Genomic DNA, 57671 nt, shown 5'->3' with positions numbered 1-57671 from the left:
ACAGCTCAGGCGAAGCGACGGGCGAGGTGCACCCCACCCGAGCGGCCAGGCAGTGCTCGGTGGTGCCGGTGGCGAACACTCAGCGTCACCACACCGGTGATCAGCGCCGCCAATGTGGTGGCCAGCAGCGCGGGCAGCGCCGTTCCCGTCGTGGCCAGGGCCCCAAACGGCGTGGCCGGGGGAGCGTCCGCCACCGTGAGGGTCTCCGCCGGATCGCCGCACTCGCCGGTGCTGAGCACGGTGCCGTCCGGGCCCCGGGTCGTCTCCACGAAGCCGTAGGTGCCGGGCTCGGTGGTGCGGAACCGGTCGGTGTCGGCGCTGCCGCGGCTGTCCTGGATGGGCAGCTCCGCTGAGGTCCAGATCAGGGTGTCCGGTGTGCAGGTCAGGGCCTGTCCCTCCGGAACGCGGAACAGCTCCGCGGAGGTGCTGGAACCGGTGGGGATGTCCCCGCGCCAGGCGATGGTGTCCCAGAGCTCGTCGCCGACGGTCGGGCTGTCGGAGCTGGCGTGGGCGGTGGTCTCCACCTCGGGGAGGGCTGGGACGCGGATGGTCTCGGTGCTGGCCCCGCACTCGCCGCGATGGACGAGCCTGCCCTCAGACGTGCGGACCGTCTCGGCGTAGCCGTAGAAGACACCGGGCTCGGCCGTGATCGCGACCGGTGTTGAAAGGTACTGGCCCGCCGCGGTGACGGTGATCGGGTCACTGCTGGCGATCAGGGTCTCGGGGGAACACAGCGCGGTCTCTCCGGTCCAGCGGTACAGCTCGTTGGTGAGCAGGAGTCCGCCCTCCGGCACCGTGCCGGTGACCTCGGTGGCGTCCTGGAGGTGCAGATCAGCACCAGGGGCGACCTCGGCGTCGGGTTGGATCGCGGTGCTGACCGCCAGCGGGACGGATTCCGGCGCTGGGGTCAGGACGGTGACCTGCTCGGTGGGGTCGGTGACCGAGGTGGTGAACGGTCGGGTGCGGTCGTCGCCGCTGAACTGGGTGCGGGCAGCCACGATGCCGGGTAGGGGGTCGAGCACGCCGTCAGCGTCGGCGTCCACGTCACTCTGCGGCCAAGCAAGGTCCGGTGTGGACAGGGACTGGTAGCCGTTCACCGGGTCGCGGCGCACTGAGCCGATCAGGGTGCCGTGAGATTCCAGGTCCTGGTCGGTGGGTGTCGTGCCCTCGGGGAAGAACCAGAGTTCGGTGACCTCGTCCGGGTGGTCCCCACCGAAGCCCGAACCGCCGGTGAACTCACCGTGGTCATCGGGGTAGCCCTCGGCCCAGAGCTCATCGACCAGGCGCAGTCCGCCGGCGGTGGTGCGGACGCTGAGGCTGGTCACCACCTCCGGGGTGTGCCGCCGCGAGCTGGTCTCCGCCGCGAGCCCGAAAGTGTCCTGCCACTCCTCCAACAGCAGCGGCCTCAGATCGTCGGGCATGGCGTCACTGTCGGTGCGCCACTGCCAGGTGAGCATCGCCGGGTCCACGTCGGTGTCGGCGCAGGCCCGGTATGTGCCGGGTCCGGTGGCCTGCACCGGAATCTCGGCGAGGACGGTGGCGGTGTCCGGGGTTGTCTCAGTCGGGGTGACCGGCTGTGTGCCGACCTGCCAGAGCGTCGCCACCAGCGGCACGGTGACGGGTGCTCCGCCGACGGGGAGCCAGGTGGTGTCCGGTGTGGCGGCGAGTGTGAGCTGGTCACAGGCCTGGTCGCCCTCATCGAGGATTTTCGCCTCGACCTGGGACACGCCGGTCACTCGGAAGCCGTCCGCGACGGGGAACTCCTCGGTCTCACCGGTGCGCTCGGTGGGGTCGCCGGGCAGCCCGGGGGACAGCGACAGGTTGTCCTGCTTCTTGCCGTCCATGCCGTAGTACGCCAGCTTCATCGTGCGCAGGCCATCGAATCGGGCCCGGGCTACCACGTCCCCGATCCCGGTCGCGACGTAGTGCAGGGTCAGCGGGCCCTCCGGGGTCGTCCCGGTCCAAGTGTTGGTCTCGCCGGGGTCGGCCTTGTCGTTGTCGTTGAGGTCGAAGACCGCGCGGTCCGTCGGGATCAACGTGCCCGCGTCATCGCGTTCCATCAGCTCGACCGTGCCATTCAGGCCGGGCACCCACCCGCCATTCGCCCCGGTGACGCCCAGGTTCGTGATCGTGCCGAAACGCAGATCGCTGGCATCCACCGTCGGCGTTGGGTCGGCATACGGCCCGGCCTGGGCGGTCGCGGTGGCCACCATCTGGGCGGACAGGTCACGCACCTCAGCCGGGGTGGCGTCGGCGAGCAGTTGCTTGGCGCGCTCGACGTCCCCGTTCGCGACCACCCCGGGCACCTCCGCGCGCTGATGCACGGTGTAGGCGATCGCGGCCTGAGCCAGCCGGTCATTCGGGTCGGCATAGGTCTCGATCAGCCAGGCCAGGACCGGGTCGTCATGGGCATCCACGGTCAGCGGTGGTGCGCCCACCCCGGGTGCCACCCACATCTGGATGCACCAGGACATAGCCCCGTCAGCTCCGGTGGGCACCTCGAACGCGCCCAACCAGGACTCGCCGTAGCCGGGGATCGGCACGTGGATGCCCTGCCCCACAGTGCCCTGCGTGGCCGCAGCGACCGGCATGGCGGCCGGCGACGTGAGCGCGAAGCCAGTACAGGCCAGCGTCGCGCCGATCAGGATGGTGGTCAGGGCTCTGCCCGGTGTGTGGGCATGCCACGATGTTCTCGCTCGCATGAATGCTCGTCCTCTGTCGGGGGATCGGTGTCGGCGTGCTGAGGGGTCCGGCGTTGCCGCGCCGGGCCCCTCGTCTTCGGGTAGCTCGGATCGGTGGTCAGCACCACCAGGCGTTGCCGTGCTCGTCCACACAGGCGGTGAGGTCGGTCTCCTCCTCGACCACCCAGCCACCGTCGCCGGTGGTGTCGGCCGGTGGGTCGGCGGCGGGTGGTGGCGTGCTGGTCGGTCCTGACGGGTTCCTGTCCGCGCCGGGGGTGGGGTGTCGCGGGCGGTCACCGCTCTCGGACGATTCTGGGGTGGATGCCTCGGCGGCGATCCGGTCCTGTTCGGCCTGCCAGGCGGCGACATCGGCCGTGACTGCCTCGACAGCGGACGAGAGCGCCCCGGCGGCGGCGGACAGCGCGTCGATGTGCCCGGTCAGCGCTTCGATCGCTGGTCCGTGCTCGATCCCGGTGGCCGTGGGCGCGTCCTCGATCGCCTGTTCTGCCGTGGTGATGGCGTCGGCGAGGACGATCCGGTTGGCATCATCGAGCACGCGTCCCTCGGAATCGGCGAGCAGGGTCCGCGCGGACTCGAGCTGCGTCCGGAGATTCTGGAGCGCAGTGCTCTGGTCAGCGGTGACGCGGGCGAGCTGGCGCTCCTGGTAGTTGGTGCGCAATGAGCTGGCAGCCTCCTCGACCTCGGACTGGATCGCGGTCGCGGTGGTGGCGCGTTCATGCAGAGCGCGAGTACGTGCCTGGCGCGAACTGGTCGTCTGCACTGCGGTGCCGAGCAGGTCTCCGGCGTCGACCAGTGCGGCGTCCAGGTCGCTGGTGTCGAGCTCCATGTCCTGGTCGGAAATCTCGGCCAGCAATTCGTCGGCGTCATCGACTGCCGCGCGGAGATCGGTGGAAGCGGAGTCCCACGCATCCTGTGCCGTGGCCAGATCGGATGACATCCGGTGATCGATGACGACGACGGTGGCGGTGAGCGCCAACGCCACACCCGCAGCCGTGGCCAGCAGCGGACCGCGCCGACGAAACCACGGGCGAGACGTCGACGGGGGAGAGGTCGGAGAAGGAGGATCGACGGTGCTCATGTGCTGCCCCTGCGGTCGGTGGTGGCGGGCCGGGGCGGCTGATCCCACGGTCACCGTAGTGCCGGGCAAGGCGGTGGCGGGGGCGAATGCGGTGGTCATCATGAGTCGTCTCTCCGAGTGGGGCTGTCGGAGACGAGTCAGCCAGAGGGACGCCCTCGGGGCGGAGTCGAACCCGGCACGGCTGGGGACGACGTGGAGTGCAGTGGGGATGTGGACAGTGCGAGGCACCGCGCGCCAGAGACGGGAGAACCCCCGCCAGGATCACCTGACGGGGGTTCGGATGCTCCCTCGACTGGACTCGAACCAGTAACCGTCCGATTAACAGTCGGATGCTCTGCCAATTGAGCTACGAGGGATCGTGCGGGGAAAACTCTAGCAGCACTCCGCACGTGCTCCTGCACACCCGCCGGTCAGCCGCGCAGCCCGGCGGCAGCCCGCACGTCGCGCTCGGCTGCGTCCACCACTGCCAGTGTGCCCGGATCGGTCAGATCGACCTGCGGGGAGCCGATCACCTGGGTCAGCAGCTTCCCGTCCGCCCCGCGTCGCAGCGCCACCTGGACGGTGCCCGCGCCGGGGATCTGGACCTTCTGCACGTGCACCACCGAGGACTGCACACGCTCGCGGAACGTCTGGGCGAACTTCACCGGGGTCGGTGGCGCGAGGGGGTAGTTGTCGCTGTCACCGGTGACCCAGTGCACGGTGATCGCCGGGGCCTCGGGGTCGAAGGTGCCGCGGTCGATGTCGGCCCACGGGCGGGTCAGTCGCTCGCCGGTCGAGGGCAGGACGTGCAGTGCGTGACGGGTGGCGACCAGCCATCCGTCGTCGGCCAGCTGCGCGGTGGCGAGGATCTTGTCGTCCGACGGCAAATCGAGGCTGCGGCGCAGCGGGTCGGGCAGGGCGGGGCGACGGGTGAAGAGCGGCACGGGGTCCACCGTAAAGGGCTTTGCTGACGAGCTCGTGGGACCGGGCAGCGTGTCCCCTGTGCGTGACCTGGGAGGATGGCCGCTGCGGGGGTGCGACGGGCACGTCCGGTTGTAGAGAAGGGAAGGCCTGTGCGTCGATCGGTTGTGCTGGGGGTCGTCGTGGTGGCTGCGCTGGGATTGAGTGGCTGCGGTGGGGATGAGGGGAATGTCGAGGCCTCGGCGTCTGCCAGTTCGACTCCCACGACGTCACAGTCGCCGTCCCCGACGGTCGAACCGGAAACGGAGGTGACCGAGCCGGAGCCGGTCAGTGGAACGGTGGAGGAGCTGGACGCGGCGGTGCGAGCCTATTCGGCGGCGTTCTTCGGCGCGGATGCCACGACGATCTACGGCATGCTCTCTGCCCGGTGTGCGGCGTCCACGGATGTGTCGACGATGACCGGCAATCTGATGGCGGTGCAGTCGATCTACGGCGCAGGCCCGGAGCTGCTGACTGTCGACGCAAGCGTGGACGGGCCGGTGGGGCGCGCGACCTACACGTACTCGGAAGCCTCGCTCAATGTGACGGACCAGCCGTGGGTGTTCGAGGGCGGGTCCTGGCGCTACGACGAGTGCTGAGTGCGGTGGTAGGCCAGGTGGGGCTTGAACCCACGACCGACGGATTATGAGTCCGCTGCTCTAACCGGCTGAGCTACTGGCCCGCGTCGCCGGTCAGGGTAGCCGACCAGGGCACCCGCACAGGCGCGGATGCCCTGGTCGGCGTGGTTCAGGAGGCAGTGCGCGGGTATCCGGCGAAGACCTGCACGCCGTAGAACCGCCCGTTGTACTGGACGACCCCGATGCCGATGTCGGTGAAGGAGGAGTTCACCATGTTGGCGCGGTGCCCGGGGCTGTTCTCCCACTGGGTGTACAGGGCGACCGGGTCGTAGCTGTTCCAGGCGATGTTCTCCCCGGCGGAGCGCCATCCGGCGGGGATCTGGGTGGCGTAGTTCGGGTTGTGCGCGAACTGGCCGGTGGTGGCCATGTGGGTGGCCCAGGCGGCGGCGACGGCGTCCATCGCGCTGTTGCGGACCAGTGCGGGTTTGCTCTCGGTGGCGCGCAGGGCGTTGGTGCGTTGGAGGATGGTGGCCTCGGCGGTGTCCTGGTCGATCACGGCGGCGGGGGCCACGGTGGCCGTTGGTGTGACCGGGGCGGCTGTGGTGCCGGCGGTGGCCGGGACGGCGGTGGCGAGGGCCAGGGTGGCGAGGGCGATGGTCGTGCCTGCTGCGATGCGCTTCATCGCTCGACTCCTTCGCGGGTGTCAGCGGCCGGGACGGTCCCGGCGCCGTCGTGCTCCGCACCGTGTTCCAGCGGACACCACATCGTTCCGGCGCGCATCTGGGAAAGCGCTCACCAGCCCGGACGCCATCAGCTGCCGAGTACCTCCCGCAGCCAGGAGGCCTGGCGCTGCCAGTGGTGCCCGCCGCCACCCTCGTGCTGGTTGTAGGGGTAGACCTCGATGGTCGACGGACCGGCCCAGGCGTGGTGGGTGGCGAAGACGGTCGAGGGCGGGCAGACCATGTCCTGGAGCGCCACGGAGAACAGCGATGGGGCGGTGGCGCGGGCAGCGTGGTGCAGGCCGTCGACGTAGGCGAGGGTGTTGAAGACCTGGTCCACCTGGTCGCGGTGCACGGCGAGGTAGCGGGTGATCTCGCTGTAGGGGTCGGTGTCGGAGACCTCGACGCCGCGGGCGATGTGGCACAGGAAGGGCACGTCGGGCATGGCGGCGGCGAGCCCGTCGACGAGTCCGGCCACGGCGATGGTCAGGCCCCCGCCCTGGGAGCCTCCGGCGGCGACGACCCGGTCCGGGTCGATGCCGTCCAGGGTGCGCACCGCGTCGACGGCACGGACGCAGTCGGTGATGAGTCGGCGGAAGTAGTGCTGCTCCGGGTCGAGGATGCCGCGGGTGAGGAATCCCGGCCCGGCGGGTCCGGAACCGTGCGGGTCGGGGGTGTCGCCGCCACTGCCCCAACCGGAGCCCTGACCACGCGAGTCGACGAACAGGTGCGCGTATCCGGCGGTGGGCCAGGCCAGACGCTCGTGCGGCAGCCCGCGGCCACCGTTGTAGCCGTTGAACTCCACGATCACTGGCAGCCGGTTCTCGACGCCGGCGGGGCGGACCAGCCAGGCGCGGATCGGGTCGCCGGCGAATCCGGGGAAGGTGACGTCGTCCACGTCGACCAGCCGCAACGGGGAGTCGACCCGGCGTCGGAGGACCGGCGTCTGGTGGCGGCGGGCCTCGGCGAGGGTGCGGGCCCAGAACTCGTCGAAGTCCGCGGGTGCGGACACCTCGGGGCGGTACTCGCGCAGGGCGGACAGGGGCAGGTCGATCTGCGTCATGCGGTGATTCCAGCATCATCGGCGACCCGCACCAAGCCTCCGGGGATGGCGGGGCCATCGGCGATCAGCGGTGGGGCGGTGGTGGTGGGGACGGTGCGCAGCTCATTGGCGGTGCGCAGGACGGGGGAGCGGGTGAGATCGGCGGGGTCGAGGGCGGCGGTGGTGCGGACCAGGAAGCTCGCCGTGCCGCCCGCGGGCAGGTCGACCAGGGCCTCGTCCACCACGGCGTCGGGGGCCAGCCGGTCGGGCAGCAGGGTGACGGCCAGGGCGGTGGAGTGGGCGGTGACGTCGACCCGGTAGCCGCCGTCGACTGAGTGCGCTGAGGCGGTCAGCGGGGCGGGGTCGAGGGCGGAGTCGATGTCCTCGACGAAGGCGTGCAGGTGGCGCACGTCGCCCAGCTCGATGGCCAGCACCTGCGCGGCGGGTTCGGCCGGGGTGCCCAGGTCGGACAGCGGGGTGCGGGTGACCGCACGGGGCGGCACCTGCACGGGCACTGTGGCGTGGGCGAGGACCTGACCGTCGTGCCGCTGGCGGCGCAGGACCAGCTCACCTGCCCACGGGTGGTCGGTGTCGTTGACCAGCACGGCCTGCCCGTCGAGGACCGTGATCAGTCGCTCCGCCCCGGCGTTGCGTAGCGCGTACCAGAGTGGCTTCGGGCGTTCCTCGGAGTCGACGGCGGCCCAGGAGGTGACGGGCCAGCAGTCGTTGAGCTGCCAGACGATCCACCCGGCGGTGCGGGGCCACCAGCCGCGGTAGTGCTCGACGGCGTGCTGGACGGCCCGGGCCTGGTTGAGCTGGGTGGCCCAGTGCCAATCCGGGAAGTCCACCGGCACACCGAGGTGCGGGGCCAGGCCGCGGTCGAGTTTGCCGTTGCCGTCGTCGGCCTTCTGGTGGATCAAGAACACCGGGTCGGTCTTGGGGTCCTCGCCGGTGTGCACCCAGTCGGTGAGGGTGCGCCAGGTGGGCGGTCCCTGGAAGCCGAACTCGGAGCAGAACCGGGGGATCTCGGAGCGGTACTCGGTGTAATCGATCCGGTTCCAGACCTCCCACTGGTGGTGGCTGCCGTGGTCCGGGTCGTTCGGGTGCAGCTCTGGACGGCCCGGGGTGTACGGCGAGTTGTCGGTGTAGGGCCGGGTCGGGTCGAGCTCGGCGACGACGGAGCGGAACAGGTCGACGGCGTAGCGCTCACCCCAGGTTGCATCGCCGAGCTGCTGCTTCCAGCCCCAGTCCTCGTGGCCCCAGAGGTTCTCATTGCCGCCGTTCCAGATCACCAGCGACGGGTGCGGGGTCAGGCGCGCGACGTTCTCCCGGGCCTCGGCCTCGAACTCGTCGAACAGCGGCTGCTCCTCGGGGTAGGCGGCGCAGGCCAGCAGGAAGTCCTGCCAGACCAGCAGACCGCGCTCGTCGCAGGCGGTGTAGAAGTCCTCGGACTCGTAGATGCCGCCGCCCCAGATCCGCAGCAGGTTCAGCCGGGCACCCAGGGCCTGGTCAAGTCGACGGTCCAGGCGCTCGCGGGTGATCCGGGTGAGGAAGTGGTCGTCCGGGATCCAGTTCGCACCGCGCACGGCGATGGGTCGGTGGTTGACCAGTAGCTCGAAGGAGGTGCCGTGCTCGTCGTCGGCGATCCGGAGCTCGACGGTGCGGAAACCGATCCGGCGGGTCCACCGGTCCAGGTCATCGCCGAGGGTGACAGTCAGGTCGTGCAGCGGGTGGTCGCCGTAGCCGACCGGCCACCAGAGCGGGGCGTCCGGGACGGTCAGGTGCAGGACGGTGCGGTCGTCGGTGATCGTGTCCTCGACGCGGTGGCCCAGGATCTCGGCGGTGATCGGCAGGGGGGCGGCGTCGACCAGACCGGAGCGCTCGACGGTGACGTGCAGCTCGATCCGGCCGGTGCCGTCGTCGTCGACGGTGATCAGCGGGCGGACCTCGGCCAGCCGGGCGGTGTGCCAGCGCTCGACCCGGACGCCGCGCCAGATGCCGACGGTGCGCAGGTCCGGGCCCCAGTCCCAGCCGAAGGAACAGGCCATCTTGCGGATGAAGTTGAACGGCACTGGGTGGTAGGCGGACGGGCGGTCGCCGAGCAGGTCGCGCAGCTCCTCGGCGTAGGCGGTGGCCGAGCGCAGGTCGACCGTGAGCGGGTGGGCGGTGCCGTCGGCCAGTTCTCGGACGTCAGCCCGGTAGCTGCGGTGCATGTTGGCGGTGCGCAGCAGCTCGGTGCCCGCGTAGTCGACGGTGGCGACGGTGTCCAAACCGTCGAAGGCCAGGTCGATCCGCTCTCCGGGGGCGGGCGGGTCGAGCACCAGGTCACGGGTGTAGCGCCAGTCGGTGTGGTGGAACCAGCGCAGGTCGGTCTCGTGCGCGTCCAGGAACGGGTCCGGGATCAGGTCCGCGGCCAGCAGGTCGACGTGCACGCTGCCCGGCACGGTGGCGGGAAGCGGTGCGGCGGCGATGATCGCGGCGGGCACGGGACCGCCGGTGGGGGCGATGGTCCAGCCGTCGGTGAGCGGGGTGTGGTGCATGGGTCGGGCTCCTAGGCGTGGTGGTGGCGGCCGAGGTCGGTGCTCCGGTGCCGAGTACGGATGCGGGGCTCACGAACTCGACGCGTCAGCACCGAACTCGGGCCAGGGCCGGGGCGGGTGAGGCCAGGGCCGCGGGGCTAGTGGCCGAGTTCGGCGAGGCGGCGGTCGGGGTCGGGGGCGGCGCTGGCCAGCAGGCGGGTGTACTCGTGCTGGGGGCGCAGGATCACGTCGTCGGCGGGCCCACGTTCGACCACCTCGCCGCGGTAGAGCACCAGGATCTCGTCGGAGAAGTGCCGGGCGGTGGCCAGGTCGTGGGTGATGTAGAGGACGCCGAGGTTCTCTTCGCGCTGCAACCGGGACAGCAGGTTGAGCACGCCGAGCCGGATCGACACGTCCAGCATGGAGACCGGCTCGTCGGCGACCAGGATTCCCGGCTCCGGGGCGAGCGCCCGGGCGATGGCCACCCGCTGGCGTTGACCACCGGAGAGCTCATGCGGTCGTCGCCGGGCGAAGTCCGGGTCGAGCCGCACCCGCCGCAGCAGATCGCGCACCCGCTCCTCGACCTGGGCACCGCTGAACTCGGGGTGGTGCAGCGCCACCGGGCGGGCCAGGTGGTGACCGATGGAGTGGTACGGGTTCAGCGAGGCGAAGGGGTCCTGGAAGACCATCTGCACCTGGTTGCGGTAGGTCCGCAGGCCTCGGCCACGGCGGGCGACCGGCTGGCCGTCCACCAGGATCTGCCCGGAGGTGGGCCGTTCCAGCTGCATCAGCAGTTTGGCGATGGTCGACTTGCCGGAGCCGGACTGGCCGACCAGGGCGATGGTTCGGCCGGGTTCCAGGGTGAGGCTGACCCGGTCGACGGCGCGCAGCGGGCGACGGCCAACCCGGTACTCCTTGACCACATCGCGCAGTTCCAGGGTGGTCATGCCACCACCTCCTCATCGGTGGAGCCGGTGCGCAGGAAGTCGCCGCGCTCGCCGGTCAGGCTGGGGAAGGAGTCGAGCAGGGTGCGGGTGTACTCGTGCTGCGGGGCGGTGTAGAGGGTGACCGCGTCGGCGAGTTCGACCACCTCACCGGCCCGCATCACTGCGATCCGGTCGCTGATCTCCAGCAGCAGCGGCAGGTCGTGGGTGATGAACACCACCGCGAAGCCCAGTTCGGCCCGCAGCCGGGTGATCTCGCGCAGGATCTCGCGCTGCACCACCACGTCCAGGGCGGTGGTCGGCTCGTCCATGATCAGCACCTGCGGTTCCAGTGCCAGGGCCATCGCGATCATCACCCGCTGCCGCATCCCGCCGGAGAGCTCGTGCGGGTAGGAGCGCAGCCGGTCGGCGTCGACGCCCACGCTCTCCAGCAACTCCGCGCAGCGACGTCGCCGGTCGGCCTTGGACATCTGCGGGCGATGGGTGCTGAGCACATCCTCCAACTGGGTCTGAATCCGCAGCACCGGATTGAGCGAGTTCATCGCCCCCTGGAAGACCATCGCCACCTTGTCCCAGCGGAAGGCGCGCAGGTCCTCGCCGTCCAGGGTGGACAGGTCGATGGTGTAGCCCTCCCGGGAGTGGAAGGCCACGGTGCCGCCGGTAATCGACGCCGGGGGCTTGAGCAGCCGGGTGATCGCGTAGGCCAGGGTCGACTTGCCGCAGCCCGACTCCCCGGCCAGGCCGAGGATCTCGCCCCGGAACAGATCCAGGGTGACGTTCTTGACCGCGTGCACCGGCGGGTCGACCAGGTAGTCGACGCTGACGTCCTCGATGGAGAGGACCGGATGGGCGCTCATACCGTCGCCTCCTCGGCCGCTGCGAGCTGGGACCGGGACATCCGCCACTTCTTGCGGGTGGCCCGGGTCTGGGCGCGCAGCTTGGGGTTGATGATCTCGTCGATGGAGAAGTTGATCAGCGACAGCGCAGCACCGAACACCGCCAGCAGCAGACCCGGCGGCACGAACCACCACCAGGCACCCAGTCGCAGTGCCAGACCGTTCTGGGCGTAGAACAGCATGGTTCCCCAGGTGAAGGAGCCGGTGGCACCGAGTCCGAGGAAGGACAACCCCGCCTCGCCGAGGATCGCCGCGATGATCGCCAGCACCACCTGGGAGGCCAGCAGCGGGATCAGGTTCGGCAGGATCTCCACCGCCAGGATTCGCCAGCGCTTCTCCCCGGCGACCCGGGCGGCCAGCACGTAGTCCCGGTTGCGCAGGCTGAGCGTGTATCCGCGCAGCACCCGGGCCGATCCGGCCCAGCTGGTGATCGCCAGCACCACGGCGATCAGCCAGATGGACTTATCCGGCACGTAGGAGCTGATCACGATCACCAGCGGCAGGCCGGGGATCACCAGCATGACGTTGCTGAACAGACTGAAACCCTCGTCCCACCAGCCCCCGGCAAAGGTGCCGACGATGCCGAAGAACGCGCTCAACACCAGGGTCAGCACCCCGACCACCAGGCCGATGGTCAACGATCCGCGGGTGGCGTGCGCGAGCTGGGCGAAGACGTCTTGCCCGGTCTGGGTGGTGCCGAGCAGATGCTCGCCGGAGGGTCCGGAGAGCCCGACATCGCGGACGGTGGACGGGTTGCCGACCAGCAGCGGACCGAGGATGCCGAAGAGCACGATGGCTCCGGCGAGCACCAGTCCGGTGATCAGCTTGGGGGTGACGCGCAGGTGGAACCGTCGCGGTGGGGAGGCGGCGACGGTGGCCGTGGGCGCTTCCTGGGTGATGGTGGCCATGGAGTCCTCCTCAGGCGCGCGCACGGGTGCGCGGGTCGATCAGGCCGTAGAGCAGGTCGACGATCAGGTTCGCGCCGAGCACGGAGAGCGTGATCACCAGGAACACGCCCTGCATCAGCGCGTAGTCGTTGCTGTTCACCGCCATCAGCAGCGCCGAGCCGACCCCGGGGTAGCTGAACACCGCCTCGGTGACGATGGAGCCGGCGACGACGAAGCCCAGCGAGATGGCGAATCCGGAGACCGAGGGCAGCACCGCGTTGCGGGCGGCGTAGGCCATCCTGATCCGGCGCGGACGCAGGCCCTTGGCCTCGGCGGTGACGATGTAGTCCTCGGACAGCGTGGACACCATCATGTTGCGCATCCCGAGCATCCAGCCGCCGATCGAGCTGATCACGATGGTCAGCGCGGGCAGCGTGCCGTGTTCGATCACCGAGCCGAAGAAGCCCCAGCTCAGCTCCGGACCGGCGTAGGTCCACACGTCGTAGCCGCCGTTCAGCGGGAAGACCTGCCAGATGCTGCCGAAGAGGAACAACAGCAGCAGGGCCAGCCAGAAGTACGGCACCGACTGGAGCATGGTGGTGAACGGGATCAGGTTGTCCAGCCAGGAGCCGCGCTTCCAGCCCGCGAAGGTGCCGAGCCCGACGCCGATCACAAAGGACAGCACTGTCGACAGCCCGATGAGGCCGACTGTCCAAGGCAGGGTCTGGCCGATGATCTCGCCCACCCCGGCGGGAAAGTACGCCACCGAGGTGCCGAGGTCACCGCTGAACAGCGCCCCGAGGTAGTCGACGTACTGCTGCCACCAGGAGGCGGAGGAGTCGGTGCCGAGCAGCGCCTCCACCGCCTCCCGGGTGGCCGGGCTGACGGGTCCCTTCGTCGCGAGCTTGGACAACATGATGTCCACCGGATTGCCGGGCATCAGCCGCGGGATGACGAAGTTGATCGTCAGCGCCGCCCACAGTGCCACGGCGTAGAAGCCGAGTTTCTGCAGGAAGTAGCGCACTGTCTCACCCCACCGGTGTGATGGTCTTCAGCACCTGGCCGTTGTCCCACGACTTCCAGGACGCCGGCATGGCGTAGGTGTCCTCGGCGGTCGGCCAGCCGGTGGCCCGGGAGGTGTTGAACTCCGTCAGCATGGAGTTGACGTAGATCGGGATGTACGGGAACTGCTCGGTGATCACGTCCTGGATCTGGGCGTAGGCCTCGGCCTGCACCGCCTCGTCGGAGGTGGAGCGGGCGGTCTCCAGAGCGGCGTCCACCGTCGGGTCGGAGAACCGGGCGGCGTTGCCCGCGGAGGCGGACTCACCGACCGGCACCGTGTTGTCCGTGGCGTAGAACTTGTTGTAGGTGAAGTACGGGTTGCTGGACGCGCCCAGACCGATGGAGTCGAGGCTGAGCTGGAAGTTCCCGCCGGTCTGCGCGGCGTTCCACTCGTTCCAGGACACCTGGGTGGGCTTGAGCTCGATGCCGACCTCGGCCAGCTGCTGGGTCATCGCGTCGTTGAGCGAGATGTAGTCCGACCAGCCGGTGACGGTCTGGACGGTCAGGGACAGGCGCTCGCCGTCCTTGCTGCGAATCCCGTCGGAACCGGCGACCCAGCCGGCGTCCTCCAGGATCTGCTCGGCGGTGGCGGTGTCCGCGGACTGCGGGATCTCGGCCTGGTCCGGGTCAGCGATCCACTTCTGGTCCCGCTCCGGCAGCAGCATGGTGGGGGAGGCCACGCCGGCGAATCCGCCACCGGCCAGGTTGTTCAGCTGGTCGCGGTTGAGTGCGTGGTAGATCGCCTGGCGGACGGCCGGGTCGGTCTGCGGTCCGGAGCAGCCCAGTTCGGCGTTGGAGCAGGAGACCATCACGGTGGTCAGGGCCGGGGTGTTCACATAGGAGATGTCCTGGTTGCCCTTGATGATGTCCTCCAGCCCGGGCAGGAAGGCGCTCATCCAGTCGACGTCACCGGCGACCAGCGAGGCGCTGGCGGAGTCGGCGTTCTCCAGCGAGATGTAGCGGACCTGCTTGACCTTCGGCTCGCCGCCCCAGTAGTCCGGGTTGGACTTCAGCACGTAGGACTGCGCGGAGAAGGTGTCGACGGCGAAGGCTCCGGTGCCCACCGGGTCGGAGTTGACCTCGGTGGTGGGGTCGGCGACGTCCTTCCAGATGTGCTCCGGGACGATGGCCTGGTTGCCGAGCACCTGGGGCTCCTGCATGAAGGAGGTCTCCGGGAAGGTCAGCACGGCGGTGTGCTCGTCGGTGGCCTCGGCGGTGGCGGCGATGCCACCGGTGTTCAGCGCCGGGGTCTCGTGGATGAGGTTGAAGGTGAAGGCCACGTCCTCGGCGGTGAAGGGCTCGCCATCGGACCAGCTCACGTTGTCCCGGGTGGTGATGGTCAGCTGCGTGCCGTCCTCGTTCCAGGCGAAGTCGGTGGCCAGCAGCGGCTCCGGGTCCACGTCGGCGGCGAGGTTGTAGTAGTACAGCGGCTCGAAGATCACGCCCAGAGTGGGCTGTAGCGCGGTGGTGGAGAACGGGTTGAAGTTCTCCGTGATGGTGCCCGTGGCGCCGTTGAAGATGGTGATCGATCCGTCACCGCCCCCGGTGGAGCCGCCGCCCCCTCCGTCTCCGCCACCGCCACAGGCGGACAGGGCGAGTGCGGTGGCGGCGAGTGCGGCGGTGGCCGTGACGGCCCTGGCTGAACGACTGCGCGACCTCAGGAACATCGTTGGTCCTCTCCCGGCTCGGGACCTCACCGGCTCTGGTGAGGTGGAAGAGATTCTTGCCCTACTAAATTTAGTACGTCAAGATACTCGCCATGTCACCGACGACACGGGCCCGGGTGCTCGACCTGCTGCGCACCTCCGGCACGCTTAGCCGGGTGGAGTTGGCGGACCGGACTGGGCTGACCCCCGCCACCATCACCCACGCCGTGCGGGACCTGATCGGCGACGGGCTGGTGCACGAGGTGGGCCGTGCCCGGTCGAACGGGGGCTCACCGCGGCGGCTGCTGGAGCTGGTCGCGGACGCTCGCTACGCGGTCGGTGTGCAGCTGGACCGATGCCGGACCACGGTGGTGGTGACCGACTTCCTCGGGCGGCGGCTGGCCGGGACGGTGTTGCCCGGCGTGGGGCGCGGCGACCCGGGCACCACCCTGGCGGCGCTGGCCACCGAGGTGGAGTCGGTGCTCGCCGAGGCCGCCGTGCCACGCGACCGGGTGCTCGGCGTCGGACTGGTGACCCACGGCCCCCAGGACCGCGCCCGTGGGGTGATCCGCACCGCGCAACCCACCCCGGCCTGGCAGGACTTCCCGCTGACCAGCACGTTGTCCGCGCTGTTGGGGCTGCCCGTGCTGTTGGAGAACGACGCCACCGCCGCCGCCGTGGGGGAGCAGTGGGCCGGGGACGCCGGCACCGACACCTTCGGGGTGCTCTACATGGCTAGCGGCATCGGCGGCGGCGTGATCCTGGGCGGTGACGTGTACGGCGACGAGGTCGCGAATGTCGTCGAGGTCGGGCACATCCCGCTGGACCCGACCTGGCCCGGGGTCTGCGCCTGCGGCAATGTCGGCTGCACCGAGCAACTGGCCGGGCCGGCGGCGGTGGTGCGCGAGGCCACGCTGATGCCCGGGGTGGCCGAGCGGCTGGGCCTGCACAGTGACCGCGACCGGTTGCTGGACGACCTGGACGTGCTGGCCCGGGCCGCCGACGACGGGGACACCACGGTGCGGGCGCTCTTCGACCGGGCAGCCGCGCACCTCGGGGCAGCGGCGGTGACCTTGATGAACCTCTTTGACCTGGACACCGTGGTGCTGGCCGGGCCCGGATTCGCGGTGGCCGGGCCGGTGGTGCTGGCCGGGGCGCGGCCGGTGGTGGAGCGCGGTGCGCTGGCCCGATTGCTGCGCCCGGTGCAGCTGCGGATGTCCGCCGACCCGCAGTCGGTTGCCGCCGTCGGTGGGGCGCTGGTGGTGCTCCGCGGTGGCATCGAATCGGTGGCCCCGGAGAGCGCCCGGACCTGGGCCGAGAGTGGCCTGACCGCATGACCGTCGACGACAGGAGACCAGCCGTGACCGACCCCGTTCTGCTCCGCCGCGACGGCGTGGCCCTGCTGCTCGACCCCCAGCCGACCGGGCTGCCCGCCGTGCTGCACTGGGGCGCGGACCCCGGTGCGCTGACCGGCACCGACCTGCTGGCCTGGCGGGACGCCGTGGGTCGACAGACCCCACCGGCGACCCTGGATGCGGCCTGGCAGGCGAACCTGCTGGCCCAGGAGACCGACGGCTGGTCCGGTCGACCCGGCGCGCAGCTCACCCGGGGCGGGCTGCCGCTCGACCTCGACTGGACGGTGCGTGCCCTCGACATTGAGCCCAACCGTGCGGTGGTGCACGCGCACGCCTCGGGCCTGGAGCTGACCGTGGAGATCGCGCTGTCCGAGGGCGGGTTGCTGGGGCTACGGCACCGGATGACCGTCGTGGCCGGTCCGGACGTCCAGGTCGACTGGCTGGAGCCGACCCTGCCGGTGCCGTCCCGCGCGGAGCGGTTCACCACCTTCACCGGTCGCTGGACCCGGGAGAAGGCACCGGTCACCGGCACGCTGCCGCCCGGTGCGATGCTCCGCCAGAGTCGGCGCGGACGACCCGGCCACGACCAGCCCTGGCTGCTGGCTCTCACCGCCGACCAGCCCCGCAACCGCAGCGGCGAGGTCTGGGCCGTGCACCTGGGCTGGCCCGCCGACACCAGCTACCGCACCGACCGCGGCCCGGAGTTCCCCACCCTGCTCGGTGCCGGTGAGCTGCTGCGCCCCGGCGAGGTCATGCTCACGGCGGGGGAGTCCTACACCACCCCCACCGCGTGGTTCGGCTACTCCGACCGCGGGCTCGACGGTCTCACCGCACGGTTCCACCGCCACCTGCGCGCCCGTCCACAGCACCCGCGCCGTGCTCGACCCCTGGTGCTCAACACCTGGGAGGCGGTCTACTTCGACCACGACCCGGCGACCGTGCTGCGACTGGCGGACCGGGCGGCTGAGATCGGTGTGGAACGGTTCGTGCTGGACGACGGCTGGTTCCCGGCCCGCCGCGACGACACCCGTGGACTCGGCGACTGGGTGGTCGACCGCACGGTCTGGTCGGAGGGGCTGCTGCCGTTGGCCGAGCATGTGCGCGGCCTGGGCATGGAGTTCGGGCTGTGGGTCGAGCCGGAGATGGTCAACCTGGACTCCGACCTGGCGCGCACCCACCCAGACTGGCTGCTGCACGACCCGGCACGGGTGCCAGGACCGGACGGTCTGTCCTGGCGCACCCAGTGGGTGCTGGATGTCGAGCGGGCCTACGACTACCTCCTGGAGCAACTGTCCGCCCTGGTGACGGAGCTGGGGATCGCGTTCCTCAAGTGGGACCACAACCGGGATCTGGTCGACGCCCGCCACCACGGACGCCCCGGTGTGCACACCCAGACTGCCGCCGTGCTGCGCCTGATGGCCGAGCTGAAGCGTCGTCATCCCGGGTTGGAGATCGAGTCCTGCTCCTCCGGCGGTGCCCGGTCCGACCTCGGCATCCTGGAGGTCACCGACCGGGTGTGGGCGTCGGACTCCAACGACGCCGTCGAACGCCAGGACATCCAGCGGTGGACCGGGCTCCTGCTCCCGCCGGAACTGGTCGGCAGCCACGTCGGGCCACCCACTGCGCACTCCTCGGGCCGCACCGTCGACCTGTCCTACCGCCTGGCCACCGCGTTGATCGGTTCGGCGGGATTCGAGTGGGACATCACCGCCTGCCCGCCGGAGGAGGTCGACACCCTGCGGGCCTTCGGGGCGCTGTACCGGGAACTGCGCACGGTGATCCAGACCGGCGAGGCGGTGCACGGCGACCTGCGTGACCCGGCCTGGCGGTTGACCGGTGCGGTGCTGCCGGATCAGGCCGTCTATGTCCTGGCCACGGTGGCGACCCTCGCCGACTCCCGCCCGGAACTGATCCGGCTGCCCGGTCTGGACCCGGACCGCCACTACCGGCTGCGCATCCGCGATGAGATCGGGCGCGCTCGGTGGACGCCAGGCACCCCGCCGTGGGTGGCGGCGGGGGAGGTCACGCTGCCCGGGCGGATGCTGACCGAGGTCGGGGTGCAGGTGCCGTGTCTGTGGCCGGTGCAGGCGCTGGTGCTGCATACCGTGGCCGTGTGACCTTCGACGTCTTCGACCGCTATCGCGCATTGGTGCTGCCCGACTCCGTGGTGGGCATCCGTCCGGAGGCGCAGAGCAGCGACTATCAGGCAGGGCTGGCCGCCATTGACGGGGAGGACTGGCGCATCCGCACCGCTCGGGTCACCCCGACCAAACCCGGCGCCTTCGTCGCGGTGTGGCGTCGTGCTGCGGACGGCGGGACCGAGCCCTTCCCGGCATCCGACCCGGTGGCAGGTCTGCTGGTGCTGGTCGAGGACGACGACCGGTTCGGCGCGTTTCGGTTCACCGCATCGCATCTGGCATCGCTCGGGGTCACCAGCGGACCGGGCCGTCCGGGGCTTCGAGGGTTCCGGGTCTATCCGTCCTGGTGCGAGGGACTGAATCCGCAGGCGACCCGGACGCAGGCCGCGCAGGCCCCCGCATGGACCCGATTGATCTGACCCAGCCTCAGGCCGGAACCGTCTGACCCGACCGCGGACGGGGCGCCGGCCCAGTCGACCCACGCCCCACCACCCGCACCTGTGCCGACCTGCCCGGTGTGGTGCTCCGGCCCGAGGCGGTGTCCAGCAGCACCGCTGCGGTGGCCGCCCCGAGGTCGTGCACATCTCGACTGACCACGGACAGCGCTGGGTCGGCCAGGCGGCACTGATCCGAGTCGTCCCAGGCCAGCAGGGACAGGTCATCCGGCACCCGCATGCCCCGCTCCTGGGCGACGACCAACCCGGCTACCGCCATCACATCGTTGTCGTAGACGATGGCGGTGGGCGGCTGGTCCAGATCGAGCAGCGTGCGGGTGGCGTCCGCACCACTCGCCGCTCCATAGTCACCGGCCACCGTCGTGCCGACCGCTCCGGCCGCCGCCGTCGCCTCGGTGAAACTCGCTGTCCGGGCACGACTGTGCAGGAACCGCTCCGGTCCGCTGACCCGCCCGATCCTGCTGTGTCCCAGCTCCACCAGGTGCTCCACCGCGATCCGCATCGCCGCGCCATTGTCGTAGTCGTCGACGACCGGCAGTCCCCAGGCGGGGTCACCGCCGAGCAGCACCACCGGCAACCCCTCGCGGGCGCACACCGCCGCGCGGTCGTCGCCATCGGTCAGGTCGGTCACCACCACCGCGTCCACCAGGTGCTGGCGCGCCCATCGGCGGTAGAGGGCCAGCTCGGCTGCGCGGTCCTCGGCAGTCACCAGCAGCACCGCGGCCCCGCGCGGGTCCAGGTGCTCCTCCACCCCGGCCAGCAGGTCGCGGTAGAAGGGCGTCAACGGGCCGTCCCCCGGACCGTCGGTCAGCACCAGGCCGAACCGCAGACGGTCGCCATCGCTCGTCATACGGGCGAGTATGGCGCGCCCAGCCCGATCCCGACAGAGGCACGGCCATACTGTTCCCCATGTCCGTGCAGGCCTCCCGGCGTTCCACGCCCTCCCGGGGGCGGGTGCTCGACCTGGTACGGACCCGCGCGCCGATCAGCCGGGTCGAGTTGGCCGAACTCACCGGCCTGACCCAGGCCGCCATCTCTCACGCCGTGCGGGCCCTGATCGACGACGGCCTGCTGGTGGAGACCGACCAGCGCACCTACACCGGTGGTAAACCCCGCGTCCTGCTCAGCCTCAACCCGCGCGCCCGCTGCGGACTCGGCGTGCAACTCGGTGCGGACTGGATCGTGCTGGTGCTCGCCGACGCCGCCGGAGCCGTGGTCGCCCGCTCCCGGCTGCGCGGTGCCCGTGATCGCGACCCCGCCGACGTGGTCGCCGACATCGCCACCGAACTCGACCTGCTGCTGCGCGCCGCCGCTGTCTCCGCGTCCGCCGTCGTTGGCATCGGCCTGGTCGCACCCGGGGCCCTCGACCTGGCCCAGGGCGCGATCCTCGCCTCCCGGAGCATGACCCGCTGGCAGGGCTATCCACTGCGGGACGCGCTCACCCGCGCCACCGGCCTGCCCGTGCTGCTCGACAACGACGCCACCGCCGCCGCCATCGGCGAATACTGGTCCGGGCGGATCGCCGGTTCGGTGGCGCACTGCACCCTGTACATGGGTGCCAGCATCGGTGCCGGGATCGTGATCGGTGGATCGGTCTACCGCGGTGCCAGCTCCAACACCGGACCACTCGGCCGGATGCGCCTGCACGGCCCGGACCACGGCACGGTCGAGGACCTGGCCGGGCCGCACGCCGTCGCCGCCCGCGCCCGCACCGCCCTCGACACCGGCCGCCCCTCGACCATCCGACTCAGCCCCGACGCTGACCCGTTCCTCGACTTCACCGCCGTCGCCACCGCCGCCGTGCACGGCGATGACCTGGCCCACCGCCTGATCGAAGAATCCGCGAACTACCTGGCCGACGCTGCGCTCACCGTCGCCAACCTGCTGGATCTGGACTCCCTGGTGCTCGCCGGGCCGTCCTTCACCACCGCCGGGGCGCTCTACCTGCGGGCGGTGCGCGACCGGATCGACGCGGAGTTCTTCCCCGCGGCGCGGCACGGGGTGCGGGTGATGCTCTCCGGGCAGGTGGCGGATGCGGCGGCAGTGGGGGCGGCGGCGCTGGTGTTGCAGGAGGAGTTGGCGCCGCGGCATCTGGTGGGGGAGCTGTAGGCGGGGGTACTCGGGTGTTGAGCTGTGGCACTCACGCGCGGACGCTGCACTACTGGTCGATACTCAGAAAACCCACAGGAAGTACCTGGTCTGCTCATTGACGAGCAGCTCACGCCCCTTTTCACGAGTGATGACCACTAGGAATGCCCGCAGTGTGCGGGCATTGCAGAGGGCCGCCCGCCGTTCAAGGGGAGCCCCGTGCGTCGTCGTTCCTGGACCCGGTCCATCGCTGTGCTCATCACCGCCGCCGCCTGCTGGGGCATCGCGCCCGCAGCATTCGCGGCACCACCGGCTCCAGCAGAGATGCCGGATCTGCGCTGCGACCCCGGTGACCGCAGCTGCGACACGGACAACGACCGCATCCCCGATGCCGTCGAGCAGGTGGTCTGCGGCTCGGCGACCTGTGCCACCGGGACCGAAGACGTGGATGGCGACGGGGTGCCCGACTGGGTCGAGTACCTGGCTTCCGGGGCCACGGACGGTGTCGACCCGGCAGCTGATCGGGACAAAGACGGGATGCCCGACTACACCGAGCGCCTGACCTGCGGCACGGACACCTGCGCCACCGGTCGCGAGGACGTCGACGGTGACGGCGTCCGGGACTGGGCCGAGATTGTCATCTGCGGCGACACCACCTGTGCCACCGGCGATGAGGACTACGACGGCGACGGCGTGGCCGATCACCAGCAGCTTCAGGCGTGTGTGGTGTACGACCGCAGCTCGTGGTGGGACCAAGTCAACCGGTTGGCCACGACCGGCTGGGGCGGCTGGTTGCTTGCCCTGATCGCCGCAGCGCTGGTGGGCGGGGGTTACTGGGTGGCCCGACGCGCTCGCGCCATCCGTGCGGCCAAGCTGGCGGAGAACGAGTCGGCGGACGACCTGGTCGACGCGTCGGGTAGCCAGGCATGAGCGCCCGGCTGACCGGCGGCCGCGCTGCGGTCGCCGGCATCGTTGTCGCCGCGCTCATGTTCACGACCGCGGGACCCGCTCAGGCGAGCGGACAGAGCACGCTGCTGTCGCGGGCCGAGGTACTCGCACTGGCCGAGCGGATGGCCGCGGAGGCAACCGGTGACTCCGGTGAGGACTCGGCGGCTGCTCCAACCGCACCGTCGTCGACGAGCCCGAGCGGGGGCGACCCGGTGGACGCCGCGGACAATGGCGACCCGACGAGCCAGGTGATGTCGCAGCTCACCGACCCGTTGCGGATGATCGCGCAGACGGCGCAGGAGCCGGATGGCACGCTCACGGCGGGCACCTCCACCACCATCACGGCGGCTGACCTCGGTATCGATGTCACCTTCTCCGGCCATGAGGTGACCGCTGATCTGTCGGTGCGGATCGATGATCTGCCCGGTGCGACGACCGGAGCTCCCGGTGCCCGGGTGGCGCGTGCGGCCAAGTCGACCTCCGCAGCGACCGGGCTGCCGGATGACGCGATCGTGCTGGTCGAACCGTTCGAGGTCGTGGCACGCGATGCCGAAGGCAATGAGGTCACCTCATTCCCGACGCAGTCCGTTCAGGTTCCCCGCGATGGTGAGGACATTCCGGTCACGGACACCGACTTCGTGCCGGGCGTCGTCCTCAACGTTCCCGTCGATGGGGCGAGGACCACAGAGGTGGATACCGGATCGGTGCGCCTCTATACCCGGGAGACCGATGCCGACCAGTGGGAGGAGGTTGCGTCCTACCTGGACTCGGAGTCCGGCGCGGTCTACGGCGAGCTGGATCACTTGTCGCAGTTTGTGGTGATCGGCTCGCCCTTCGTTCCCGATCCGACCCCGAGGATCGTCCTCGACCCCGACAACGACATCGCCAACACCGTGTCGCCGTCCGGGAAGGTCACGGAGCTGCCGTTCAACATCCAGTTGGCCACCCAGACGTCGCTGCTGTTCGGCGAGCGCTGTCACGCCGATGTGCTCGTGACGCGGTCGAACCCCGCTCAGACGACGCTGTCTCAAGCGGTGCGCGCCGGGATGGCAGCCGCGTGGAACCCTGACTTGACCGTGACGCTGGCATTCGATGCCGTCAAGGGACACCCGTGGGGCACCGAGGGCGATGGCGGCTCGAAGATCTACCCAGGCGATGGCCCACACGCGCTCGCCGCAGCTGACTCGCTGAACAACCAGCTGCCTGGCTACACCGGACGCCCGTCCAAGCTCATCGGTTCGGCGGTTCTGCCCTATGACGACTTCCGTCCACTGCCGGGCGCGGTGGTGCACCTCGAGACCCTCAACCTGGACCACAACTACGACTGGCCGGTGATCCAGAACGGGATGCAATACATCGCCAACGGTGTGTTCACCGGATTGGGGATGTACTTGGAATCGCAGGGCTTCAACTGCAACGACCCGAAGCTCGGTGGCTGGCCGGATCGACCGAGCCAGGAGGAGCTGGACCGCTGGCGGAACCTCGGTCACCACAACTTCCAGACCTACGGCGCTGACCCGGTCTCGTTCTCCACCGGAAACCTGATCGAGGACGAGCCGCTGTTCACCTTGTCCGGCCCAGGCGGCTCTGAGACCGATCTGACCTTGACCTACAACTCCCAGGATGGCCGTCTGACCCGCACCGGAGCCGGATGGAGCTTCGACCTCGGTGGACGAGCTCAGCGATTCGCCGACGGTGGCGTGATGGTCGTCCGCGGTGATGGAGCCTCCTTCATGTATGAGCCGGACGGTGCGGGTGGATTCACCGCCGATCCGGGCAACACCTCACGTCTGCACGACCTTGGCGATGGTCGGGTCGAGCAGATCGACGCCGATGGAACCCGCCGGGTGTATGACACCTCGGACATCGAGGGGATCGGCGAGTTGGTGTCCGTCACCGACCGGCAGGGTCACACCACCACGCTCGGCTACGGGGCAGCGGATGCAGACGACCAGTTCCTCCCGCTGACCTCCATCACGGATGCGGCCGGCCAGACGATCCAGGTGCACGGGGATGCACTTGGCCGGGTCGGCGCCTTCGTTCTGCCCGATGGCCGTGCCTGGTCGCTGGGCTATGACGGGGCGGGCAACCTCGTTCAGATCACGAATCCCGATGGCCGGACTCGCACCTTCACCTACGACGACGCCCACCGGATGACCAGTGCCACCGACGCGCTCGGAGTCACCTACCTGCGGAACGCCTTCGACGCTGCCGGTCGGGTCGTCGAACAGTGGGATGCCGATGGCAACCGCCGCACGTGGCAGTTCTCCGACGAAGGCGACAGTCGCGGTCTGCGCTCGGTGGTCTACACCGACAACGAAGGCCGGAAGTCGACGTACCGCTACGACCAGCGATACCGCATCGTTGAGGTCGTGGATGCCGCCGGACGCACTCAGACATATGAGTACGACCAGGCGGACCGGATCACTCGCAAGGTTGACGAGAATGGCCGGGCCACCGGCTACACCTATGACGCGGCCGGCAATGTGCTCACCGAAACCGCGGCCGACGGCAGCGTCCAGTCCTGGACCTACGACGCCCACGGTGAAGTGACCTCGCACACGGACAGCGGTGGGCAGGAGGACGCCGATCGGACCACAGCGTGGGGCCTGTCGGATCGAGGCCTGACCGAGTCGGTCGCCTGGGCCGACGGCACCACTGCCACCGCCGGATATGACGCCCAGGGCAACCTGACCTCGGTCACCGACGCCGCTGGGCAGATCACGCGCTACGAGTACGACGCGCGTGGCAATCAGATCGCAGAGGTCGATCCGCTCGGTGCCCGCACCACCTTCGAGTACGACGCATCCAACCGGATGACCGCCATGGTCGAAGCGAACGGTGCCCGCACCGAGTACCGATGGGACGCCGGCGACCGGCTGGTGGAAGAGATCGACGCGCTCGGTGGCGTGAGCCGGATCAGCTATGACGGCAACGACCACCCGGTGTCCATCACCGACGCCAACGGTGCCACGACGAGCCTGACGTGGGACAACCTGTTCCGGATCACCTCCGTGACGGATGCGACCGGTGCCACGACGAGCTACGAGTACACCGCCGAGGACGAGCTCGTCTCGGTCACCGATCCGATGGGTGCGGTCGTCCGCTACGAGCTCGACGACGCCGACCGGGTCACCGCGGTGACCGACCCCAACGGTGGGGTCTGGACGCAGACCTACGACGAGGCGGGCAATGTGGTCGCCCAGACCAGCCCGTCCGGGGCCGTCACCGAGTACACCTATGACGAACTCGGGCGTGAGCTCTCGGTCACGGATCCCACGGGTGGAACCTGGGCGAAGGGCTACGACACGGTGGGCCGGGTTGTCGCGGAGGTCGATCCCACCGGTGGTGTCACTCAGTTCCATTACGACCTCAACGACCAGGTGGTCCGGATCACGGATCCGCTCGGCCACACGATCGAGTACGGCTACGACGCGGTCGGCAACCAGATCAGCAGAACCGACCGTCGCGGGCAGACCTGGTCCAGCAGCTACGACGCGAACGGTCGGCTCATCTCCGAGACTGACCCGCTGGGGGTCGTCACGAGCTACGCCTACGACCTCGTGGGCAACCTGACCTCCATCACCGACGCCCTCGATGCCGTCACCAGTTACGGCTACGACCTGCTCGGCCGTGCGGTGAGCGAGACCGACCCACTCGGCGGGGTTCGGACCGCCGAGTACGACGCCGTCGGTCAGCCGACCCGTTCGGTTGACGCCACCGGCGCGGCCACCAGCTATGCCTACGACCCGGTGGGACGGGTCACCTCGATCACCGACGGAGTCGAGGCGCTCACCTCCTACGCCTACGACGCCGCTGGACGCCAGATCTCCACCACTGACCCCAACGGGACAGTGACCGCGTACGCCTACGACGCGGCGGGCCAGCTCACCGGAGTGACCGAGGCGGCCGAAGGCACCGTGCAGAACGCAGCCGATGTCGGACCCGTCGAGACCACGTACAGCTATGACGAGGACGGTCGGCTGCTCTCGATCCTCAACGGCCGGGACTTCGCGACCACCTTCGGGTACGACGCCGCAGGACGGGTCACCAGTGAGACCGACGCGACCGGGCGCACCTGGTCCTACCGCTACGACCTGGCAGGCAGGCTCACCACCGAGACCGACGCCGCCGGACGCCACACGAACTACGCCTACGACGATGCCGGCAACCTGACCCGACGCTCGGTCGCTGGGCAGCACATCGAGTACGCCTACGACAACGAGCAACAGCTCATCTCCATGGACGACGGACTCGGCGTCACCGCGTGGGGCTACGACGAACTCGGCCGGATGACACAGCAGGTTGACACCGAGGGCGCCACGCTGAACTACAGCTACGACGCCCTCGGGCAGGTGACCGAACTCGGACTCCCGGCTGGCGACACCATCGCGGCCACCTTCGACGCGGCCGGACGCATGACCGGGCAGACGACGCCCTGGGGCGAACTCGCCTACACCTGGGATGCCGAACATCGCCTGCTGAGCACCGAGCGGACCGAAGCGGACGGTGCCGAGGGCGTCACGACCACCGTCGCCTACGACGCAGTCGGACGGGTCGCCACCGTCGCGCACCTCACACCGGGTCTACCCTCGGCCGAGACGGCCGATGCCGACTCCGTCGAAGGGACAACATCTGTGGTGGACACCAGCACGACGCTTCCGTGGCGTGCTGAGGTCACCCCAACCGTCGGCTCCGCCGATGCGGATGCCAGCAGCGGAACGGCGACCTGCACCAGCTCCGGGTCCTACCTCACGACGAGGACGGTCCCGGAGGGCGGAGCCGGAACTCGGTGCCACGCGGCCACCGACTATCTCGCAGCGCGTGAGGTGCCCACCGCCGAACCGGTAGCCGACAACGGTCGCGGGGTCCGCTACGACTACACCTACGACGCAGCTGACAACGTCACCTCCGAAGCCGCGAGCATCGGACAGGTGCCGGCCGCTGGTGTCGCGCTGGACGACGAGGCAGCTCCGCTGGGCCCGCTGTCGACCGTGACCACCACGCACGCGTATGACGCGCTGTCCCGACTCCGCGAGTCGAGCAGCACCGCGGGCGAGGTCTCGCAGTACACCTACGACGAGACGAACAACCTGACCTCCTGGTCGACGACCACCGATCAGTCGCAGACCACCTGGGAGTCGCACTTCGATGGCGCCAACCGGCTGACGTCGGCATCGGTCCGTGACGGCGAGCGTGCCGCGGAGGTCTCGTACAGCCTGGACGCGAACGGTTCCCGTGTCGCGGGACGGGTCTCCGGTGACCCGCTGTTGACCAATGGGCTGTCCATGTCGGCCACTTACGGTGCGGACGGCAAGATCGCCAGCTACACGGCGAACGGTGCCACCACGTCGTACGAGTACGACGGTTTGGGTCGTGCGGTGTCGACGGCGACCACGGAGAGTTCGGGCACGGTCGAGACATCCTGGGCCTTCGACGGGTTGAACCCTGTCGCCGGGTCGACGAGCACCGGTGCGGATGTGGCCCTGGTCCGTGACTCGCTGGGTGCGCTCGCCTTGCAGTCGGATCAGCAGCTTGCTGGGACACAGGGTGGGTCCGAGCGGTGGGCGTTGGTCGACGCGCTCGGGTCGGTGGTCGCGCAGGCGTCTGCCGCGTCGGGTGCGGCCTCGATCAACGAGCTCACGATGTACGACGACTACGGGGTGGCGGATCAGGCCACATCGGGGTGGGGTGCGTCGCTGGGGTACTCCGGGCAGATGGTGGACCTGTCCACGGGCGGTATCGCGTACTACCAGCGGATGTATGACCCGCTGTCGGGGACGTGGACGGCGCAGGATGCGTGGAGTGGGTTGCTGGAAGTGCCCGGTAGCTTGAACGGGTTCGCGTTCCTGTATGGGAACCCGACGTCGATGATTGACGTCTTGGGCTTCGCCGGCATGCTGATCGATGGGCAATGGGGGAGTCCGGGCGCATTCGCAGCAGCAAAGAAGTCCCGGCAGCCCCAATTCCCGATCCTGGAGCCAATCCCGGCCTTCAGTGACGCCATTGACGAATTGAATGGAAGCCGCAAAACCGTCAAAACCATCCACAAGGGAGTCACGAAGACCCTGAAATCAGCCCCAAAGGTACGTGACTCCGAAAGTGCGCGCCACGGTGGTTTTTGGAACTCGATCGGCGGGTGGTGGTCCGACACCTGGCAAGGAGCTAATCGCTGGTGGAGTGACCACGGCGATGTCGTGCTGGCTGGGGTGGGAATTGTGCTAGGGATTGCCTGCATAGTTCCGGCCGTTGGTCTCGCATGCGCAGTAGCGGGTGGAGTGATGGCCGGTGTCAATTTTGTCGACGGTTTGGTCTACCGTGACGCTAGTCCCGGCGAGGCTTTTGGGCAGCTCGGACTCGATCTGACTCTCCTCGGCTTTGGGGCAGGCGTGTCCAGGGGCCTCGGGTGGGCAGCTGCGCAAAGCGGGGAAGAGGTTTCGCGCGGAGTCGAGATATATGGCAACATTCAAACATCACTGCCCGGATTAGCGCATTCTGGTGGCGCTCTGATCAATACGGGGGGACAATAGTTGATGTCTGCATGGTCTAAAGTGCTCACAAAAAAAGGGCGGGCGCGTCGTCGCTGGTTTAACACGGCATACCTGGTCGTTGCGGTGTGTGCGGGTCTCGGTGTAGCTGTTTTCCTTGCCTCGCAGGGCGCTGCTGATAGCCGAGAGACGGCGAGGGAGCTCCTCCGCAATGGGTGTGCGACTGAGGCCGAGGTCACCCGGAAGTATGTTCGAAATACCTCGAAATACTATGCTTCTTTCGAATTTGAGGGATATGTCGCTTTCGAGCGAATTACCGGATCGACCGCAGGATTGAATCCGGATGGAGGCACGATGATTGTGCTCCACCCGTGCGACGAGCCAGCGCCGGTCATGGTCGAATCGAGGGCCAGGGCGATAGTGCACGCGCCAAACACGGCGGCGCCACTGATATCTCTCATTTGCGGGCTCGCGCCAATGATAATCACGATTGCAGTCTGCGGCGCTCGCCGCCGACCGTGGTGGAATGCGCTCGGAATCGGCGCCTCACCCTGTCGCTCGTGCTACCACTACAAGAGTGACCATGATGAACGCGGAAACTGCAAGAAGCGTCGATGTGTCTGCTCTGGTTACCTGAAAATGACGGCAGCTTCTCCAGTGTCGACGAAAGGTTAGTCTATCAACGAGGTCTCACACTGGGGCTCCAGGGCTGGCGGCCAGAAGCTGGCCCTAGCTGGTCATTCTCATCCCGATTGCATCGATGGTACCTGGTGTCGTCTCTCGATCCTGGTAGAAGCGGCCACTATCGATGGGGAATTGCGACTCTCCTGGGAGTTTTGTGCACGCCAGGGTGAGGAGGTTCGGGCGGTATATGCTTCGCCAAGCTCCGTGCAGGGGCTACGCTGGTCGCGACGGAAATTCTGGAGTGAGCAGATGGATGATCAATGCGATTTGCCCAAGCGGCATTAGCTGCTCTGGTCGGCGTGGTCGTTGCGCCCCTGACTGGCTGTGATCCGGGTCCACTTTCCTCGAACATCGCATTTGGAACCGTGGGTGGCCGCCATGTTGTCGTCGTGAAGACCTGCGGTTGGGTGTCGCCAGCGTTGCGTTCCGAGATGGTGGCGATCGAAACTCGCGCATTGTCGACACAGTGCTGATCGGTCAGGACGCTGGGCCGGATGTGGTCTACGTCGACGTCACCAACGTGCCACTGGTGCGCGACTCTGGGAATGCGGGCGAGGGTCCATTGTTCGTGATCGACGCGTATCGCGATGGTCGCTGGGTTGGGGATCAAATCATCCACTCGATTCCGGGCGATGGTCACGTGACGTTTGTCGGTGATGACATCGTGGTCGAGCCAGTGGAGAGCTTCCTCGCTCGACCGGCGGGATGCGGCCCCTCGTCGTCGCCGAACTGACCGAGCGACCCGAGGTGTGATCGCGAACTTGACCGTTTCTCGCGTACTTGACCGTTTCTGAGAAAAGGTGAAAATGCGGGCGTTCGGCGGGCTGGTGTCAGCAGTGACCCTCGTCTCGGTTCTGCGCGCGTGCGATCCGCCATTGCTCTCAGAGAACATCGCGGTCGTGCGAGGGTGATCGGATCGTGGTCTTGGTCAAGTCGTGTGGGGGCCCGGTGACACGGGTCGAGCTGCGCGACGGCGGCCGCCGGAATGGGCGAGCGAACTCGGAGCTGGCGGTCTCTGCGACAGCCGATGCGCTCGTGCGGATCGACGCGACGCACGAGCGTGTGATGCGGGATTGGGCGTAGGGCGACGTGGACGGGCCACTGGTAGTGGGTGCGTACGACACCGACGGCTGGTTCGGCGACCAGCTGGCCGATGAGGTTCCGGACGAGGGCTTTGTGGTCGATCGCTCGTCCGTTCAGGTCGACGTCGACCTGTGGAGCGAGAGCCCAGTTGCCTGTTCGTCGTAGCGGGCGGGCACTGACATGTCGCCGGGTCCGGATATCGCGCTCGATGCGGCTGGAGGGTCGTCGCCCCCGCGTACCTCACTCACTGTCACCCCCACACAGCGCCGGACCTGCGGCAGCGCTACTCAATTCAGCCGATCCACCCCCGACCAGGGGGTACACCTGGACCTCACACGCCGACCGGGGGAGAACGCATGCTGCAGGAGTTCACGATCGAGCGTGAGTCGGCCCGGGTGGCGCTGCGCCGCGATACTCGCCATGACCTCCGCCTGGTGATCGCCCTGCTGCTCCCGCTGGTGATCCTGGTGTTCGGCCTGGTGAACCGCTGGTGCCTGCTGGCCGCCGTCGTCCTGTGTGGCATCGGGATCGTCCGCCCGCTGCGCGATCTGCCCCGTCAGCTACGCACCGCGTGGTCCATCGCCGCCGATCAGGCTCTGCCTCTGACGATGATCGCCGCGACCAGCGCACTGTTCCTGGTCGCTGCTTGCCTCGGGATCGTGATGACGGTCGCTGCTGACCCGTCGCTGGAGATGGTGGCTGCGGTGTGTGTGACACCGCTGTTCAGCGCGCTGTGGGGCCGGGTTGCGGGTATCGCCGTCAGGGGTGTGTGAGTAGGGGCCGCGTGCCCGTATGGAATCCGTGAGGACGCTCGCCCCGCGCCCAGCGTCGGGAGTCTGATCGACCTGTGCCGCGATGTCGGCACCCGGGTGGCAGCCGCCCCCGGTCGTCGATTCATCGGGAGTCCTCGTGCTCGACCTGGTCTTCGTGCTGGGCGTCCTCGTCCTCTTCGCTCTGGTGAGCGTTGTCGCGGTGGGGGTCGAGAAGCTGTGATCGTCCTCGACCTGGTCGCGGCCGCACTGGGGGTGGCCGCGGTGGCCTACCTGGTGTGGGCGCTGGTGAAGCCGGAGCGATTCTGATGTGGGCCGCGGTCGCGCAGGTGGCGACGGTGGTGATCGTGCTGGCGGCGATGCATCGACCGCTGGGCGACTACCTGGCGCATGTGTACACCTCCGGCAAGGACTGGCGGGTGGAGCGCGGGCTGTACCGGCTGTTCGGGGTGGACCCGACGGCTGAGCAGTCCTGGCGCACCTATCTGCGCGGGCTGCTGGCGTTCTCCCTGCTGGGGGTGCTGCTGCTGTATCTGCTGCAGCGGGTGCAGAGCTGGTTGCCGGCGAGTCTGGGGTTGGGGGCGCCGTCGCCGCATCTGAGCTTCAACACGGCGATCTCGTTCATGACCAACACCAACTGGCAGTCCTATGCGCCGGAGTCGACGCTGGGGCACACGGTGCAGGCGACCGGGCTGGCGGTGCAGAACTTTGTGTCGGCGGCGGTCGGCATGGCCGTCGCGGTGGCGCTGGTGCGGGGGTTCGCCCGGCGGCGCGCGGGCACCATCGGGAACTTCTGGGTGGATCTGACCCGGAGCGTGACGCGGGTGCTGCTGCCATTGAGCGTGCTGGCGGCGCTGGTGCTGGTGGCCGGTGGGGTGATCCAGAACTGGCACGGCTTCACCGAAGTGACGACGGTGGTGGGGGACACCCAGTCGATCCCGGGCGGTCCGGTGGCCTCGCAGGAGGCGATCAAGCTGCTCGGCACCAACGGCGGCGGGTTCTTCAACGCGAACTCCGCGCACCCGTTCGAGAATCCCTCGGCGTGGACCTCGCTGGTGGAAGTGATCCTCATGCTGGCGATCCCGTTCAGCCTGCCGCGCACCTTCGGCCGGATGGTCGGCAGTGTGAAGCAGGGCTACGCGATCCTCGGGGCGATGGCGGCACTGTTCCTGGTGTCGCTAACCGTGCTGACCGCGCTGGAGCTCAGTGGCGGATCGATGGAGGGCAAGGAGCAGCGCTTCGGCATCGCCGGGACGACGCTGTTCGGTGCGACCAGCACGCTGACCTCCACCGGCGCGGTGAACGGCATGCACGACAGTTTCAGCGCCCTGGGCGGGATGCTGCCGATGCTCAACATGATGCTGGGCGAGGTGGCACCGGGCGGGGTCGGCTCGGGGCTGTACGGGATGTTGATCCTCGCGGTGATCGCGGTGTTCATCGGCGGATTGATGGTCGGTCGGACCCCGGAGTACCTGGGTAAGAAGATCGGCCCGAGGGAGATCAAGCTGGCCGCGCTGTACATCCTGGTCACGCCGACGCTGGTGCTGGTCGGCACGGCGATCACGGTGAGCATCCCGGGCATCCGCGAGCTGACCGCCAACCCGGGGATGCACGGCTTCAGCGAGATCCTTTACGCCTTCACCTCGGCGGCCAACAACAACGGGTCGGCCTTCGCCGGGTTGACCGCGAACACGCCCTGGATGAACACCGCCCTGGCGGTGGCGATGCTGCTGGGCCGGTTGCTGCCGATCGTGTTCGTGCTGGCGCTGGCCGGGTCGTTGGCTGCGCAGGACACCGTTCCGGAGACCGCGGGGACGCTGCCCACCCATCGGCCGCAGTTCGTCGGCCTGCTCGCGGGCGTCACGGTGATCGTGACCGCCCTGACCTACTTCCCGGTGCTGGCACTGGGTCCGCTCGCGGAAGGACTGTGATGACCACCCTGATCGCACCCCCTGAACCGGAGACCCCGGTCCGTGGTGCCGGTACGCGCACGGCTGTCGGGCGGGAGCAGCTGCGGGATGCGTTCCGCAAGCTCGACCCGCGCGTGATGTGGCACAACCCGGTGATGTTCGTGGTCGAGGTCGGTGCGGTGCTGACCACGGTGTTGGCGGTGGCCGAACCGTTCCTGGGCGGCCCGCAGGACTCCGGTGGCACCCGCATCCCGGTGACCTTCACCGCGGCCATCGCGGTGTGGCTGTGGTTGACCGTGCTGTTCGCGAATCTGGCGGAGGCGGTGGCCGAGGGTCGGGGCAAGGCCCAGGCGGACAGCCTGCGTCAGACCCGGACCAGCACGGTGGCGCATGTCGTCGCAGACGTTGACGCCACCGAGTGGACCGAGCGGTCGTCGGCGGACCTGGTGATCGGTGACCTGGTGGTGGTCAGCGCCGGGGAATTGATCCCGGGCGACGGCGACATCGTGCAGGGCATCGCGTCGGTGGACGAGTCGGCGATCACGGGGGAGTCCGCGCCGGTGGTGCGCGAGTCCGGCGGCGACCGCAGTGCAGTGACCGGCGGCACGCGGGTGCTCTCGGACCGGATCGTCGTGCGGATCACCTCGACGCCGGGTCAGACCTTCGTGGATCGGATGATCGCGCTGGTCGAGGGTGCATCCCGGCAGAAGACGCCGAATGAGATCGCGCTGAACATCCTGCTGGCCAGCCTGTCGGTGGTGTTCGTGGTGGTGGCGCTGACCCTCGGACCGATTGCCGGGTTCTCCGGTGCGGCAGTGAGTGTGCCGGTGCTGGTGGCGCTGCTGGTCTGCCTGATCCCGACCACCATCGGGGCGCTGCTGTCCGCCATCGGCATCGCCGGGATGGACCGGCTGGTGCAGCGCAATGTGCTGGCGATGTCCGGTCGTGCGGTGGAGGCCGCCGGGGACGTGACCACGCTGCTGCTCGACAAGACCGGGACGATCACCTACGGCAACCGGCAGGCGGTGGCCTTCCGACCGCTGACCGGGGTGTCGGAGCCGGAACTGGCGGAGGCGGCGGCGCTGTCCTCGCTGGGCGATCCGACCCCGGAGGGCGCGAGCATCGTGACCCTGGCGGCGCAGCAGGGCATCACCCCCGTCGCGACCGGCACCCTGGTGCCCTTCACCGCCGAGACCCGGATGAGCGGGGTCGACCTGCCGGATGGCACGGTGATCCGCAAGGGCGCCGGGTCGGTGATGGTGACGGCCCCGGAGTTGGACGGCATCGTCGAGGAGATCGCCCAGCAGGGTGGCACTCCGCTGGTGGTGGCGGTGAACGACCGGCCGCTGGGTGTGGTGCATCTGAAGGACGTGGTGAAGACCGGCCTGCCGGAGCGGTTCGCCGAGCTGCGCTCGATGGGTATCCGCACCGTGATGATCACCGGGGACAACCCGCTGACCGCACGGGCGATCGCCGCCGAGGCCGGGGTGGACGACTTTCTGGCCGAGGCCACGCCGGAGGACAAGCTGGAGCTGATCAAGCGTGAGCAGGCCGGCGGCAACCTGGTCGCGATGACCGGGGACGGCACCAACGACGCCCCGGCGCTGGCCCAGGCGGATGTCGGCGTGGCGATGAATACCGGCACCTCGGCCGCCAAGGAGGCCGGGAACATGGTCGACCTGGACTCGGACCCGACCAAGCTGATCGACATCGTCCGGATCGGCAAGCAGCTGTTGATCACCCGCGGCGCACTGACCACGTTCTCCATCGCCAACGACGTGGCCAAGTACTTCGCGATCATCCCCGCGCTGTTCGCCGGGGTTTTCCCTGCCTTGGACGTGCTGAACATCATGCGGCTGTCCAGCCCGGCCTCGGCGATCATGTCGGCCATCGTCTTCAACGCGCTGGTGATCGTCGCGCTGATCCCGTTGGCGCTGCGCGGAGTGAAGTACCGGGCACTGCCCGCCTCGGCGATTCTCGGCCGCAACCTGCTGGTCTACGGACTCGGCGGTGTGGTGGCCCCCTTTCTCGGCATCAAGCTGATCGACCTGGTCGTCAGCCTGCTGCCCGGCTTCTGAGCTGGAGCGAATGATGAATCTGCGTACCTTCTGGCCCCAGCTGCGGGTCGCGCTGCGCGTGTTGCTGGTCGCCACCGTGGCCCTGGGCGTCGGCTACCCCCTGTTGGTCACCGGGGTGGCACAGCTGGCGATGCCCGGCCGGGCGAACGGGTCCCTGGTGACCGACCAGGACGGCCGCACAGTCGGCTCGGCACTGATCGGACAGTCCTTCGACGACGACCCGCGCTACTTCCAGCCGCGACCCTCCGCGGCGGGTGACGGCTACGACCCGACCGCCTCCGGGGGCAGCAACCTCGGACCGACCAACCCGGAGCTGGCCGAGGCCATCGCCGAGCGTCGGGCCGCCGGAGCCAGCACCGACGACGCGGTGACCGCCTCCGGTTCCGGGCTCGACCCGCACATCAGCCCGGAGAACGCCCGCTCGCAGATCGCCCGGGTCGCGCAGGCGCGGGGGCTGCCGGAATCGGAGGTCGCGTCGCTGGTCGAGGCTACGATCACCGGCAGGCAACTGGGCTATCTGGGGGAGCCGACCGTGAACGTCCTGACACTCAACCTCGCGCTCGACGCCCGGTGAAGCGCGGCCGGCTCCGAGTCCTGTTGGGCGCTGCGCCCGGCGTGGGCAAGACCTACGCCATGCTCGAGGCCGGCCGCGACCTGCTCGCCGACGGGGGGGATGTGGTCGTGGCCGTGGTGGAGACCCACGGCCGCGCCGCCACCGCCGCCCTGGTCGACGGGTTGGAGGTGATCGAGCGTCGTCGGGTGGAGCACCGCGGCGTGGTGTTGGACGAGATGGATCTGGACGCCGTCCTGGCCCGGGCGCCGCAGGTGGCGCTGGTGGACGAGTTCGCGCACACCAACGCGCCGGGCTCGGCGCACGCCAAGCGGTGGCAGGACGTCGAGGCGCTGCTCGATGCGGGCATCACCGTGTTGACCACGGTGAACATCCAGCACATCGAGTCGTTGAACGACGTGGTGCGCACCATCACCGGAGTGCCGCAGCGCGAGACCGTGCCGGACGACCGGCTGAGGGCCGCCGACCAGATCGAGCTGGTGGACCTGGCACCGCAATCGTTGCGGGACCGACTGGCCGAGGGGCAGGTGTACCCGGCCGAGCGGGTGGACGCGGCCCTGTCCCACTACTTCCGGCTCGGCAATCTGACCGCGCTGCGTGAGCTGGCACTGCTCTGGCTCGCCGACGAGGTCGACTCCGCACTGCGCAGCTACCGCACCGAACATGCCATCGACGCCCCCTGGGAGGCGCGCGAGCGGGTGGTGGTGGCGCTTACCGGTGGCCCGGAAGGGGAGACCCTGCTGCGCCGCGGTGCCCGGATCGCCGCGCGCAGCGCCGGTGGTGAGCTGGTGGCGGTGCATGTGACCTCGCAGAGCGGATTGCGCGACGGGAGCCCGGGGGCGCTCGCGGCCCAGGCAGCGTTGACCGAGCAGCTGGGCGGCAGCTTCCACCAGGTGGTGGGGGAGAACGTGCCGGAGACCCTGGTGGACTTTGCCCGGGCGGCGAATGCCTCGCAGCTGGTGATCGGGATCAGTCGGCGCAGCCGGTTGTCCGCGCTGCTGTCCGGGCCGGGGATCGGTGCCACGGTGATCCGCGCCGCCGGGGCTATCGATGTGCACATCGTCAACCATGAGCAGGCCGGTGCACGTCGGTCGGTGCTGCCACCGCTGGGTGGGGCTCTGACCATGCGGCGACGGGTGATCGGGTTGCTGCTGGCACTGGTCGCCGGTCCGCTGGTGACCGCAGGACTGCGCGCCACCCGCACCGAGGACACCCTGGTCGGCGATGTGCTGGCCTATCAGCTGCTGGTCGTGGTGGTGGCGCTGGTCGGTGGGCTGTGGCCGGCGCTGTTCGCGGCGGTGCTGTCCGGGCTGACGCTGGACTTCTTCTTCATCGACCCGCTGCACACCATCACCATCGGTGAGCCGAAGCATGTGGTCGCTCTCTTGCTCTACATCCTCAACGCGGTGCTGGTGTCCTATGTGGTCGATCAGGCCGCCCGGCGCACCAAGGCCGCCGAACGCTCTGCTGCGGAGTCCGAGCTGCTCAGCACGGTGGCCGGGGGAGTGCTGCGCGGGCAGGATGCGGTGGCGGCGCTACTGGCCCGGGCGCGGGAGTCCTTCGGATTGACCGCGGTCCGGCTGCGCGCCGTCGACGGTCCGGTGCTGGCCGCCGACGGCGACTGGCCCCCGGACCCCGAGCCCGCCTGCACACCCGTGGACGAGCGCACGGTGCTCGAACGGGTCGGGCCTGATCTGGACGCCTCCGGCACCCGGTTGCTCGCCGCAGTAGTCGCCCAGCTGGCCGCCGCCCTGGAACAGCAGCGGCTGCGCGCCACCGCCGAGGAGGTCGGCCCACTGGTGGAGACCGATCAGGTGCGCTCGGCGCTGCTGTCCGCGGTGAGCCACGACCTGCGTCGACCATTGACCGCCGCCACTACCGCCATCGGCTCGCTCCGGCAGTCCGATGTCACCTGGTCCGCCGAGGACCGCGCGGAGCTGTTGGCCACCGCGGACGAGTCGCTGGGCACGCTGACCGCGCTGGTCACCGATCTGCTGGATGTCACCCGGTTGCAGGCAGGGGTGCTGGGCGTGACCCGGCTGCCCACCGATGTGGACGAGGTGATCCTGCCGGCGCTGGACGAGCTGGGCCTCGGCCCGGATGACGTGGAGCTGGACCTGGACCCGGCGCTGCCCCTGGTGGCGGCCGACCCGGCGCTGCTGCGACGCGTGCTGGTGAACATCCTGGCCAACGCCGTGCAGTTCAGCCCGGACGCCCGGCCACGGGTGACCACTAGCAGCTTCGGTGACCGGGTGGAGATCCGGGTGGTCGACCACGGCCCCGGTGTGGACGCCGACCGGCGCAATGAGCTCTTCGTGCCCTTCCAGCGCTTGGGCGACACCGACAATCTGACCGGCCTCGGGCTGGGCCTGGCCCTGTCCCGGGGCTTCACCGAGGGGATGGGTGGCACGCTCACCCCGGAGGACACCCCCGGTGGTGGCCTGACGATGGTGGTCGCACTGCCCGTGGCGGAGGAGGCACCGTGAAGATCCTGATCGCCGACGACGACCCGCAGATCCTGCGCGCCTTGCGGATCACCCTGCGCGCCCGCGGCTATGAGGTGATCGTCGCCACCGACGGGGTGCAGGCGGTCAACCGGGCCATCGAGCATCACCCGGACCTGTACCTGATCGACCTCGGGATGCCGAATCTGGACGGGGTGGAGGTGATCACCGGTCTGCGGGGTTGGACCGCCGCGCCGATCCTGGTGGTCTCCGGTCGCACCGGCTCCGCGGACAAGGTCGAGGCACTGGATGCCGGCGCGGACGACTACGTCACCAAACCGTTCAACATCGACGAGCTGCTGGCCCGGATACGTGCGCTGAGCCGTCGGGTCGAGGGCACCACACCGACCAGTGACGCCGAACCCCTGATCCGGATCGGTGCGAGCACCATCGACCTCACCGCCACCACGGTCACCCGGGACGGCGTTCCGGTCCGGCTGACCCCCACCGAATGGCGGGTGCTGGAGATCCTGGTTCGCCATGCCGGTCGGCTGGTGACGCGGCAGACCCTGCTGGCGGATATCTGGGGGTCGGAGCACGTCACCGACACCGGCTACCTGCGGCTCTACCTGTCACAGCTGCGCAAGAAGTTGGAGCCCGACCCGGCCGCCCCGCGCTACCTGCTCACCGAACCGGGAATGGGCTACCGCTTCGACCCGACCGGCGGGATGTGACTCAGGACACATGAGCCGTTGACCCGTCAGGCAATCGCTTGCCGGGTCCGCGACCTGCGGTTCTGTCCCTACTCGGGCGGTACTTGCCGATCTGTCCGTTTTCGGGTTAGCGTTCTCATCGTTGAGCGACAACGGCAAACCCGCTGCGAGGCGGGGACGCAAAGCCACGGGACCCATGCAGGTCAGCCGGGCTACCGAACCGACGAGGAGCAGTCATGACCTTCCCCATTGAGACCCGCCCGCAGGCCTCCGCACTCCTCACCCCCGGTGAGGTCGCAGTGATGTTCCGGGTCGATCCCAAGACCGTCACCCGTTGGGCCCAGGCCGGCAAGCTCTCCGCCGTCCGCACCCTTGGCGGGCACCGCCGCTTTCTGGAGTCCGAGGTGATGGAGCTGCTCAGCACCGTCCCGCACCAGGTCGCCGCCGCACGGATCTGACGCCCACGCGACCGGCCCCGCCGCCCCGTCCGGGCAGCGGGGCCGGTCGCATGTCAGAGCCGTGCCCGCCGCCGAGTTCGGTGTCGGTGTCGCGAGGTCGGTGCCGTCGCATCCGACCTCGGCGCCGGAGCACCGAACTCGGCACCGCGGCGCGGGGTTGATCGGTCGGCGGGGACCGGGCGTCCGGGGGCTCAGAGCGGGTCGAGGATGGTGGACAGCACCGCGCGTCGCACCTCGACGATGGAGCGTTCCGGTTGGAACGCGAGCCACTCCAGCCCGGCCACCAGCGTCGCGCCGAACAGGGTCGCGGCGGTCAGCGAGGGATCGCGCTGCGGCCAGCTCTCCGCCACCACCTCAGCGAACACTGCGAAGGAGCGGTCGCGGACCTGCCGGATCGACTCCTCCCACTCCCGTCCGGTGCGGAAGACCTCGGCGGTCATCAGCTTCGCGAAGTCCGGGTGAGTGTGGATCTGCTCCAACAGCTCGTGCACCAGCGCGCCCACTGCGCGGCGACCGGTCAGCCCCTCACGGGCGGTGCGCAGCGAGGTGGTCAACCGCTCCACGCCGTCATCGATCAGACTCTCGAACAGCGCGGTCTTGGAACCGAAGTTGTAGAACACCGAGCCCTTGGCCACCCCGGCCGCCGTCGCGATGTCGTCGACGGAGGTCGCGGTGAACCCCCGGTCGGCGATCAGCGAGATGGCCGCCCGCTGGATCAGCTCCCGGGTGGTGAAGGTGTCACTCATGGCGCACAGCGTCTCAGATGCTCAGCGCCGGGTGCAGACGGTCCAGGGTCCAGGTCCGCATCCGTCCGGCCCGCCAGGAGGTGACCGCCAGCGACCCGATGGTGAAGGCGAGCAGCGCGGCCACCGACAGCCACAGTCGTCCCTCGGTCCCGCCGGTGAACAGTTCGCGCAGTCCGGTGATCGCATAGGTCATCGGCAGGTAGGGGTGCAGGGTCTGGAAGATCTGCGGCGTGGTCTCCACCGGGTAGGTGCCCGATGCCGAGGTCAGCTGGATCATCAGCAGCGCGATGATGGCGACCTTGCCCGCCGCGGAGCCGAGCACGGCGGTGAGCATCTGCTGCACCGCCAGGAACGCCGCGGCGATCAGCACAGTGAAGGCGAAGGTGCCGACCGTCGTTGACCAGCTCAGCCCGAGACCCAGATGGACCACCGCCAGCAGCACTGCAACCTGGGCCACCCCGATCAGCACCGCCGGGGCATAGCCGGACAGGGCGATCCGCCAGCCCGGCACTGGTGCGGCCAGCGCACGGGTGGGCAGGGGGCGCAGCAGCAACCAGGTGATCAATCCGCCGACGAACAGTGCCAGCGGGATGAAGAACGGCGCGAAGCCCTCGCCCATCGTGGCGGAGCTGGCGATGTCGGTGTCCTCGGTCTGCACCGGGGTGGCGATCGTCTCGGCGCGCTGGCCGCGGGTGGAGTCGTCGTCATCGGGCAGCTGGGCGGCACCCTCCGCGAGGGAGTCGGCGAGCTGCTGGGAGCCGTCGGTCAGCTGGGTCGAACCGTCGGCGAGTTGGGCGGTGCCGTCCGCCAGGGTGCCGGTGCCCTCGGCCAGGGTGCCGGCCCCGTTCGCCAGGGTCTGTGCGCCGGAGTCCAGTGTGCCGACCTTGCCGTCCAGGGTGCTCACCCCGTGCGCGAGTGTGGCGGCGGCGGTGGCGGCCTGTGCGGTGCCGTCGGCGATCTGCCGGGCACCAGCGGACAGTTCGGTGGCACCGGTGGACAGGGTGCCTGCGCCGCTGGACAACGTGGCGGCACCGTCGCGGACTTGATGGGCACCGTCCACCAGCGTGGTCAGTGCGGTCGGGTCCAGGGTGGCCTCGGTGAGGGGTGCCGCCTGCGTGTGGAGGTCGGTGACCGCGGCCCGCAACGCGGTGGCGGTGGCGGTGTCCCCTCCGGCCTCGGCCTGCGCGGCCATCGTGAGCAGCTGACTGCCCAGGTTGGTCAGCTCGGTGCTCAGCCCGGGCAGGGCGGCGGCGACCGGGGTCAAGGTGGTGGCCAGTTGGTCGACCCCGTCGCTGACCCGACTCGCCCCGGCGGCCAGATCGCCGGAGGCAGTGGACAGGGTGCTCGCCCCGGAGGCCAGTTCCGCGGACTTCTCGGCCAGAGTGCCGGCCCCGGTTGCCGCCGTGCCGATGCCGGTGGACAGCTGCGCGGCACCCTGCGACAGCTGGTGGGTGCCGGTGGACAACTGTGCGGTGCCGTCAGCGAGGGTGCTCGCGCCGCTGGACAGGTCGGCGGCCCCGTCGGCGGCGGTGCTGGCCCCATCGGAGAGCTGCTGCGCCGCACCGGAGAGCTGTCCGCTGGCCGCGTTCAGCGTGAGTGCCCCGTCGGAGGCTTGCGCGAACCCGTCCCGGGCCGAGCCCAGTCCGACCAGCACCTGATCGACCGCCTGCTCGCCGATGGTCGCGGAGACCGCCGCACGGATCTGGGTCATCGCGCTGCGCCCGAGGGTTGAGGCCAGGTAGGAGTTGGCGTCGTTGTACGTCACCTGAAGCTGCGCCGGGGTTGGATCGGCGCCGCCCGCCGAGGCGATGTCGGTGCTGAACTCGGCGGGGATGGTCACCGCGAAGTAGTAGCTGCCGTCCTTCACCCCCGCGGCGGCGTCAGCGGCGTCGGTCTGCCGCCAGTCCAGCGCATCCGACGCGATCAGCTCGTCCACCACGTCATCGCCCGCGGTCAGCGCCGCGCCGTCCTGGTCGGTGGCTCCGGTGTCCGCGTTGACCAGGGCGACCGGCAGGCGGTCCAGGTTCCCGGTCGGGTCCCAGTACGCCCACAGGTACAGCGCCCCGTACAGCAGCGGGATGCAGATCATGGCGACGATGGCCAGCTTCGGCAGTCGTCCGCGCCGGAATCGACGCAGCTCGGTGCCGGTCAGAAAGGAGAACATCTCAGCTCCGGGGATTCAGGCGGGGATGGCGTGCGGGCCGGTGGCGAGCGTGACCAGCTGGGGCGGGGTGCTCCAGGGCACCCGGGCGGCCTCGTCCAGCGAGGCGACCGCGGCGATGACGGTCAGACCGTCGGCAGCGAGGGCCTCCAGCCGGGACCAGACCGTGCGGCGTCGTTCGGTGTCATGCACCTGGTCCACGTCGTCAACGACCAGCAGCTCGGGGCGCTGCACCATCGCGAGCGTGATCCGCAGCAGCATTCGGTCGACCTCGTCCAGGTCCCAGACCACGGTGCTCACCCGGGGCAGCGGGCGTTCGCCGAACACGGCGGCGGCCAGCGATCCGAACTCCCGCTGCGTGACCCGTGCGGTGCGGCGGTACCAGGGGGACAACCAGCGCAGCCGTTCGCGCACCAGGTCACCCACCGTCACCGAGTCGTCCAGCTCATCGATCCCGGCGAAGCCCGCCACGGCGACCCGCTTCTGTACGGCAGTGCGCCGACGGGGGAGCGGCTCGCCCAGCACGGTGAGGTCGCTGCCCCGGTCCGGGGTCATCCGCCCGGCGAGGGTCAACAGCAGGCTCGACCGCCCCGCCCCCTGCGGGCCCTGCACCAGGGTCAGAGCGTCGGCGGAAAGGTCCAGGTCGACCGGGCCGTAGACCGTCCCACGCGAACCGTGCAGACGCAGGTGCCGGGCGACGACGGCGGAGCGCGGCGGTGTGGGCTCGGTGTCTGGGGCCTCGTCCACCGTGTCGGTGTCCTCGGTGTGTTCCGATGCCTGCTCGCTGGGCACGTGCTCCGCCTCGAACGGCATCGCGGCAGTGTCGTCGTCCTGCCGTGTCGAGGTCGCTGCCTGGTCGCTGTGCTCGTGCGTCACCACACCGCCTCCGTAATCAAACTGACCGGTCAGTACAAACGCTACGTCGCGAGTGTCATGTCTGTCGCGCCGGACCGCGGGTGATCTGTGCCACCCCGCGTCCGACGGTGACGTGCCGACCCGGCATCTCCGCGCGCCCATCCGCCCGCACCGTCCGGACGTGAAAGAATCGGCGGCATGGCGATGAGAGACATCCGTGTGGTCGGTGATCCGGTGCTGCGCACCCCCTGCGAGCCGATCACGACCATCGACGACCGGGTGCGCGGGCTGGTCGAGGACCTGCTCGAGACCGTGGACACCGACGGGCGCGCCGGACTTGCCGCCAACCAGATCGGCGTGAGCCTGCGCGCGTTCTCCTGGAACATCGACGACGAGCTCGGCTACGTGCTGAACCCGGTGATCGTCGAGCTCAGCGAGGACGAGTACCAGGACGGTGACGAGGGGTGCCTGTCCGTCCCGGAACTGTGGTTCCCGACCAAGCGCGCCTGGTACGCGCGGGTCGAGGGCACCGATCTGGACGGCAAGAAGGTGACGGTGGAGGGCGTCGAGCTGATGGCGCGGTGCCTCCAGCACGAGGTGGACCACCTGGACGGGTATCTCTACATCGACCGCTTGGAGCGCTCGGTGCGCAAGAAGGCGATGCGCGCCATCCGCGAACAGTTCTAGAACTCTCATGAAACGCCGCGGGGTGGTGCGTGCCACCCCGTGTGCGGCATGATCGGATATGCACGCCGCGTGACCGTGCATCACCCGCAGCGGGTGAGAGGTCGTTGGGGAAGACGAACCTCGAACCGTCTGGGAGGGATGACATGGCTGGTGCGATCGCCCGCGGTGTTCTTTTCGTGCACTCGGCACCCCGTGCTCTGTGCCCGCACCTGGAGTGGGCAGCGGGCAATGTCCTGGGTGTGCGCGTGTCCCTGGAGTGGACCGATCAGCCTGCCGCACCCGGCATGTTCCGTGCCGAGCTGTCCTGGCAGGGTCCGCAGGGCACCGGCGCGCGCCTGGCCTCGGCGCTGCGGGGATGGACCCACCTGCGCTACGAGGTGACCGAGGACGCCAGTCACGGTGCGGACGGGGCTCGCTGGAGTCACACCCCCGAGCTCGGCATCTTCCACGCCCAGACCGATGTGCACGGCAATGTCGTGGTGCCGGAGAACCGGATTCGCGCTGCGCTTGAGTCCGCTGATGCCCGCACCCTGCGTGAGGAGCTGGATCTGGCGCTCGGTCAGGCGTGGGATGACGAGTTGGAGCCGTTCCGCTATGCGGGTGCCGGTGCTCCGGTCCGCTGGCTGCACCGCGTCGGCTGATCGGCTGAAATCCACCCGTCCCAACCGGGACGCAACGGTCACTCCCAGGCAATCCGCAGGAATCGCCCCTAGCGTCATGACCGTTGGATCCGTTCGGATTCAACTGTCAGGCCGTCCGCGGCCCCGCCAGGGAGGACCCGACCATGAACCGCACCCTTCGACGTCGCAGTCTGATCGCGCTCTCCGGGCTGTCCGTGGCGGTGACGGTAGCCGCCTGCGGCAGTAATGCCGATGCGGTGGACGGCGCGAATGGCGACGCAGCCGATATCGGTGCCAGCGACAGTAGTCAGAACTCCGACAGCACTGACAGTGCTGCCACGGACTACGCAGATGGCAGCTACAGCGCGGCGGGCAGCTACTCCGCGCCCAGCGGGCAGGAGAACATCGAGGTCGACCTCACTGTCGCCGACGGCGTGGTCACCGAGGTCACCGTCACTCCGGAGGCCACCGACGGCACCGCCGCGCGGTTCCAGCAGGACTTCGCCTCGGCGGTCGCGGACCAGGTCGTGGGGCAGGAGCTCGCCGGGCTCAGCGTGGACAAGGTCTCCGGCTCCTCACTGACCGGCGACGGATTCAATGCGGCGCTCGACCAGATCCGAGCCGATGCCACGGCCTAGCGTCCGCTTTCAGGCGATCGGCACGCACTGGGTGCTGGATACCGACCGCGAGCTGGACCTGGACGACCTGGGAGCCGTGCACGATCTGATCGCGCGCTTCGACGCCACCTGGTCGCGGTTCCGCGGGGACTCCTGGGTGTGCCGGGTCGCCGCCGCGGGTCCGGGGGAGTACGACCTGCCCGAGGACGCCGAGCCGATGCTGGCCGCCTATGACGCCGCCGCGTTGTGCACCGGCGGTGCAATCTCGCCGCTGGTCGGTCGTGCACTGGAGGATCTGGGCTACGACGCGGGCTACCGGTTACGGCCTGTCCGGGATGAGGACGGCAATCTGGCCTCGCGTCCGGCACCCCCGTGGTGGCAGGTCCGCCGGTCCGGTGGCCGGATCGCGCTGGACAGTCCGGCGTTGATCGATGTCGGTGCGGCAGGCAAGGGCTACCTGGTTGACCTGGTCTCCGGGGTGCTGAGTGAGCGCGGCGTGCGCGAGTACATCGTCGACGCCGGCGGTGACATCCGGGTGCAGGGTGAACCGGTGCGGGTGGCCCTGGAGGACCCGAGCGACCCGACGCGGGCGCTGGGCATCGTGCGGATCGCGAATGAGGCCATCGCCGGTTCGGCACCGAACCGTCGAGCCTGGGGCCCGGGTCTGCACCACGTGCTGGATGCGCGCACCGGTCGACCCACCGACCGGGTGCTGTCTACCTGGGCGATCGGGCCGGATGCGCTCGCCGCCGACATCGCTGCCACCGCGCTGTTCTTCGCCCACCCGGACCTGGTGGCCGCGCGGTTCGGGGTGCAGTACGTGGTGTTGGACGCCGACCGGCGACTGCGCTGGTCGCTCGGCATCGACGGGGAGATGTTCACATGATCGCGGGTGCCACGGCCTGGCTGGACGAGCGGCTGGGCCGGATCTCGATGTACCGCCTGCTGACGCTCGGTCTCGGGTCCATCGCGGTGATCGCGGTGCTGTTGGGCGCGACGGGCACCCTGGCCTTTGCGCCGCTCGACATGCTGCTGAGCCTGGCGGTGGCGGTGGCGTCCTCGGCAGTGTCCGGGTTCTTGATCGCCCGGGCTTTCCGGGTGGAGCCGCATGCCGAGTCCACCCTGATCACCGGACTCATCCTGTTCTTCCTGTTCTGGCCGACCAGCGAGCCGCGCTATCTGGGTGCGCTGGCGTTGGCGGCGGTGCTCGCGAACCTGAGCAAGTACGTCATCGCCTGGCGCGGTCGGCACCTGCTGAACCCGGCCGCCGCGGGTGCGCTGGTGATCGGCCTGTCCGGGTTGGATGTCGCCACGTGGTGGGTGGCGGACCGGGCGCTGCTCATCCCGGTGCTGGTGCTGGCGGTGCTCATCGTGGCCCGCACCCGGACCGTGGCACTGGTGGGCGGCTTCACCGTGGTCGCGTTGCTGGCCATCGCGATCCGGCTCAGCGCGGAGGGGCAGGCCCTCGGGCCCGCACTGTGGACCGTGGTCACCTCGTACCCGGTGCTCTTTCTCGGTGCGGTGATGCTCACCGAGCCGCTGACCCTGCCGCCGCGACGCTGGCAACGGCTGGTGGAGGCGGCGCTGGTCGGGGTGTTGCTGGCCATCCCGTTCACCATCGGACCGGTGGCGAGCAGCCCGGAGCTGGCGTTGGTCGTCGGGAATCTGTTCGCCTTCGCCTGGGGGCAGCGCGGCGCGATCCGGCTGACCCTGATCGAGAGCAGACGCATCGGGCCGCGTACCCGGGAACTGCGGCTGCGCGCGGACCGTCCGCTGCGGTTCCGTCCGGGGCAGTACCTGGAACTGACTGTGCCGCACGACCACCCGGACGCCCGCGGCACCCGACGGGTGTTCAGCATCTCCTCGGCCCCGGGGGAAGGCGAGCTCACCGTGGCGCTGACCATCCCGGAGCGGCCGAGCAGCTTCAAACGTGCACTAGCGGACCTGCCCGTCGGTGCCCCACTGCGCGCGACCGGGGTCGCCGGAGACTTTCTGCTGCCCGATGACCGGCGTCCCGTCCTGCTGATCGCCGGGGGGATCGGCGTCACACCCTTCGCCAGCCAGATCGCCGCGGGCATCACGGGCACGCCAGCCACAGCCAAGGACTCGGGCGAGGGGGAGACCACGCGCGACGCGGTGCTCCTGCATGCGGTGGCCGACCACGGGGATCTGGCCTATGCCGACGTGTTCCGCGCTGGCGGGGTCCGCGTGTTGGTCGCCTCGCCGACGCCCCAGGCGACGCTCCCGCCCGGGTACCTGCACCTGGGGATCGACCGGCTCACCGTGGAGGCCCTGATCGAATCCGTGCCGGACCTCGACCTCCGGATCGCCTACGTCTCCGGGCCGCCCGCCATGGTCGATCACACCCGGGCGCTCCTGCGGGCTGCTGGGGTCCGGCGGGTCCGGACGGACGCATTCAGCGGCTACTGATCACGCCGTCCACGGCTCGGTCGGCGCGTACGGCGCGAAGGAACCGATGGCTGTGCGGCCGGGGTCGAGGATGCTGTCCAGCCACAGCCCGTACCAGTCTGTGAACGTCATCGGCGTACCGGTACCCGGATGCCGCAACGGGAAGATGCCGGTGCCGTCCTGCCACGGGTACCACCACACCTGCCCCGCACAGGCACCGCGCAGCACGAGCAGGCTGTGCATCCCGCAGCCTTCGTCATTCAGCACCGTGACCCCGCGATAGACCGCGTCCAGGTGCGCGCTGATCGAGGCTTCGACGGCGTCGTCGTCCTCGGGATCGGCCGGAGGGTCCACCAGGATCGGCCGACCGCTCACGCCGGGGAACTCGCCGGGCTCAGGCACGGGCAACTCGTTGGAGACGGTGAACGGGTTCAGGCCGTAGCCCGGACCGGCACCGCCGTCCGCCGCCTGCAGCAGGAACGCGCGGTAGTCCTCCGGGAGCAGGACGTCCAGATCTCGTTCAATCTCTGCCATACGCTCGGGCGGCATCGGTGCGTTGAGCCGGTACCCGTGGCCGCGATGACCAGCACCGAAGACGGCGCGCTCTGGATCTTCCCGGCGCGCACGGTCTAGGCGGGCCAGCAGATCGTCGGTGTTCATCTCCCCACCGTAGCGACGGCCCGGACACCCCGAGGGGGCATCCGGGCCGTCGTGAGTGTGTGCCGTCAGTGGTTCGTGACCACCAGGGCCACGTTGTGCCCACCGAAGCCGAAGCTGTTGTTGATCACCGCGAGGTCGCCGGAGGGCAGGTCGCGGGGCACATCCCGGACCAGGTCCAGGGTCAGCTCCGGGTCGGGGGTGACCACGTTGATCGTCGGCGGGGCCTTGCGGTCGGCGATGGCCATCACGGAGAACAGCGTCTCCAACGCGCCGGCGCCACCGAGCAGGTGACCGGTCATCGACTTGGTGGCCGACACCACCGCACCGTCCGCCGCCGACCCGAGGGTGGCGCTCACCGAGCGGGCCTCGATCAGGTCGCCGACCTTGGTGGAGGTGGCGTGGGCGTTGACGTGCCGGACGTCCTCGGGGGTGACATCGGCGTCCTTGAGGGCCATCCGCATCGCGGCGATCTGCCCACGACCGTTCGGCTCGGGGGAGGTGATGTGGTACCCGTCGGAGGACAGACCGACACCGGAGATCTCCGCGTAGATGTGCGCGCCACGAGCCTTGGCGTGCTCCTCGGACTCCAACACCAGGATCGCGGCACCCTCACCGATCACGAACCCATTCCGGTCAACGTCATAGGGGCGGCTCGCGCCCTGCGGGTCGTCGTTGCGGGTGGACAGGGTGCGGCTCGCGGCGAAGGCGGCGATCGGCATCGGGTGGATGACGGCCTCGGTGCCACCGGCGACCACGACGTCGGCCCGACCAGCCCGGATCATGTCGACCGCGTAGCCGATCGCCTCGGCACCGGAGGCACAGGCGGAGACCATCGCGTGCGCACCGGCGCGGGCACCCAGCTCCAGCTCCACATAGGCGGAGGGGGAGTTCGGCATCAGCATGGGCACGGTCATCGGCAGGACGCGACGGGCACCCTTCTCCCGCAGGGTGTCCCAACCGTCGAGCGTGGTCCAGATGCCGCCGATGCCCGAGGACACCACCACACCCAGCCGCTCCAGCTCCATCTCCGGCGCACCAGCGTCCGCCCAGGCCTCACGGCTGGCGATCACCGCGTACTGCGCGGAGGGGTCCATCTTCTTCAGCTCCGGCCGGGCCAGGACCTCGGCGGGGTCGACCTTGATCGTCGCCGCGAAGTTGACCGGGATGTCGTACTTCTCGGCCCAGTCGTTCTGCATGGTGCGGGCACCCGAGACCCCGGCCAGGGCGGCCTGCCAGGTGCTCGCGGCGTCCCCGCCGAGGGGCGTGGTGGCGCCGAGGCCGGTGACGACGACTCGCGTGCTCATGGTGTGGCTCCTGTCAGGGGTATGGGGCGAAATGCGCACCGGGGTCGCGCCGTGCCGCGGCACAGCACGACCCCGGTTGATGCGAGGCGGCGGCTCAGGCCTGCGCGCCCTCGATGAACTTCACGGCGTCGCCAACGGTGGCCAGGTTCTTGACCTCGTCGTCCGGGATCCGGACCTCGAACTTCTCCTCGGCGAGGGTGACGATGGTCATCATCGACAGCGAGTCGATGTCCAGGTCGTCGGTGAAGGACTTCTCAGGCAGGACGGAGTCGGTGGGCAGGCCGGTCTCCTCGCTGACGATCTCGGCCAGTCCGGCGAGGATCTCCTGCTCGGTGTGCGCCATCGGTTTCTCCTTGTGTGTGTGGTGCGCTCCGCGCGGTCGGCGGAAGCGTGGGAACTGTACTGCGGTCGAGGCCCTGGTCAGGGGAGCACGACCACCTGTGCCGCGTAGACCAGACCAGCACCGAAGCCGATCTGCAGCGCCAGCGCGCCGGACTCCACCTGACCCTCACGGATCAGCCGCTCGGTGGCCAACGGGATGGAGGCGGCGGAGGTGTTGCCGGTGTCGGCGATGTCACGGCCGACGACGACGCTCTCCGGCAGCTTCAGCTGCTTGATCATCTGGTCGATGATCCGCATATTCGCCTGGTGCGGGATGAAGGCGTCGATCTGGTCGGCGGTCACGCCCGCGGCGTCCAGGGCCTTCTGCGCCACCGGGGCCATCTGCCAGACCGCCCACTTGAAGACGCTCGGGCCCTCCTGCCGCAGGGTCGGCCACCCGGCACCGTTGTCCCGGACGTCGAGCCAGGAGTGCGTCTGCCGGATCGCCTGCGACTGACCGCCGTCCGAACCCCAGATGGTCGGGCCGATGCCGGGGATGTCGGACGGGCCGATCACCACAGCGCCCGCGCCGTCACCGAGCAAGAACGAGATGCTGCGGTCGGTCGGGTCGATGAAGTCGCTCATCTTCTCCGCGCCGATCACCAGCACGTGCCGGGCGTTGCCGGAGCGGACCAGGGCATCCGCCTGGCCGACGCCGTAGCAGTAGCCCGCGCAGGCGGCCGAGATGTCGAAGGCCGCCGCCGGGGTCGCGCCCAATCGGTCGGCCAGGATCGCCGCGCCGGAGGGCGTCTGGTGGAAGTAGGTCACCGTCGACAGGATCACCGCGTCGATGTCCGCGCCGGTCAGCCCCGCGTTGGCGATCGCCTCGCGGCCAGCCTTCTCCGCCAGGTCCAGCACGTCAGTGTCCGACCCAGCGCGGGTGCGGGTGACGATGCCGGTGCGCTGGCGGATCCACTCGTCCGAGGAGTCGATCGGGCCGACCAGGTCGTCATTGGGGACGACATTCTCCCCGCGGGCGGCACCCAGGCCAAGGATCCGCGTGTGGGCGGGGCCGGTGGCCTGGGTCAGGGTGGGACGGGTCACTTCGCGGTCTCCTGGGATCCATCGGTGTGCAGGTGCGCCGCAACCAGATCGCGGGCGGCGGGCAGATCCTCCGGCGAGGTGATCGCCACGGTCTCCACCCCGGGCAGGCTACGCCGGGCCAGGCCCTTGAGGACACCACCGGGGGCGAGTTCCAGCAGTCCGGTCACCCCCAGTTCGGCCATCGTCGACTGGCACAGGTCCCAGCGGACCGGCGCGGCGATCTGCCGGACCAGCGTGCCCACCACATCGGCGTCGTCGGCGTAGACCGAGCCGTCGGCGTTGGTCAGCAGGCGGGTGCGTGGCGCGGCATGCGGCCAGTCGGCGGCCACCGTGGCAAACGAGTCCAGCGCGGACTGCATGAACGGGGTGTGGAACGCGCCCGCGACCTGCAACGGCACCACACGGGTCCCGGCCGGCGGGTTCTGCGCGAAGGCGGCGATCGCATCCAGGGCACCGGCGGCGACGATCTGGCCCCCACCGTTGATGTTGGCGGGCCACAATCCAGCGGCCTCGATGGCGGCGGTGACCTCCTCCGGCGCACCGCGCAGCACCGCGGTCATTCCGGACGGCTGTGCGGCGGCGGCCTCGGCCATGAACCGGGCGCGCTGGGCGACCAGGCCGACCGCACCGGCGTCGGTGAACACCCCGGCCACTGCGGCCGCGGCGAACTCGCCCACCGAGTGTCCGGCGGTGACCTCGGCCAGCGGCGCACCGTCCGCGCGTTGCTGCCCGGGGATCGGCTCGGCCGCGATCAGGTCCTCCAAGGCCCGCAGCGCCAGCAGCGACGCCGACACGATCAGCGGCTGCGCCACCGCGGTGTCCCGGATCGTGTCCGCGTCCGACGTGGTCCCGTGGACGGTCAGGTCGATCCCGGCGGCCTCGGAGAAGGCGGCCAGTCGGTCAGCGGTGCCGGGCAGCTCCAGCCAGGGGCTGAGCATGCCGGGGGTCTGGGCGCCCTGTCCCGGGCAGACGATCGCAAGCACCCGACCACTCTGCCCGGTCCGCCCCGATCCGGGGCCACACGACCCGCACCAACCTGCTGGCGGGGGATTGTGTGCGTCCCACAAACCCGGGCCGGTGGTGCCGAGTTCGGTGCTCCGGTGCCGAGTTCGGATGCGCAGCGATCGAACTCGACGCGGCCGGGTCGAACTCGGACCTGGCGCGAGAGTGCGCGGCGTGCGCGGGGCCGGGGGTGCGCGGCGTGCACAGGGCCGAACTCGGGCACCAGGGGTCAACTCGGGTGGTGGTCCAGGCGGCCCACGGCCAGGGCGGTCTGCAGCACGAAGGCCTCGCGCGGGTCCAGGGGGTCCCATCCGGTGACCTCGGCGACCCTGCGCAGGCGGTAGCGCACGGTGTTGGGGTGCACGTACAGCGTGCGGGCGGCTGCCTCCAGGGAGCGGCCCGCACCGACGTATGCCCCGAGCGTCTCCAGCAGTGATCCGGTGCTGGCCAGCAGCGGCAGGTACGCCTGCTCGATCAGCACGCCCCGGGCAGCGGCATCGCCGACCAGCACCCGCTCCGGCAGCAGGTCGTTGGCCGCGACCGGGCGCGGGGCCTGCGGCCAAGCCGACACCGCCGCCAGACCGGCCAGCGCCGACCGGGCCGACCGGGCTGCGTCCGCCAGGTCGTCGCCCAGCGGGCCGTAGATCACCGGGCCCGGGCCAAATCGGGGCAGCAGAGAGTCGGCGGCGGCGCGCAGGTCACCGTTGCCGCCCAGGAAGATCACCAGGCGCTCGCCCTGGATGCCCACCAGCGTGTCGTCCGCGGCACGGCGGGTGGCTCGGCGCAGCTCGGAGGTGCGCACATCGTCCAGGGCCTCGCCGGTGGTGCCGACCACCACCATCGTGTGCCCGCGTCCGCTCCACCCCAGCGCCGCGGTGCGCGAGCGCAGTGAGTCGTCGACGTCCCCGCGCAGCAGCGCGTCGACCACCAGCGCCTCCAACCGGGCATCCCATGCGCCGCGCATCTCTGCGGCGCGGGCGTAGACCTCCGCCGCGGAGAACGCCACCTCGCGGGAGTAGCGCAGCACGGCCTCCAACAGATCACGTTCGGCACCCGGGGCGGCCAGTTTGTCCGCGTGCGCCTCCACCACGTCGACCACCACGCGCACCAGCTGCAACGTGTGCTGCAGGGAGATCGACCGGGTCAGCTCCGGGGGAGCGGTGGCAAAGATCTCGCCCACACCATGCGGCGGTTTGGACGGGTCGGCGAACCAGGTGACGAAGGCGGTGATGCCCGCCTGGGCGACCAGTCCGACCCAGGACCGGTCATCGGCGGGCAGGGAGCGGTACCAGTCCAGGTCGTCGTCGAGGCGGTGCATGGCCGCGGCGGCCAACATGCCTGAGCCCTCCCGGACCCGGCGCAGCGTCTCACCGTTGGACGCGTCGGGGGCGGTGGCGATCCGTCCGGCACGGGTGCGGTTGCGCGCGGGGGAGACCCCGGCCTCGGCATCGCCGGCACTGGGGGGTCGGACGGAGTCAGGCATGGGGGCGAGCATACGGGTCGATTGTGGACAGTCCACAAAGGAGCCAGGCGACTGCGCCGGTGTGCACCCCCGTCGCCCGGCCAGGATGGTCGACTGACGCTAGTGTCGCGTCATGGCTCTGCTGCCCCGACTCCGCCGGCTGCTCGGCCGCCCCGTGTCCGCATCCCGGGTCGGTGCCCGGCGTCCGAGCTCGAGTCGACACGGCGATCTGCCGCAGGAGGACGCCCTGCGTGCCGCCCTCGGTGATGACCCCAATGACGAGCGCGCCTTCGCCGCGCTGGCCGAGATCGTGCGCCGCCACGCGGTGACCAGCACCGATGACGACCCGTTGACCGCCGACGCCGAGGACACCGGTCCGGAGGGAATCGACGGCGGCAGCACGCCGGACGCGATCCTGGCCGCGCAGGCCGAACGCCAGCGTGCGGCGGATCTGGCGGTGTGGGCGCTCGGCGAGGAGCTGTCCGGCAACCCTCGGGCCTGGTATCCGCTGGTCGAGGTGGCGCGACTCTCGGTGCGTGACGACCTGGAGGGCACTCTGCGTCGACTGACCACCGCCGCCGAGCGCGATCCCTCGGGCAAGGCGCTGCTTGCCGGATTGCAGCTGCTGCGCGAGGCCGGGCTGCCGGTCGAGGCGCTGAACCTCGGCACCGGACACTGGCACCCGCGCGAGCATGATCCGGCTGTGGGCCGCGAGCTGGTGCTGGCGGCGGTGCAGGCCGATCGGCCGTTGGACGCCAAGCAGCATCTGGCCTCGTTGGAGCTGGCCCCGCATCCGTCGCGGACCACTGCGATGCGCGAGGAGCTGGCGGCGCTGGTGGCCCGGGCGGAGCAGCCGGGGGCCTGATTCCGTGAGAAGGCCCCGCATCCAGGATCGGATGCGGGGCCTTCTGCTGCGGGGACTCAGCCGGTCAGGCGTCGCCGCCCGCGTTGCCGGAGGTGCCGGCGTTCACGTCGTGCAGGCGGTACTGCTCGATCGCGCGGGCCGGAGCGTCCGCGGCGACCTTGCCCTCGCGGGCCAGCTGCTGCAGCACCCGGACCACCGTGGACGGACCGTCGATCTTGAAGTGCCGACGGGCCGCCGCTCGGGTGTCGGAGAAGCCGAAGCCGTCCGCGCCCAGCGTGGCGTAGCGACCGGGGATCCACTCGCGGACCTGGTCGGCGACCAGGTGGTCGTAGTCCGTGGTGGCCACGAACGGGCCCTCCGCACCCTGGAGCTTGCGGGTCAGGTACGGAGCCTGAGCCTCCTCACCCGGGTTGAGGAACGCGTGCTGGTCGGCGGCCAGGGCCTCACGACGCAGCTCGGACCAGCTGGTGACCGACCAGACTGCGGCGTCCACGCCCCAGTCCTCGGCGAGCAGCTTCTTGGCCTCCAACGCCCACGGCACTGCCACACCGGAGGCGAGAATCTGCGCCTTAACGCCCTCGCCGTCGGCCGGGGACAGCAGGTAGATGCCCTTGAGAATGCCGTCGATGTCGACGTTCTCCGGCTCGGCCGGCTGCACGATCGGCTCGTTGTACACCGTGAGGTAGTACAGGACGTCCGGGTCGCGCGGGTCGTCCTCGCCGTACATCCGCTGGATGCCGTCGCGGACGATGTGCCGGATCTCGTAGCCGTAGGCCGGGTCGTAGTGCACGACATGCGGCATGGTCCCGGCGATCAGCGGGGAGTGGCCGTCGGCGTGCTGCAGGCCCTCACCGGTCAGCGTGGTCCGACCGGCGGTGGCACCGATCAGGAACCCGCGGGCCATCTGGTCACCGGCCGCCCAGAACTGGTCGGCCGTCCGCTGGAACCCGAACATCGAGTAGTAGAAGTAGAACGGGATCAGCGGCTCGCCGTGGGTGGCGTAGGACGTGCCCACCGACTGGAATGCCGCCGCGGAACCGGCCTCATTGATGCCGGTGTGCATGATCTGGCCGGACTCGGACTCCTTGTAGGAGAGCATGAGGTCGCGGTCCACGGCCAGGTAGTTCTGACCGTTCGTGTTGAAGATCTTGGCGCTCGGGAAGATCGAGTCCAGGCCGAAGGTGCGGGCCTCGTCCGGGATCACCGGAACCAGTCGCTTGCCGAACTCCTTGTCCTTGACCAGGTCCTTGAACAGCCGGACCAGCGCCATGGTGGTGGCGACCTCCTGGGTGCCCGAGCCCTTCTTCAGCAGCTCGTAGGCCTTCTCGCCCGGGAGGGTCAGCGCGGTGTGCTTGCTCCGGCGCTCCGGCACGTAGCCGCCCAGCGCACGACGACGCTCCTGCATGTACTGGATCGCCGGGTCGTCCTGACCGGGGTGGTAGTACGGCGGCAGGTACGGGTTCTCGTCGATCTGCTCGTCTGTGATCGGGATGTGCAGCGAGTCGCGCAGGGTCTTCAGCTCGTCGGCCTTGAGCTTCTTCATCTGGTGGGTCGCGTTGCGGCCGGCGAAGCCCGAGCCCAGGCCGTAGCCCTTGACGGTGTGCGCCAGGATCACGGTCGGCTGACCGGTGTGCTCCCGGGCGGCCTTGTACGCGGCGAAGATCTTGCGGTAGTCGTGCCCACCGCGCTTCATCGCCCAGATCTCGTCGTCGGTCATCTTCTCGACCAGCGCCTTGGTGCGCGGGTCCCGACCGAAGAAGTGCTCGCGGATGAATGCGCCGCTCTCCGCACGGTAGGTCTGGTAGTCGCCGTCCGGGGTCTCGCCCATCAGGTGGACCAGCGCGCGGTCCTTGTCAGCGTTGAGCAGGGCATCCCACTCGCGGCCCCAGATCACCTTGATGACGTTCCAGCCCGCGCCACGGAACTGGGCCTCCAGCTCCTGGATGATCTTGCCGTTGCCGCGCACCGGACCGTCGAGACGCTGCAGGTTGCAGTTCACCACGAACGTCAGGTTGTCCAGCTGCTGCTGAGCGGCCAGCTGCAGCATGCCGCGGGACTCCGGCTCATCCATCTCGCCGTCGCCGAGGAACGCCCAGACGTCCTGCTGGCTGGTGTCCTTGATGCCGCGCAGGTGCAGGTAGCGGTTGGTCCACGCCTGGTAGATCGCCGACGCCGGGCCCAGGCCCATCGACACGGTCGGGAACTCCCAGAAGTCCGGCATCAGACGCGGGTGCGGGTACGACGGCAGGCCGCCGCCCGGGTGTGACATCTCCTGGCGGAAGCCGTCGAGCTGGTGCTCGGTCAGGCGACCCTCCAGGTAGGCGCGGGAGTAGACACCGGGGGAGGCATGACCCTGGAAGTAGACCTGGTCACCGCCGCCCGGGTGGTCCTTGCCGCGGAAGAAGTGGTTCAGGCCGACCTCGTACAGGGTCGACACCGACGCGTAGGAGGAGATGTGCCCGCCGACCGCGACACCGGGACGCTGGGCCCGGGTCACCATCACCGCGGCGTTCCACCGGTTCCACGACCGGTACTTGCGCTCCAGGACCTCGTCGCCCGGGAAGTAAGGCTCGTCGTGCACACCGATGGTGTTCACGTAGGGGGTGTTCAGCTCCTGAGGGATGCTGACGTTGCGCTCACGCGCCCGCTTCAGCATGTTCAGCAGCACGTACCGCGCCCGCGGCCCGCCCTTGTCGTCGATCAGGCCCTCGATGGACTCGACCCATTCGGCCGTCTCCTCGGGGTCGACATCCGGTACCTGGCTCAGCAGGCCGTTGATGAGCGGCCCGCGCCCGTCGTTGGAAGCCACCAGTGCTCCTTGCCTCTCCGCGCGCCCGCGGCCCGGTTGGCCCCGATGCGCATCTCGGCCCGCGCTCACAGCGGAGTCGTCGGTGGACGACAGGTGCGCGGGTGGAACCCATTCTGTTCCGTCCCTGGGTCGAAAGTCTTCCTTACCGGACGACCTGGGGCGTGACGTCCGTGACAATCGCCCTGATCCGGGGTGGTGCTGATCACGTTTATCCACAGGTCGCTCCGATGGGTCCGTCGTCCCCAACCCGGGTGGCCACCACGCGCCACAGGGGCCAGGTGGGCTACCGTTCGGTGATCGATCGAGTGCACCGCCTATCAGAGGCGGTGGCGGACGGAAGGAACAGGCGGGACGTGGCGACCAGCACGGGCGACGCCCCTCAGGGGGCTAGCCGACTCGGATTCACCACCGGACAGGTGGTGCAGGAGTTCGGTTACGACGACGACGTGGACGAGGCGCTGCGCTCCGGGGTGGAGGAGATCACCGGGGCCGAACTCGTCGACGAGGACTATGACGACGTGGTCGACGGCGTGATCATCTGGCACCGGGACGATGACGGCGACCTCGCCGACACCCTGGTGGACGCCCTGACCGTGCTGGACGACGGCGGTCAGATCTGGGTGTTCACCCCCAAGCCGGGCCGGACTGGGCACGTCGGTCACGACGACATCCAGGAGGCCGGCACCACCGCGGGCCTGCACGCGACCAGCACCTTCTCCATCGCCGACGACTGGTCGGCGACCCGGATGGGGTCGCGCGGTCGCGGTCGCTGATCCGACGATGAGTGACCGGGACGTCTCGGACGACACGCCCGGGATGCTCGCGGTCGGCAACTCGACCCCGTCGGTGCAGCT

The 57671-nt window shown here is 69.7% G+C and carries 47 protein-coding genes, 2 tRNA genes and 1 riboswitch (1 of these 50 cut by a window edge); of the genes, 25 read left to right on the top strand and 24 right to left on the bottom strand.

The window, feature by feature from the left end:
• Positions 1 to 5: 5 nt before the first annotated feature.
• From AB0N78_RS03285 to AB0N78_RS03270, 4 genes are all read right to left on the bottom strand, one after another.
• Positions 6 to 2702, bottom strand: coding sequence for a hypothetical protein (locus AB0N78_RS03285; protein ID WP_363385789.1), 2697 nt, complete (start codon positions 2700 to 2702; stop codon positions 6 to 8).
• A gap of 97 nt (positions 2703 to 2799) precedes the next feature.
• Positions 2800 to 3879, bottom strand: a complete 1080-nt coding sequence (locus AB0N78_RS03280) for a hypothetical protein (protein ID WP_363385787.1) — start codon at positions 3877 to 3879, stop codon at positions 2800 to 2802.
• A 184-nt stretch (positions 3880 to 4063) separates the two neighbouring features.
• Positions 4064 to 4136: transfer RNA gene (locus tag AB0N78_RS03275), tRNA-Asn, on the bottom strand.
• Between the two features lie 54 nt (positions 4137 to 4190).
• The gene (locus AB0N78_RS03270; protein ID WP_363385784.1) at positions 4191 to 4703 is read right to left on the bottom strand and encodes a hypothetical protein; all 513 of its coding nucleotides are present in this window, start codon (positions 4701 to 4703) and stop codon (positions 4191 to 4193) included.
• Positions 4704 to 4988: 285 nt separating this feature from the next.
• On the opposite strand from AB0N78_RS03270, the gene AB0N78_RS03265 reads away from it, so the two are divergent.
• The gene (locus tag AB0N78_RS03265; protein ID WP_363385781.1) at positions 4989 to 5318 is read left to right on the top strand and encodes a hypothetical protein; all 330 of its coding nucleotides are present in this window, start codon (positions 4989 to 4991) and stop codon (positions 5316 to 5318) included.
• A gap of 6 nt (positions 5319 to 5324) precedes the next feature.
• Here AB0N78_RS03265 and AB0N78_RS03260 read toward each other — a convergent pair.
• From AB0N78_RS03260 to AB0N78_RS03220, 9 genes are all read right to left on the bottom strand, one after another.
• Positions 5325 to 5401, bottom strand: a tRNA-Ile gene (locus tag AB0N78_RS03260).
• Positions 5402 to 5466: 65 nt separating this feature from the next.
• Complete coding sequence (locus AB0N78_RS03255; RefSeq protein WP_363385777.1) at positions 5467 to 5979, bottom strand: CAP domain-containing protein; 513 nt, start codon at positions 5977 to 5979, stop codon at positions 5467 to 5469.
• A 128-nt stretch (positions 5980 to 6107) separates the two neighbouring features.
• Positions 6108 to 7079, bottom strand: coding sequence for an acetylxylan esterase (locus AB0N78_RS03250; RefSeq protein WP_363385775.1), 972 nt, complete (start codon positions 7077 to 7079; stop codon positions 6108 to 6110).
• A complete protein-coding gene (locus AB0N78_RS03245) occupies positions 7076 to 9598 on the bottom strand; it encodes a glycoside hydrolase family 2 protein (RefSeq protein WP_363385772.1) in 2523 nt (840 codons plus the stop codon). The genes AB0N78_RS03250 and AB0N78_RS03245 overlap by 4 nt, the downstream gene beginning before the upstream one ends.
• Before the next feature lie 137 nt (positions 9599 to 9735).
• Positions 9736 to 10524 (bottom strand): ATP-binding cassette domain-containing protein, encoded by a 789-nt coding sequence (locus AB0N78_RS03240; RefSeq protein ID WP_363385769.1) that lies wholly within the window; start codon positions 10522 to 10524, stop codon positions 9736 to 9738.
• Positions 10521 to 11378 carry an ABC transporter ATP-binding protein gene (locus tag AB0N78_RS03235; protein ID WP_363385766.1) on the bottom strand — a complete coding sequence of 286 codons (858 nt, stop codon included), beginning with the start codon at positions 11376 to 11378 and terminating at the stop codon, positions 10521 to 10523. The genes AB0N78_RS03240 and AB0N78_RS03235 overlap by 4 nt, the downstream gene beginning before the upstream one ends.
• Entirely contained in the window at positions 11375 to 12325 is a 951-nt protein-coding gene (locus AB0N78_RS03230; RefSeq protein ID WP_363385763.1) for an ABC transporter permease, read from the bottom strand. The genes AB0N78_RS03235 and AB0N78_RS03230 overlap by 4 nt, the downstream gene beginning before the upstream one ends.
• A gap of 10 nt (positions 12326 to 12335) precedes the next feature.
• Positions 12336 to 13328 carry an ABC transporter permease gene (locus AB0N78_RS03225; RefSeq protein WP_363385761.1) on the bottom strand — a complete coding sequence of 331 codons (993 nt, stop codon included), beginning with the start codon at positions 13326 to 13328 and terminating at the stop codon, positions 12336 to 12338.
• Positions 13329 to 13332: 4 nt separating this feature from the next.
• Positions 13333 to 15033 (bottom strand): ABC transporter substrate-binding protein, encoded by a 1701-nt coding sequence (locus AB0N78_RS03220; RefSeq protein WP_363385758.1) that lies wholly within the window; start codon positions 15031 to 15033, stop codon positions 13333 to 13335.
• Positions 15034 to 15125: 92 nt separating this feature from the next.
• Here AB0N78_RS03220 and AB0N78_RS03215 point away from each other — a divergent pair, with 92 nt between their 5' ends.
• Genes AB0N78_RS03215 through AB0N78_RS03205 form a run of 3 tightly spaced genes read left to right on the top strand, consistent with a single transcriptional unit; the run spans position 15126 to position 18924 of the window.
• A complete protein-coding gene (locus AB0N78_RS03215; protein ID WP_363385755.1) occupies positions 15126 to 16349 on the top strand; it encodes an ROK family transcriptional regulator in 1224 nt (407 codons plus the stop codon).
• Between the two features lie 23 nt (positions 16350 to 16372).
• Entirely contained in the window at positions 16373 to 18484 is a 2112-nt protein-coding gene (locus AB0N78_RS03210) for an alpha-galactosidase (protein ID WP_363385752.1), read from the top strand.
• Positions 18481 to 18924 (top strand): MepB family protein, encoded by a 444-nt coding sequence (locus tag AB0N78_RS03205; protein ID WP_363385750.1) that lies wholly within the window; start codon positions 18481 to 18483, stop codon positions 18922 to 18924. The genes AB0N78_RS03210 and AB0N78_RS03205 overlap by 4 nt, the downstream gene beginning before the upstream one ends.
• A gap of 7 nt (positions 18925 to 18931) precedes the next feature.
• Here the strand turns inward: AB0N78_RS03205 and AB0N78_RS03200 are convergent, their stop codons facing one another.
• Positions 18932 to 19810, bottom strand: coding sequence for a substrate-binding domain-containing protein (locus tag AB0N78_RS03200; protein WP_363385747.1), 879 nt, complete (start codon positions 19808 to 19810; stop codon positions 18932 to 18934).
• A 59-nt stretch (positions 19811 to 19869) separates the two neighbouring features.
• Here AB0N78_RS03200 and AB0N78_RS03195 point away from each other — a divergent pair, with 59 nt between their 5' ends.
• The 13 genes from AB0N78_RS03195 (at position 19870) to AB0N78_RS03135 (ending at position 39195) form a co-directional block, all read left to right on the top strand.
• On the top strand, positions 19870 to 21069 hold the full coding sequence (locus AB0N78_RS03195; RefSeq protein WP_363385744.1) for an ROK family transcriptional regulator: 1200 nt from the start codon (positions 19870 to 19872) through the stop codon (positions 21067 to 21069).
• Between the two features lie 198 nt (positions 21070 to 21267).
• Positions 21268 to 21978, top strand: coding sequence for a hypothetical protein (locus AB0N78_RS03190; protein ID WP_363385741.1), 711 nt, complete (start codon positions 21268 to 21270; stop codon positions 21976 to 21978).
• Positions 21975 to 28526 (top strand): RHS repeat-associated core domain-containing protein, encoded by a 6552-nt coding sequence (locus AB0N78_RS03185; RefSeq protein ID WP_363385738.1) that lies wholly within the window; start codon positions 21975 to 21977, stop codon positions 28524 to 28526. Before AB0N78_RS03190 ends, AB0N78_RS03185 begins: the two co-directional genes overlap by 4 nt.
• Before the next feature lie 1108 nt (positions 28527 to 29634).
• Complete coding sequence (locus AB0N78_RS03180) at positions 29635 to 29901, top strand: hypothetical protein (protein ID WP_363385735.1); 267 nt, start codon at positions 29635 to 29637, stop codon at positions 29899 to 29901.
• A gap of 706 nt (positions 29902 to 30607) precedes the next feature.
• The gene (locus AB0N78_RS03175; RefSeq protein WP_363385732.1) at positions 30608 to 31024 is read left to right on the top strand and encodes a hypothetical protein; all 417 of its coding nucleotides are present in this window, start codon (positions 30608 to 30610) and stop codon (positions 31022 to 31024) included.
• 82 nt (positions 31025 to 31106) lie between these two features.
• Positions 31107 to 31244 (top strand): hypothetical protein, encoded by a 138-nt coding sequence (locus AB0N78_RS03170; RefSeq protein WP_363385729.1) that lies wholly within the window; start codon positions 31107 to 31109, stop codon positions 31242 to 31244.
• On the top strand, positions 31241 to 31330 hold the full coding sequence (locus AB0N78_RS03165) for a potassium-transporting ATPase subunit F (protein ID WP_363385726.1): 90 nt from the start codon (positions 31241 to 31243) through the stop codon (positions 31328 to 31330). The genes AB0N78_RS03170 and AB0N78_RS03165 overlap by 4 nt, the downstream gene beginning before the upstream one ends.
• The gene (gene kdpA, locus AB0N78_RS03160) at positions 31324 to 32952 is read left to right on the top strand and encodes a potassium-transporting ATPase subunit KdpA (RefSeq protein ID WP_363386229.1); all 1629 of its coding nucleotides are present in this window, start codon (positions 31324 to 31326) and stop codon (positions 32950 to 32952) included. Before AB0N78_RS03165 ends, kdpA begins: the two co-directional genes overlap by 7 nt.
• Positions 32952 to 35009: a potassium-transporting ATPase subunit KdpB gene (kdpB, locus tag AB0N78_RS03155; protein ID WP_363385723.1), complete on the top strand. Its 2058-nt coding sequence runs from the start codon at positions 32952 to 32954 to the stop codon at positions 35007 to 35009. The genes kdpA and kdpB overlap by 1 nt, the downstream gene beginning before the upstream one ends.
• A 13-nt stretch (positions 35010 to 35022) precedes the next feature.
• The gene (gene kdpC / locus AB0N78_RS03150; RefSeq protein ID WP_363385720.1) at positions 35023 to 35583 is read left to right on the top strand and encodes a potassium-transporting ATPase subunit KdpC; all 561 of its coding nucleotides are present in this window, start codon (positions 35023 to 35025) and stop codon (positions 35581 to 35583) included.
• Positions 35580 to 38066 carry a DUF4118 domain-containing protein gene (locus AB0N78_RS03145; RefSeq protein ID WP_363385718.1) on the top strand — a complete coding sequence of 829 codons (2487 nt, stop codon included), beginning with the start codon at positions 35580 to 35582 and terminating at the stop codon, positions 38064 to 38066. The genes kdpC and AB0N78_RS03145 overlap by 4 nt, the downstream gene beginning before the upstream one ends.
• The gene (locus tag AB0N78_RS03140) at positions 38063 to 38758 is read left to right on the top strand and encodes a response regulator transcription factor (RefSeq protein ID WP_363385715.1); all 696 of its coding nucleotides are present in this window, start codon (positions 38063 to 38065) and stop codon (positions 38756 to 38758) included. Before AB0N78_RS03145 ends, AB0N78_RS03140 begins: the two co-directional genes overlap by 4 nt.
• A 123-nt stretch (positions 38759 to 38881) precedes the next feature.
• Positions 38882 to 38957: riboswitch (cyclic di-GMP riboswitch) on the top strand.
• Positions 38958 to 38973: 16 nt separating this feature from the next.
• A complete protein-coding gene (locus tag AB0N78_RS03135; RefSeq protein WP_363385713.1) occupies positions 38974 to 39195 on the top strand; it encodes a BldC family transcriptional regulator in 222 nt (73 codons plus the stop codon).
• Between the two features lie 191 nt (positions 39196 to 39386).
• On the opposite strand, the gene AB0N78_RS03130 is transcribed toward AB0N78_RS03135, so the two are convergent.
• Genes AB0N78_RS03130 through AB0N78_RS03120 form a run of 3 tightly spaced genes read right to left on the bottom strand, consistent with a single transcriptional unit; the run spans position 39387 to position 42978 of the window.
• Complete coding sequence (locus AB0N78_RS03130; protein ID WP_363385710.1) at positions 39387 to 39941, bottom strand: TetR/AcrR family transcriptional regulator; 555 nt, start codon at positions 39939 to 39941, stop codon at positions 39387 to 39389.
• A gap of 13 nt (positions 39942 to 39954) precedes the next feature.
• Positions 39955 to 42105, bottom strand: coding sequence for a YhgE/Pip domain-containing protein (locus AB0N78_RS03125; RefSeq protein ID WP_363385708.1), 2151 nt, complete (start codon positions 42103 to 42105; stop codon positions 39955 to 39957).
• A 15-nt stretch (positions 42106 to 42120) separates the two neighbouring features.
• Complete coding sequence (locus AB0N78_RS03120) at positions 42121 to 42978, bottom strand: ATP-binding cassette domain-containing protein (protein WP_363385705.1); 858 nt, start codon at positions 42976 to 42978, stop codon at positions 42121 to 42123.
• A gap of 177 nt (positions 42979 to 43155) precedes the next feature.
• On the opposite strand from AB0N78_RS03120, the gene def reads away from it, so the two are divergent.
• The 5 genes from def (at position 43156) to AB0N78_RS03095 (ending at position 47311) form a co-directional block, all read left to right on the top strand.
• Positions 43156 to 43644 (top strand): peptide deformylase, encoded by a 489-nt coding sequence (gene def / locus AB0N78_RS03115; protein WP_363385702.1) that lies wholly within the window; start codon positions 43156 to 43158, stop codon positions 43642 to 43644.
• 143 nt (positions 43645 to 43787) lie between these two features.
• A complete protein-coding gene (locus tag AB0N78_RS03110) occupies positions 43788 to 44285 on the top strand; it encodes a DUF3145 domain-containing protein (protein ID WP_363385699.1) in 498 nt (165 codons plus the stop codon).
• Between the two features lie 143 nt (positions 44286 to 44428).
• Entirely contained in the window at positions 44429 to 44902 is a 474-nt protein-coding gene (locus tag AB0N78_RS03105) for an FMN-binding protein (protein ID WP_363385696.1), read from the top strand.
• Positions 44889 to 45767: an FAD:protein FMN transferase gene (locus AB0N78_RS03100; protein ID WP_363385693.1), complete on the top strand. Its 879-nt coding sequence runs from the start codon at positions 44889 to 44891 to the stop codon at positions 45765 to 45767. The genes AB0N78_RS03105 and AB0N78_RS03100 overlap by 14 nt, the downstream gene beginning before the upstream one ends.
• Positions 45764 to 47311 (top strand): oxidoreductase, encoded by a 1548-nt coding sequence (locus AB0N78_RS03095; protein ID WP_363385690.1) that lies wholly within the window; start codon positions 45764 to 45766, stop codon positions 47309 to 47311. The genes AB0N78_RS03100 and AB0N78_RS03095 overlap by 4 nt, the downstream gene beginning before the upstream one ends.
• Here the strand turns inward: AB0N78_RS03095 and AB0N78_RS03090 are convergent, their stop codons facing one another.
• From AB0N78_RS03090 to AB0N78_RS03065, 6 genes are all read right to left on the bottom strand, one after another.
• Positions 47312 to 47950, bottom strand: coding sequence for an SMI1/KNR4 family protein (locus AB0N78_RS03090; protein ID WP_363385688.1), 639 nt, complete (start codon positions 47948 to 47950; stop codon positions 47312 to 47314).
• 65 nt (positions 47951 to 48015) lie between these two features.
• A complete protein-coding gene (gene fabF, locus AB0N78_RS03085; RefSeq protein ID WP_363385685.1) occupies positions 48016 to 49254 on the bottom strand; it encodes a beta-ketoacyl-ACP synthase II in 1239 nt (412 codons plus the stop codon).
• Between the two features lie 94 nt (positions 49255 to 49348).
• The gene (locus AB0N78_RS03080) at positions 49349 to 49597 is read right to left on the bottom strand and encodes an acyl carrier protein (RefSeq protein WP_168630888.1); all 249 of its coding nucleotides are present in this window, start codon (positions 49595 to 49597) and stop codon (positions 49349 to 49351) included.
• A 77-nt stretch (positions 49598 to 49674) separates the two neighbouring features.
• Complete coding sequence (locus AB0N78_RS03075) at positions 49675 to 50679, bottom strand: beta-ketoacyl-ACP synthase III (RefSeq protein ID WP_363385681.1); 1005 nt, start codon at positions 50677 to 50679, stop codon at positions 49675 to 49677.
• Positions 50676 to 51662, bottom strand: coding sequence for an ACP S-malonyltransferase (locus tag AB0N78_RS03070; RefSeq protein WP_363385678.1), 987 nt, complete (start codon positions 51660 to 51662; stop codon positions 50676 to 50678). Before AB0N78_RS03070 ends, AB0N78_RS03075 begins: the two co-directional genes overlap by 4 nt.
• Before the next feature lie 248 nt (positions 51663 to 51910).
• The gene (locus AB0N78_RS03065) at positions 51911 to 53164 is read right to left on the bottom strand and encodes a helix-turn-helix domain-containing protein (RefSeq protein ID WP_363385675.1); all 1254 of its coding nucleotides are present in this window, start codon (positions 53162 to 53164) and stop codon (positions 51911 to 51913) included.
• Between the two features lie 112 nt (positions 53165 to 53276).
• Here AB0N78_RS03065 and AB0N78_RS03060 point away from each other — a divergent pair, with 112 nt between their 5' ends.
• Positions 53277 to 54008 carry a hypothetical protein gene (locus tag AB0N78_RS03060; protein ID WP_363385672.1) on the top strand — a complete coding sequence of 244 codons (732 nt, stop codon included), beginning with the start codon at positions 53277 to 53279 and terminating at the stop codon, positions 54006 to 54008.
• A gap of 64 nt (positions 54009 to 54072) precedes the next feature.
• On the opposite strand, the gene aceE is transcribed toward AB0N78_RS03060, so the two are convergent.
• Positions 54073 to 56817 carry a pyruvate dehydrogenase (acetyl-transferring), homodimeric type gene (aceE, locus tag AB0N78_RS03055; protein ID WP_363385669.1) on the bottom strand — a complete coding sequence of 915 codons (2745 nt, stop codon included), beginning with the start codon at positions 56815 to 56817 and terminating at the stop codon, positions 54073 to 54075.
• A gap of 353 nt (positions 56818 to 57170) precedes the next feature.
• On the opposite strand from aceE, the gene AB0N78_RS03050 reads away from it, so the two are divergent.
• Both AB0N78_RS03050 and AB0N78_RS03045 read left to right on the top strand, forming a co-directional pair.
• The gene (locus AB0N78_RS03050) at positions 57171 to 57590 is read left to right on the top strand and encodes a DUF3052 domain-containing protein (RefSeq protein WP_363385667.1); all 420 of its coding nucleotides are present in this window, start codon (positions 57171 to 57173) and stop codon (positions 57588 to 57590) included.
• A gap of 7 nt (positions 57591 to 57597) precedes the next feature.
• Positions 57598 to 57671 carry the beginning of a redoxin domain-containing protein gene (locus AB0N78_RS03045; protein WP_363385664.1) on the top strand. 439 nt of this gene lie beyond the right edge of the window, so only the first 74 of its 513 coding nucleotides appear in the window; the start codon lies at positions 57598 to 57600; its stop codon lies beyond the right edge, outside the window.

The sequence above is a fragment of the Cellulomonas sp. NPDC089187 genome, from assembly GCF_040685135.1.
Taxonomy (GTDB): domain Bacteria; phylum Actinomycetota; class Actinomycetes; order Actinomycetales; family Cellulomonadaceae; genus Cellulomonas.
The sequence above is the reverse complement of the archived record's forward strand: the minus strand, read 5'-3'. Positions and strand labels throughout refer to the sequence as shown.

Coding starts and splice junctions, on each gene's coding strand:
- AB0N78_RS03285 (WP_363385789.1), bottom strand. CDS start 2,702: ATGCGAGCGAGAACATCGTGGCATGCCCACACACCGGGCAGAGCCCTG.
- AB0N78_RS03280 (WP_363385787.1), bottom strand. CDS start 3,879: ATGACCACCGCATTCGCCCCCGCCACCGCCTTGCCCGGCACTACGGTG.
- AB0N78_RS03255 (WP_363385777.1), bottom strand. CDS start 5,979: ATGAAGCGCATCGCAGCAGGCACGACCATCGCCCTCGCCACCCTGGCC.
- AB0N78_RS03250 (WP_363385775.1), bottom strand. CDS start 7,079: ATGACGCAGATCGACCTGCCCCTGTCCGCCCTGCGCGAGTACCGCCCC.
- AB0N78_RS03245 (WP_363385772.1), bottom strand. CDS start 9,598: ATGCACCACACCCCGCTCACCGACGGCTGGACCATCGCCCCCACCGGC.
- AB0N78_RS03240 (WP_363385769.1), bottom strand. CDS start 10,524: ATGACCACCCTGGAACTGCGCGATGTGGTCAAGGAGTACCGGGTTGGC.
- AB0N78_RS03235 (WP_363385766.1), bottom strand. CDS start 11,378: ATGAGCGCCCATCCGGTCCTCTCCATCGAGGACGTCAGCGTCGACTAC.
- AB0N78_RS03230 (WP_363385763.1), bottom strand. CDS start 12,325: ATGGCCACCATCACCCAGGAAGCGCCCACGGCCACCGTCGCCGCCTCC.
- AB0N78_RS03220 (WP_363385758.1), bottom strand. CDS start 15,033: ATGTTCCTGAGGTCGCGCAGTCGTTCAGCCAGGGCCGTCACGGCCACC.
- AB0N78_RS03215 (WP_363385755.1), top strand. CDS start 15,126: ATGTCACCGACGACACGGGCCCGGGTGCTCGACCTGCTGCGCACCTCC.
- AB0N78_RS03200 (WP_363385747.1), bottom strand. CDS start 19,810: ATGACGAGCGATGGCGACCGTCTGCGGTTCGGCCTGGTGCTGACCGAC.
- AB0N78_RS03195 (WP_363385744.1), top strand. CDS start 19,870: ATGTCCGTGCAGGCCTCCCGGCGTTCCACGCCCTCCCGGGGGCGGGTG.
- AB0N78_RS03185 (WP_363385738.1), top strand. CDS start 21,975: ATGAGCGCCCGGCTGACCGGCGGCCGCGCTGCGGTCGCCGGCATCGTT.
- AB0N78_RS03175 (WP_363385732.1), top strand. CDS start 30,608: ATGCTGCAGGAGTTCACGATCGAGCGTGAGTCGGCCCGGGTGGCGCTG.
- AB0N78_RS03170 (WP_363385729.1), top strand. CDS start 31,107: ATGTCGGCACCCGGGTGGCAGCCGCCCCCGGTCGTCGATTCATCGGGA.
- kdpB (WP_363385723.1), top strand. CDS start 32,952: ATGACCACCCTGATCGCACCCCCTGAACCGGAGACCCCGGTCCGTGGT.
- kdpC (WP_363385720.1), top strand. CDS start 35,023: ATGAATCTGCGTACCTTCTGGCCCCAGCTGCGGGTCGCGCTGCGCGTG.
- AB0N78_RS03135 (WP_363385713.1), top strand. CDS start 38,974: ATGACCTTCCCCATTGAGACCCGCCCGCAGGCCTCCGCACTCCTCACC.
- AB0N78_RS03130 (WP_363385710.1), bottom strand. CDS start 39,941: ATGAGTGACACCTTCACCACCCGGGAGCTGATCCAGCGGGCGGCCATC.
- AB0N78_RS03125 (WP_363385708.1), bottom strand. CDS start 42,105: ATGTTCTCCTTTCTGACCGGCACCGAGCTGCGTCGATTCCGGCGCGGA.
- def (WP_363385702.1), top strand. CDS start 43,156: ATGGCGATGAGAGACATCCGTGTGGTCGGTGATCCGGTGCTGCGCACC.
- AB0N78_RS03110 (WP_363385699.1), top strand. CDS start 43,788: ATGGCTGGTGCGATCGCCCGCGGTGTTCTTTTCGTGCACTCGGCACCC.
- AB0N78_RS03105 (WP_363385696.1), top strand. CDS start 44,429: ATGAACCGCACCCTTCGACGTCGCAGTCTGATCGCGCTCTCCGGGCTG.
- AB0N78_RS03100 (WP_363385693.1), top strand. CDS start 44,889: ATGCCACGGCCTAGCGTCCGCTTTCAGGCGATCGGCACGCACTGGGTG.
- AB0N78_RS03095 (WP_363385690.1), top strand. CDS start 45,764: ATGATCGCGGGTGCCACGGCCTGGCTGGACGAGCGGCTGGGCCGGATC.
- AB0N78_RS03090 (WP_363385688.1), bottom strand. CDS start 47,950: ATGAACACCGACGATCTGCTGGCCCGCCTAGACCGTGCGCGCCGGGAA.
- fabF (WP_363385685.1), bottom strand. CDS start 49,254: ATGAGCACGCGAGTCGTCGTCACCGGCCTCGGCGCCACCACGCCCCTC.
- AB0N78_RS03080 (WP_168630888.1), bottom strand. CDS start 49,597: ATGGCGCACACCGAGCAGGAGATCCTCGCCGGACTGGCCGAGATCGTC.
- AB0N78_RS03065 (WP_363385675.1), bottom strand. CDS start 53,164: ATGCCTGACTCCGTCCGACCCCCCAGTGCCGGCGATGCCGAGGCCGGG.
- AB0N78_RS03060 (WP_363385672.1), top strand. CDS start 53,277: ATGGCTCTGCTGCCCCGACTCCGCCGGCTGCTCGGCCGCCCCGTGTCC.